Below are 56,503 nucleotides of genomic sequence, written 5' to 3'. Positions count from 1 at the left end.
CAATTATGATGCTCTCGTTTGACAACTCTCTTCCAAAGAAAATCGAAGAAACGCTTGAAACTGTTCAAGACATTGTAAAAGTTGAACAGATCGGCAACGTTTAGCTTACAAAAAAGCACAGGAGCTTTGCTCCTGTGCTTTTACTTATAAGGAAATAGACTTCCGTTCACCTTTATCAAAAGTCATCAGTTTTGTGTAGCCTACTGATTTCGCAAGGCTTACAGCTTGATCGTAATCTGCTCCTACATCACCAGGAACGTGAGCATCTGATGAGAGAACGATTGGAATATCTTTCTCAAAACACATTTTAAGCAGATCAGGGTCCGGATATAGCTCCCCTACAGGCTTTCGTAAGCCTGCCGTGCTAATTTCTACACATGTTTTTGAATTTGACAATGCATTGGTTGCACGATCGTATTGTTCAAGAAGAAAATCATGACTTTCTGGTTTGTATTTAAAAATTTTCACGAGATCAAGATGACCGACGATATCGAACAAATTCGATTCAGCTAAAGTCACTACTTGATCAAAATATTTACGGTATACGGTATTAATATCCCGTTCATCCCATAAATGACGATATTCAGCTAAATCGATACCAAAATCCTCCACCCAATGGATCGAACCAATTACATAATCGAATTCATATCCTGAAATGAACCTTTTCATTTCCTGGTGCTTACCAGGGGTATAGTCCATCTCAATCGACATCTTAACATCCATTCCCTGATTTTGAGCTTCCTGAAAAAGCGCTACATATTCCTCCATGTTATACCATCTTCGCTCGTTCACCCATGGATTACTCAAGATGTTTTCCGTTTCATGGAAGTGATACGCGTGTTCTGAAATGCCAAAATGACTGACATTTTTTCGGTTCGCTTCAGCAACGAATTGTGAGAGATAGTCAAGTGTTAATGTACCTTTTTCTAGATGATTATGATAGTCAGTAAACAAAACTTCAGCCCCTTTATCGAACTAGTTTGACTGTTCCAATTACCATTGTAACGCATAAAAGGGGCAAAAGGATACCATCACTCTCTGTTTTATAGGAGAAGCTTATTTAAACATAATGGTCTGTCGATGATAGAGGTTAATATTTGGTTTTTAGCTATACTGAGAGCCAGTGATACTAGGGTTTCGTTTGAAAGTGAGCCAAAGATCGTGTTCTCATCCAAAAAGAGCCAATAAAAAACGATGAACCGGGTGATAACCCTTGATTCATCGTAATCTTTCGGGTATGGCCTGTCACTACTTATCAGGAATAAAGAAAGAGAATGTTGTACCCTCTCCGTTTTTGCTGTGAACGGAGATTTTTCCCATATGTGACTCCACAATGTTTCTTGCAATCGCAAGACCAAGTCCTGTGCCTGATCTTCCTCTTGTACGTGCTTTATCGGCTTTATAGAAGCGTTCAAATACAAATGGAAGGTCATCTTCAGGAATACCGGAACCTGTGTCAGTAACATCAAATTGAACACCTTTGGCATGTGATGATATAAGCAAGCTCACCTTGCCATGATCCGGTGTGTGCCTGACAGCATTGTCTAGCAAGTTCGTTAGCACCTGTTCAATTCGATCCGGATCAACCATCAACATTCGCTCAGCATTGGAAACAAAAAAGTATAATTCAATTTCTCGATCACGGGCCAGACCTGTAAACTTTCTTACTATTCGCTTCCCAAAATCCTGGAGGTTAATGCTGGCATAATGCAACTCATTATGACCGGCTTCCATTCTTGCAAGATCCAATAGCTCATTAACAAGTCTACCCATACGTAGTGATTCATCATAAATAATTTGAGCTACTTCCTTTTTCTCTTCTTCACTACTCGCAACATCGTCTACAATGGCCTCACTGTAACCTTGAAGCATTGCTATCGGTGTTCTTAGCTCATGGGACACGTTAGCGATGAAGTCTTTTCTAAGCTTGTCAAGGCGCCGTTCTTCCGTCATATCACGAAAAACAGCAACAGCCCCGCGTATCGCGGATTGGTTATACAACGGCGTCATCACAACCACCCAGCTTCTTCCTTGAAGTTCTACCTCTGTAAGCTGCTCTCGCTCAAGCATTACCACAAGACTGAACAACTCATTGATGTCTTCTGGCACTTCACTACCTGGCTGCTCTTCCATTCCCTGTTCATAATACCAGGCTTTCAAAAAGCGCTCTGCCGGCGGATTAGTGCTCAAAATTGCTCCTGTCTTATCAAAAGTAATAACCCCATCTGCCATACTGCTTAAGATACTCGAAAGCTGCTCCTTCTCCTGATTCAACGCTGTTACATAGTTGTTTAACTGACGCCCCATCCGGTTAAAGGCAACGGATAGTTCACCAATCTCATCGTGCGTCACCATCGGTACTTTCGTATCAAACTTCCCTTTAGCTACCTGTGTTGCCGCTTCTCTCATTTTCAATAGAGGTGCGGTAATACGGGTAGATAAGAAAAAGGCAAATATTGTCGTTAATACAATGGCAATACCGGCTGATATGTAAATTAAATTTCGTGCCTGACGTGTTGTTTGCTCAATCACATCAAGAGACTGATAAAGAAACACAGCACCATGATCATCACCGTCAATATCCATTGGTACACCTACTATTAGTAGCTCATTATGTGAAGAATGGGTAACTGAGGCAGATTCAAAATCACCTTGCTTAACAACTGTTTCTCTTGTTGTAAAAACGTCCTGTAGAATGGGATCATCCTGAAAGACGTCGAGTGCGAATTCAGGAAGTCCATGAGCATTTGGCGAATACTTCAGACTCCCCTTTTCTTCTTCGTTCTTAACAATCAAGACTCTAGTTGGATAAAAATCAGTGATTTCCCATGCCGTTTCAAGGGCTTGATCACGGTCATCGTAACGCTCAATAACGGAGGCTACTTTATTAGCAAGTCGCTCCATCTGCTCTGCTTCTTTCTCAACGTGAAAATCTTCAAAGAATTGAAGAAGAAGGATCGTTAGGATAGAGAGAACAAATGCAACTAGTAAGATAATCGTAAGCCATAGCTTACCAACTACGCTTCTCCAGATCATTACTCTTTTACAGCCTCAAATTTATACCCTACTCCCCAGACAGTCGAGATCATAGCAGCAGCATTAGGTGAAACCTTATTTAATTTTTCCCTAAGTCGCTTAACATGTGTATCAACGGTACGAAGGTCACCAAAGAATTCATAATTCCATACATCCTTTAGAAGCTCTTCGCGTGAAAACACCTTATCCGGTGCTTTGGCAAGATAGTACAGTAGTTCATATTCTTTCGGTGTTAAGTTAATAACCTGATCTTCAGCTAATACACGATGGGCATCGTGGTCAATTGTTAGAAATGGATAAACAATTACATTTTTTGTTGTTGTTTCTGTTTGTAGAAATTTTGTTGTGGAAGACCTACGAAGGAGTGCCTTAACACGTAAAACTACTTCTCTCGGGCTAAACGGTTTTGTAATATAATCATCTGCGCCCACTTCAAACCCTTGAACACGATTCGCTTCTTCTCCCTTAGCTGTCAGCATGATGACAGGAGTAGCTTTTTGCTCGCGCATCTTTTGACACACCTCGATCCCGTCCATGCCCGGTAACATTAGATCTAGTAAAATAAGATCAAAATCATCCTCCGTAGCTATATCAAGTGCTTCTTCTCCATTTTCGGCTTCTTCGATTTCATAGTTTTCTCTTTCAAGATACATGCGTAACAGCTTTCTAATACGCTCTTCATCGTCTACTACTAATATTCTTGCGTCTTTTTCCAAGAAGATTCCCTCCTACATATACTCCTGTCTCATATTCTACCACGTAACAAGCCATCCAGACCAGCAATCAGGAAACCGCATACACCTCATTGATTATAAGAAAACCTTCACTTATTGTGAAGGTTCTAAAAGGATTATGCATAGGAATGAAGTCCAGAAATAACGAGATTTACAACTACGAGATTCAGCATAATAATAATGAATCCTACAACAGCAAGCCATGCTGATTTCTCACCTTGCCATCCTCTCGATAGACGGAGATGAAGATAAGCTGCATAGAATAAAAATGTAACAAGTGCCCAAACTTCTTTTGGATCCCATCCCCAGAAGCGTGTCCAGGCAGCCTGTGCCCAAATCATTGCGAAAATTAATGCACCGAGCGTAAAAACAGGAAACCCGATCGCTACAGCACGATACTGAATCTCATCCACTAATTCCTCGTTCACATTTTTTAGTGCAGGCTGTAATGCTGCACCAATCCGCTTTCTAAGAATCAAACGTATGATTCCATAAAGGACAAGCCCGCCGATTATAGACCAGATGAGAGTGTTCAATTTGTGAGCGGCTTTCTCACCCTTCATCCAACCAGGTGCTTCCAAAAGCGGACCAAACTCATTTCCGCTTACATATGTGCCATCAGTCGGACCTGTAAGGGCTGGCAAGTTATATTCAACTGTCACCTGTTGTTCGTTTTGATCAACAAACTGATATGTTGAAGAATATCCTGCTGCTTCAAATCCAAGAGATAGAACAACAAAAGCAATGGTACTAATCAAAGTGTACATGACTGCCTCTAACCAGAATGTCGACTTGCTCGGCTTTTCCTGATTAACAGTTCGAACGAGGTACACTAGACCGGCAGCAAAGCTAATTGATAGAATACCTTCACCTAGCGCCGCCGTTGTTACGTGAATCTTAAGCCAGTTACTCTGAAGTGCTGGAATTAACGGCTGTATGTCTGACGGAAATACGCTTGCGTAAGCAATGACAATAATCGCAATTGGCATTGCAAAAACGCCAATAACATTACTTTTGTAGATCAAATGGATAATTAAGAAAGCAAAAACCATCGCCATACCGAAAAATGTAGTGAATTCAAATAGATTACTGACCGGCGCGTGTCCAGCTGCAAGCCATCTAGTAATGAAATAGCTCAGTTGAAAAAGAAAACCAATTGCGGAAAGGATAAATCCCCACATGCCCCATTTCTTTGCATGGGTCACTTCATCCGATTTTCTCCACTTCCTTCCGAACAGTGAAATGGCGAACACTATGCTCGCTGCAAAATAGATAAAAAATGCTATATAAAGCAGGTTGCTGCTTAATTGAGCCATCTCATCGTACCTCCCTTCGTGGTAGAAGTTCTATTTTTTTGGTTCTGATTGATCATCAGGCATTTGAAGTCCAGTTTGTGCGGTTATATATTCAAGTTCTCGTTTTAACCCATACCAGTTTTTGTTTGTATGGGAAGCAAGCCAGATGTCGCCTTCTCGTCTTCGTACCCAGACGCGACGATGATTCCAGTACATTCCCTGAATCACTCCAATCATAAAGATAGCTCCCCCAATTCCAAGAATCCATAGCGTATTGTCTTTACGGACAACAAGTCCTGAGACATCTTTGGTATCAACATTCTGGAATGACATCTTATAATCGTTTTCACCAAGTGGTTCAAGGTTTTGTTTAATCGCAACAAACGCAACTTCGCCATCCGGATGTTCTGGTGAAATCATATTGAGTATAAACGCTGGATTATTCGGAACCTTTGACTTTGTCGTTGGTTCTCCCTTGTCATTAAACTCGAAATCAGGGAAATAATCCATGACTTCAACACGATAGCCCTCATCTAGTTCATATTCTTCTTTAGGATTATAAAGATCAACCGTAAGCTCACCAACAGCTTTACCTGACTCCTTGTTATCCATCGTGAATGTCATGGATTGAAGCTCGTTTAGTTTATAATCAACTTGATAAATTGCATAGCCATCGAATTTAAGTGGCTTATTCACTTGAATCGGATGTTCTTTCACCTTCTCAAGCTCGGGCTCAGTACCCGCTATCCGATCTCCTACCTGCTGATAGAGAACCGCATCAGTTTGATAATTTTTCGCTACTAGTTCCTGTCCGGATTCTTCAATAGCGTCTTTAAATTTTTCATCATTGTTGTCATATGTTTCAAGGATGAAGCCATCACTCTTTAAATAATAGGCCTCTTCCGTCCCTTTTACCTGCTGTGTTTCTCCTTCACGTAACCAGAGGACTTCGTCTACGTACATCCCTGGGAAAAACCGAAGCATTCCGCCAATTAAAAATAAGATAAGTCCTATGTGGTTGACATATGGCCCCCACCTCGAAAACCGATTTTTCTCAGCGAATAGATGACCATCCTCTTCTCTAACCTTATATCGTTTTTGCTGAAGGGCCTCCTTAATACGGGATAGTTCAGGCTTTTTCGCTTCTAAGTCAGTAACACCGAAGTACTTCTGCCGCTTCATAAAACTCTCATGACGAATGACACGCTGTCTTTTAAGAGAGCGATAAAGCGGAACAAATCGGTCAAGGCTTGCGACAATTAACGACAAACCGAGCGCAGCAATTAAGAGCATGTACCACCAGGATCCGTATAAATTATGGAATCCTAGATCATAATACAATTGTCCGAGTACACCATATTGTTCCTTATAGTAAACGGTTGGATCTGACAGCGGCGGTATGTACATTTCTTGAGGAAAAATTGTTCCAACCGCTGATGCGACAAGTAAAAGGACAATAATCCAGATCCCTACTTTTACTGACGAAAAGAAATTCCAAATTTTATCAATTACGGTCGTTTTATATGTTTGTGATCGTCTTGCGCTTCCCTCATACCTCATGTTAAGCAGTTTCTTAGATTCTAAATCTCCCTGGAGCGGCTTACCACAAACTTCGCATATCTCAGTTCCATAAGGGTTAACATGTCCGCATTCACAGGTGATATTATTCTTGCTCATTGGAACACCCCATTACGGTTGGATTTGCTTCATATAATCATCAATGGCTTCTTCTGATAAACTGGCCTCTGTCTTCTTGATGACCTTACCATCCTTATCGATTAGAAAAGTAACTGGAATTGGCCCAACACCATAATGATTGGTTACATCATTACCTTTATCTAGAAGAACAGGGAAACTAAGGTTATATCGATCAACAAAGCTCTCTGCTGTTAATTTAGGTTCAGAAACATTCACAGCAAGAATTTCAACACCTTTGTCCTGATACTCTTTATACTTCTTATCCATTGCAGGCATTTCATCCTTGCACGGTTCGCAGTACGTTGCCCAGAAATTCAAAAATATGCCTTTACCTCTATAATCTTCAAGCTCAACTTCATTCCCTTCAAGGTCCGTTAAAATAAAGTTGGGGGCTTGATCCCCGGCTTGAACGATTCCGCTTTCATTTGCGAAAAAGTTCGTATAAAACGTATAGCCAACTGCTATAAAGACGATGGCCAGAATAGCAGTTCGGACTATAAGCCGGTTTTTCTTTTTCATTAAAACCAACTCCTATCAAACAAAGCAATACTACTTACACTATAACGTGCTGTCAGGATGTGAACTTACTACTTTTTTGACTTTTGTGTGACAGCTTGATTTCGAAGTTGTTTTACTTCGTAAGGCTTTAACTCACGGTAGTCACCAGGATTTAAGCCTGTAAGCTCTAGAAAACCATAACGCTCTCTCTTCAACTTCTGAACAGGGTAACCAAGCGCTTCAAACATTCTTCTTACCTGACGATTTTTACCCTCATGAATGGTTAATTCTACAATCGACTTTCCTTTTTGCTTATCAGTTGATAGAATTCTCGCACGAGCTTTGGACGTCTTACCTTCTTCAAGCTGAACGCCTCTTTCAAGCTTTTGAATGGTTTCTTTGTCAACAAGGCCCTTTACTTTGACAACATAAACCTTGTCTACATGATAGCTTGGATGCATAAGCTTGTTTGCAAAGTCACCATCATTCGTTAATAGGAGGGCTCCTGACGTATCGTAATCAAGTCGTCCAACAGGAAATACCCGTTCTTCAATATCATGAAAATAGTCCGTGACAGCTTTTCTACCTTTGTCATCTTCTACTGTTGAAATGACACCAGTTGGTTTATAAAACAAAAAATAAACCGGTTCTTCACGTTCCACCGGAATACCGTTCACTTCGATTTTACAGCGATCAGATACTTTTGTGCCGAGCTCGGTAACGACCTTGCCGTTTACCTTAACCCTTCCTTCTTCAATTAATCCTTCTGCCTTTCGTCTGGATGTTACTCCAGCCTGAGCAATTACCTTTTGCAAACGTTCCATCATATTCACCTCACTAAAACATCATACTCTTGTCGTAGTCAAACCTCAAGTACAGATTCATTCTACCACTTATTATACGCAATAAGGAATGAAACTAATCTAAGCGAAAGACCTAACAAAGAAAACAAATATAAAAACCAAAAGAGTCTCCGCTTAAAAGCGAAGACCATTATCCAAATACAATTGTTACAAACACAATAGCAGCTGTAACTCCTACTATATCAGCAAGAAGGCCCACTTTAAGTGCAGCACCCATTCGCTTAATCCCAACAGCTCCAAAATAGACGGTTAAAATATAAAACGTAGTATCTGTACTTCCCTGCATCGTTGAAGCAAGTCGTCCGATAAATGAATCTGGTCCATACGTCCTGATAATATCGGTTGTCATCGCAAGCGCTCCCGTTCCCGAGATAGGTCGGATAAGCGCCAGTGGTACGATTTCCGTGGGAATGCCAATTGCTTCTAGAGGCGCTTTTAACAATCCGCTCAAAAAAGCCATAGCTCCCGATGCTCTAAACACGGAAATTGCAACCATCATACCAACAAGATAGGGAACAATCGAAACAGCAATCGCCAGCCCTTCTTTACCACCTTCAACAAATGTTTCATATGTTGGAACACGTCTCCATGTCCCATAGGCGAGAATAAAACCTATTAAAAGTGGGATAATCCAGATCGATGCATTCAAGTTCAACCGCCCCCTTTGCTTTTCCTATAAAAGAAACGGTCAATCAATAATGCTCCTATTGTTGAGCATGCTGTTGCAGCAATAGTTGTACCAACAATTTCAGTTGGCGATACTGAGCCGTATTTCATACGGATTGCGATGACGCTTGTCGGGATAAGGGTTAAGCTTGATGTATTCAGAGCGAGAAGTGTAATCATTGACCTTGTTGCATTGTCTTTCATATCATTTAGCTTCTTAAGTTCTTCCATCGCTTTGATTCCCATTGGCGTTGCTGCATTTCCAAGACCAAACATATTTGCCATCATGTTCGAAAGAATGTATCCCATGGCAGGATGGTCCGCTGGCACCTCAGGAAACAACTTTCTAGCAAGTGGTTTAAATCCTCGTGCGAGTACGTCGAGAAGTCCTGCTGCTTGAGCAATCCTCATTAAACCAAGCCAGAATACAAGTACGCTAAGTAACCCAATACAAACAGCGATCGCTTCTTCAGCACCAGTAAATATGGCTTTATTTACTTCTTCCATCGTGCCATTGATAAGTGCAAAGAAAATCCCAATTAGAAAAATCCCTGCCCAGATTAGATTAACCATATGAGTCACGCCCAGTACCGATAAAGAATAAATCTCGAAAGAATTTCCAAAATCCTTTTTCTTTCTTTTCGCTTATTTCATAGGTTAGCGGTACTTTAATGAGCGTTTGATTATCTAATGTAACTTTGTATAACCCGACTGGATTCTTAAAGGCTGACGGATCATCCCAATTGCTTTTATCTGGTGGTTTTATTAGCTGGATCCTTGATTTAACATTTTCTTTCTCTTCCGTTGTTAAAGGATAAATCAGGTCCCTGTTTAGTTTAACTTTGCCTTTATAAGGCTCATCCTTAATGTCATCAAGAATACCTTTGGGTGAGATAAGTGTGCGTTCATAAGTTGAATAAGCCCAATTAAACATAGATATATGATCATTCCAGTCATCAGGTGCATCCAGTGTAACGGCAATCAACGTCATCCCGTCCCGCTCAGCGGTTGATACGAGCGTTCGTTTTGCCCGTTTTGTATACCCTGTCTTCCCACCGGTAGAATCGTCATATAAACTCGTTAGCAGCTTGTTTTTGTTTCGCCATACATAATCCCAATTTTCAGTCTCATTGGGTGCTTTATGTATCTTTGTTCCTGAAATAACCCGATAAATCTCATTATCCATAGCATATTGTGTTAACAAAGCCATGTCATAAGCTGTTGAAAGATGATTTTCATGATCATCAAGACCATGAGGGTTTGCAAAAATTGTGTTTGTCATACCAATCTCTTCAGCCTTTTGATTCATAATTTCAACAAAACCTTCAAGGCTTCCTCCGACTGATTCTGCTATTGCAACTGCAGCATCGTTCCCTGAGCGAAGCATTAGCCCATATACTAGATTCTCAAGGGTTATTTTTTCTCCTTCTTTTAAATAGAGTGAAGAACCTTCAGTACCTGCAGCTCGGGAGGATACAACCACCTTCTCACTCAGTTTCCCAGATTCGATGGCTAGAATCGCTGTCATAATTTTGGTAATACTAGCAATTCTCCTTTGTGTGTAGGCCTCTTTCTCAAATAACACTCGACCAGTTTCTTGTTCAAGAAGGACAGCACTTCTCGCAGAAACACCAATACCATCTGCAGAAGCGTTTCGCGGAATCATCAAGAATATGAGAGCTGCGATCAATATGAAAACACCAATTTTTGTGCGCATCGATTTTCCCATGTATCCTCGTCCCCTAAGCTCCGTATTTGTACAAGTCTATGTACCGAAACCAGTGGTTATGAATATCAATTGCTCTTTGGATCTGTAAAAACGTCAGCATAATTGGTCACTTCTGTTAACGCTTTTTCTTCAGCTGGAATTCTGAATTTTAATAGCAAAACTGCATTAAGAATTGTGAAAACAATAGCTGTTAAATAGGAGGAGAAAATAAGCGGGAGAGATACAATTTCAAGTGCTACAATGATATAGTTTGGATGCCTGATATACCGATAAGGCCCTTTAGCTACAACATCAGCATCCGGGAGTACAATAATTTTCGTATTCCAGTACCGTCCAAGACTTCTGATCGTCCATACTCGGAGTAACTGAGCTATTAAAAAAACAGTCAGCATAACCGTCCAGAACCATGAAAGGGTAAAGCTGCGAAGTACGGTTTCAATCGCAAGGGCCAATAGAAATGCCACATGTAGCATCACAATGTATATGTATTGATTCTTGCCGAATTCAATGCCCCCCCGATCCTTCATCCATCTCTCATTCCGCTTCGCGATGAGCATTTCACCGAGTCGCTGGACAATGAGCAAAATAAATGCCATCGTACACAAAAGAATCATTCCTTACGCTCCTTTCTTCCACTCTAGTAGCAGCAACTCCGAGCAAAAACCAGGTCCAAGTGCCGCCATAAGGCCGGTTTGCCCTACTTTGCATCCATTTCGTAAAAACTCGTCAAGTACGTAAATGATCGTAACCGAACTCATATTGCCATATCGTCGTAAAACATCTCGTGAAATAGCCGTTTTTTCCCGGTTTAAACCGAGTGCATGTTCATAGGCCGTTAGCACTTTTGTTCCACCGGGGTGTGCAATAAAATAGTCAATGTGCTCGGGTGATTTCTGATGTGATGAAAGAAATTCTTTTACAGTTGGTTCAAGCCAGGTTGAAACGATGGATGGAATTGATTTTGAAAAAACCACATGGAGACCTTCATTACTTACCTCCCACCCCATCACATCCTCTGAATTCTTCATTAGTGTTGAATGAGTCGATACTATCACTGGAAGACTCCCCATTCTCGATCGATTCAATAACTCCGAACCTTCCCCTGTAACCAGAACGCATGAAACACCATCGGCAAAAAGTGCCGTTCCAATTAAATTACTTTTTGTGTAGTCACCATGTTGAAACGTTAAACTGCACAATTCAACGTTAACAACAATCACCGCTTCCGTTGGATGTGCCAGGCAGTAATCATTGGCTCTGCTTAATCCGGATGCTCCCCCTGCACAACCGAGACCCCAAATTGGGATACGTTTAGTGTGTGGTGAGAATGGAAGAACATTCATTATTCTCGCATCAATGCTTGGAGTTGATATTCCTGTTGTTGAGACAAATATAATAGCATCTATTTCCTTGTATTCAACATTATTTTCTAGATAGAAAGGATTTTTAAGACAATTTCTAATCGCTTCGGTAGCATACTCAACTGACAGAGCGATATACCGCTCATTTTTCTCTTCAAAAGTCGGTCTACTGCTGTACCATTCCATCGGCATGGCAAAGTACCTTGTATCGATTTCTGCGCTATTGAAAACAGGAAGTAAGCGATCGATATCACGAAAATGATTGCCAAATTGCTGTTTCGCAAACGCCGCAGCATCCGACTGCTGAAGACAATAAGGAGGAAGGTGTTTTCCGATCGAAATAATCATTCTGCTAAGCTCCTTTGCTACCCTTTTTAACTAGTTTGAGAAAGCTTAGCTTCTTTTATTCGTTATGAATAGAACTGTCTAGTCACTTAAAAAAGAGATGCCTTTGTTTAGGCATCTCTTCTATGAATACTCATATGAACCGTTTAACTTTATTTGCTGTATTGCAGCAAAGAGCTCTGACAAATCTGCCTCTTTCAAGGAAGATAGAAATTCAGATTCACCACTAAGGTAGAGACGTTTTCTACCTGGATACTGTGGCAATAGATTTAGTGCGACTGCTTCATGGATCGTCGATTCCCTGCTCCAAACACCTTCTTCAATTGCTCTTTCAGCAAAAATAACAGGATATAGAACATGGAAAGTTTTCATTTTACCGTTTTGTTCATACGTAACTGTCGACCTTACGAAAGAATCTTCAGGAGAATTAGAACGTTCTTTTTCAAGCTGTTCAAATGCTACGTTGGTCACACGCATCAATTGTCCTCCTCATCTCATTCTTATTACGAGTCTTGCTCTCCTGGAATTTGTTGAAACTTCTCAAAAAACAGATCAGCTTCATCGTCTTCCGTTTCTTCGCTTCCATCGGGTAGTGGTGGAAGCTCCTTAATGGAGCTCAGTCCAAAATGAAATAGGAACTCTCTTGTTGTACCATATAAAATAGCTCGTCCTGCCTTCTCGGCTCTACCTGCTTCTTTAATGAGTAGCTTCCTCATCAATGTTTGAAGAGGTTTATCCGTTTTCACACCACGTATTTCCTCAATTTCAATCCTCGTAATCGGTTGTTTATAAGCTATGATGGCCATGGTTTCGAGAGCAGCTTGAGAAAGTGAATGATTTCCTGGTTGATCAATTAATTTTTCAATATACGGGGCATTTTTTGCATTAGTCGTAAGCTGGTATCCACCACCAAGAAACACAATTTTAAAACCCCGTTCTACCTCATCGTATTCTAGTTGTAATTCTTTTAGAGCATCAGAAATTGTCTCTTCTTCTAACGAGATGGTCTCACAAAGATCTTTCAACGTAATCCCTTCGTCCCCAACCACAAATAAAAGACTTTCAATAATGCTTTTCACTTCCTCTTTTGTCACTCTGAAGCCTTCCCTTCACTTTCAAAAATCATGATCTCTCCAAAATTGCTGTCCTGTTCACATGCAACAGCCCTTTTTTTCATTAGTTCCAAAATCGCAAGAAATGTCACAATCATATGTCCCCGTTCTTCTTCTACAAAAAGTTCCGTAAATCTCTTCCTCCCATTCCCCTGAAGCTTGAGTCTAATTTCATTCATCCGGTCTTCAATAGGAATGTCCTGACTTTGAATCCTCGTTCGCTTGGGCTTTTTGTCCTTCACGCGACGAGACATCTTTTGAAAGGCCGCTAACATATCATATAAGGTTACATCACCAATTGACGTTTGATGTTCCTCTCGACTATATTCACTAATATCAGCGGGTGGACGCGCATAAAGAAGGCTGCGGCTACTTTCCTTTTCCTTAAGGTCATTTGCTGCTTCTTTAAATCTCCGATACTCGACAAGCCGTTGTACCAGCTCATCCCGAGGGTCATCATCGAATTCCTGGTCATCATCAAATAACTCTTCTTCTTTTTGAGGGAGTAGCATTTTGCTCTTGATTGCTAGCAGTGTAGCAGCCATAACTAAATACTCGCTCGCTACATCCAATTCTAGTTCCTGCATCGTATGTATAAATGTTAAATACTGGTCTGTTATTTGTGATACAGGAATATCATAAATATCTACTTCGTACTTATTAATCAGGTGAAGCAATAGATCCAGAGGACCTTCAAAGGCATCTACCTTAACACTATATTGCATCATTTCATTCCATCTTCCTTTATCCATCTCCATCTAATAAAACGATTATATCATATTTCGTTATTTCGCCGATTCTCGAAATTATGGAGATCTAGGCTTAAATACTGCGCCACACAACTTCAGACAGGGAAAAAGACCTCTCTGATAGATGTTTCACTTTATTGCTATTTCTGCTTGAAATTAATAAAAGCTATATACATCAGCACTGTAACTAAGTATTATCTTACTTCTCCTATGAATAAGAAGTTGTTTCATTATCATATAGCTTCGTAATATGAACTTTTTTACAGTATGGATACGAAAATCATTCGCTTTAACACAGGAATAAACCTATGCTACACTACTAAGGAAATGGAGGGAACGATATGTATTCTGAAGCTTACATCGACTATCTCGCTCACTTCCACGGAATACGTGATTATTTTGAATGCCATGAAATTCTGGAGGAACATTGGAAGCAGGACCCACGCGGGAGACGAAAGACTCATTGGGTTGGATTGATCCAGATTGCAGTCGGATTATATCATCATCGTCGAGGGAATTTTGCAGGTGCAGCGCGAATGATCCAGAATGCAAAGCGAATTGCTATAAGTGAACGGATAGAGCTTGAGACGCTTGCTATTGACGTCGACCAGCTTCTTCGCGACCTTACACAGGAGTATCACCTCATTGAATCTCGTTCTCCATACAACGGATTCGATCTTCCACTTACAAGCAAGGAGCTCCTCCAACAATGCCAGGAACGCTGTCAAGAACTTGGATGTGCGTACGGCACACCCAGTGATTTAACAAATGATGACCTCATCCACAGACACTCCAGGCGGGATCGAACAGAAGTACTCGTTGAAAGAAACCACCAATTTCAAATTCGACACCAAAAAAGGAACGGCTGAGCCGTTCCTTTTTGTAGTTGATCATTATTTAATGTTTTCTTCTAAGTGACATCTCTCAAAAAACGTTCCAGTATATTCATTTCCCTTTATATCAATCTCATCACTTAGCATCTCTCGAAGTGCTTCCACCATATGCTTTCCGATCCCCTGATGACGGTGAGAAGGATTGACACTAATGTGCTTTAACTCTACTTCGTTCTCATTTACCCACTCAATACCTAGCAAACCAATAATGTCTTCATCTTTCCATAGAAAAAGCTGGCAAGATTCCATTTCTTCATAATCTTTAATTGACTGCTGTAGCCTTTTGATGTCTTTTTCATTAGGCATGAAGCTTAACAAACCCATCGCAATTTTCTCATGAGCTTTTTTATAACGAATTAGCATGATTATCCCTCATTAAAGTAGTTCTTGGCTCGGCCGTTTATTATACTATTCCTTATCTGTATAATACGTTCAGATCAATCTACGGACAAGCGCAGCGAGCATGATGATCGCAATCAACACACACATGCGAATCAACCTTTTCTTGATTTCTTCCAGGCTTCAAAAACTTAACTCCTTCGCCTTTCTTTGAACACCATACCCATCATAGCCAAAAACGTCTGGATAATCAACCTTCAAATGATTTTGATAAATTGGCCATTTCAATTGCGGCCGTTGCTGCATCCCAACCTTTGTTCCCTGCCTTAGTACCAGCACGTTCCACAGCCTGCTCGATTGTATTGGTCGTCAGTACTCCAAAAATGACTGGAACACCAGACTGCATCGCTAGTGACCCCACCCCTTTCGAGACTTCACTACAAACATAATCAAAGTGAGGGGTTGCACCGCGAATGACAGTCCCTAACGTAATAACGGCATCGTAACGTCCTGTATCAACCATTTTCTTGGCTGCGAACGGAATTTCAAATGCTCCCGGAACCCAGGCGATATCAATATTTTCATCAGTTAATCCATGACGGCGCAAAGCATCTTCAGCCCCCCCCAGAAGTTTACTGGTAATAAATTCATTAAACCTTCCTACTACAATACCCACTTTTAGTCCAGATCCAACCAAATTTCCTTCAAATAATTGTCCCATATTAAATAGCCTCCCGATTTCACTCTTATCTTACAAGTGAAGCATGTGTCCTAACTTGCTATGCTTCGTTTTTAAGTACCGTTCATTTTCTTTACGTGATGGCATTTCCAGTGCTATACGAGTTTCAACCTCAAGTCCGTAGCCTTTTAATCCGGCAATTTTCCTCGGGTTATTTGTCAGTAAATTCATTTTTGAGATTCCAAGATCCCTTAAAATTTGAGCGCCGATACCATAATCTCTGAGATCAGGTTTAAAACCAAGCTTCTCATTCGCTTCAACCGTATCGTACCCCTGCTCTTGTAGTTTGTATGCCTTCATTTTATTAAGAAGGCCTATCCCTCTTCCTTCCTGTCGCATGTAAAGCAGTACACCGTGTCCTTCTTCCTCAATTTGAGATAGAGCCGCATGTAGTTGAGGGCCACAATCGCATCGAAATGATCCGAAGACGTCCCCAGTTAGGCACTCAGAATGCACGCGCACAAGCGTAGGCTGATCTGGGAGAATCTCCCCTTTAATAAGTGCCACATGTTCTTTTTGATCGAGAACATTTGAATATCCAACAGCGCGGAACGAGCCGTATTCTGTTGGAAGTTCAATTTCCACTTCTTTTTTCACAAGAACGTCTTTGCGGTTTCGGTACTGAATTAAATCTTTAATAGTGACCATTTTCAAATCAAACTCTTTTGCAATCTCAATAAGATCCGGCACACGTGCCATCTCACCGTCTTCTTTCATTATTTCACAAATAACTCCAGCTGGAGCTGACCCAGAAAGCCTTGCTAAATCGACGGCAGCTTCTGTATGACCTGCTCTCCTTAATACTCCTCCATCTTTCGCAACGAGCGGAAAAACGTGGCCAGGCCGGTTAAAGTCGGCTGGTCTCGCGTTCTGATTGATTAAGGCATTAATTGTTAGTGCTCTCTCAGCAGCTGAAATACCAGTTGTAATACTAGTATGGTCAACACTTACTGTAAATGCCGTACCATGTGAATCTGTATTGTGATCCACCATAGGATTTAATCTCAGCTCCCGGGCACGGTCCTCTGTAATAGGTGTACAAACAAGGCCCCTTCCTTTTGTTATCATAAAATTGATGATCTCAGGAGTCACTTTATCTGCTAGCGCTACAAAATCGCCTTCATTCTCACGATCTTCATCATCACAAACGATGACGACCCTTCCCTGCATTAAATCGTAAATGGCTTCCTCTATCGTATGGAACATGTCTATCCCTCCCTCACCTTTATTTGAACCCATGATCTTCAAAGAATTGACTGCCAAGTGAAGCGGTGTGCTCTGATTTAGAGCCACTTCTTTGTTCTAAGTATTTCATAATGTATTTTCCGAGCATATCACATTCAATATTCACTAAATCACCAACCCGCTTATTACCTAAAACCGTCTTTTCGACCGTATGAGGAATAAGAGATATCGTCAAGGTGTTCTCGCCGATACCAAAAACGGTTAGGCTCGTTCCATCAACCGATACAGAGCCTTTCTCAACGAAATAAATGAGAAGTTCTCTCGATATCGCGATATCGTAATAAACTGCATTATCAACGTTTTCAACGCGTGTAATTTTCCCCACACCATCAACGTGCCCTGAAACAAAATGGCCGCCAAAGCGACCGTTAGCTGACATCGCACGTTCGAGGTTAACTGAGGAATTGGGTCCAAGGTGACGAAGACCTGTGGAACGAAATGTTTCAGGCATGATGTCAACCGTAAAAGCAGAATCTGTATATGACGTTACAGTTAAACACACACCATTAATTGAAATACTATCACCAAGGTGAGCATCAATTAAGACCGTTTCTGCAGCAATCTGCATGACGATTGACTCCCCTGCCTGCTGAACGCTCTCTACTCGACCGATTTCTTCTACAATTCCTGTAAACATTACCGTTTCTCCCTTCTTCGAGCGATAACTCTAATGTCATCTCCGATTTGATCAACACTAAGCATTTCGAGATCCACTGCATCATTCATTCGGGAGAAGCCGGTACCTCCAAAAGATGATGGAGACTGTCTACCACCAATTAATTTAGGGGCAATATACGTAATAACCTGTTCAAACGATTGCGATTCAAGGAAACTGGCATTCACCTCGGCGCCTCCTTCTACAAACAGAGAAGTAATTTGATTTTCACCAAGGATTTTTAGCACTTCTTTGATTTGAATCTGTTTTTCAGATATCCCAATCAAACGGACATGATCAGGGAACATGCGATCATTTTTACTGACAGCTTCTTTTGTCGTCACAATCCACGTTTCAGCTCTCCTGTCTTTGAGCAGCATTGCATCCGAGGAAATCCTAAGTTGATGATCAAGGACTATCCTTATCGGTGATAGCCCCTCGCCGTACCTTGTTGTTAATGATGGGTCGTCTGCAATGACAGTTCCGACTCCAACAAGAATGGCATCATGTTTATGTCGAAATGAGTGTACATCCCTTCTAGCTAGTTCTCCTGTAACCCATTTGCTATCCCCAGTTCGAGAGGAAATTTTACCATCAAGAGTAGTAGCAGACTTTAGAGTAACAAACGGTCGATGATGAGTGATGTAGTGGAAAAACATTTCATTCAATATCAGGGCTTCTTCTTCAAGAAGACCTACTTCAACATGAACCCCTGCTTCTTTCAGTTTCTCTATTCCTTTACCTGCTACGAGCGGATTTGGATCCTGACTCGCAATAAAGACAGTTGAAATACCAGCCTTGATAAGGGCATCTGCACAAGGCGGCGTACGGCCATGATGACTGCACGGTTCTAACGTAACGTATGCAGTGGCACCCTCCGCTTTTTTCCCAGCCATTTGAAGTGCTTGCACTTCGGCGTGTCCTTCTCCAGCTTTCAGGTGTGCACCCATGCCGATTATGCGTCCATCGCTCACGATCAAAGCACCTACAGCAGGATTAGGCCTCGTCTGTCCAACGGTACCTCGCGCCATATCGATTGCTGTTTTCATATAATCCTGATGATTCATAGTATCTACTCCTGTGCCACTTTCCATTTACGGTGTTGAAAGATGGCATGAAAAAAGCCTCCCAAAACTCATACTTGGGAGGCAAAAGTATATATACCAAATAAACCTTTTGAATCGTAGATTCAAAAAGAAATTGGTTACTTTATATTCCTTCTCCCATCCAGACTATACTGTCGGTTCTGGTTTCTCACCAGATCCACCGTTTGCATATGCAAACGGGTCACGGACTTAGCTAGCTTAATCGCCAGTCATCACCGCCGGTTGGGACTTTCACCCGCCCCCGAAGGAAAGTTTTTAGTTTTTAGTAGTATGAAGAACTATTCTTCGTCCCAAACCTTTACTTCTTTCATTACATCGCCTTGCTTGATGCGTAGGACTGTATCCATGCCTTCTGTCACCTGACCAAAGACTGTATGGACGCCATCAAGATGTGGTTGTGGTTCGTGAACAAGGAAAAACTGGCTGCCGCCTGTGTTTTTACCTGCATGAGCCATTGAAAGTGAACCTGCTACGTGCTTATGTGGGTTACCCTCTGTTTCACAGTCAATCGTGTAACCAGGACCACCCATACCAGATCCAGTTGGGTCTCCGCCCTGAGCAACAAAGCCAGGAATCACGCGGTGGAAATTCACTCCATTATAGAAGCCTTCGTTCGCAAGCTTCTCAAAGTTAGCTACCGTGTTAGGTGCTTCTTCTGGGTAAAATTCAATTTGAATTACCTCTCCATTTTCGAATGCAATTGTACCTTTTTTCATTAATTAATCCTCCTGCACAAACATTTTGCTTGAAAGCACTTTTATTATAGCATAGAGTTCTGCTACACCCTATTAATTCTACTTCAAATTATTATTTTGATATAATCGCTTGCTTCAATGGAAGGTCATGGTGGATTAAATCTTCGTACGATTCTCTCTTCACAACAAGGCTTGCTTCGCCATTCTCTACGAAAACAACAGCTGGTTTTGGTAAACGGTTGTAGTTGTTAGCCATCGAATACCCGTATGCTCCAGTTGAAAAGACAGCCATTACATCCCCTGAAATCGCGCGTTGCAACTTACAATCCCAGATTAACATATCGCCTGACTCACAGCATTTCCCTGCAACTGAGTACAGATGATCTCTCGTTTCGTTCATTCGGTTCGCAATTGCTGCTTCATACTTAGCCTGATATAACGCTGGACGAAGGTTATCACTCATTCCACCGTCAACTGCAAGATAATTTCGAAGCTCAGGTACATGCTTATGGGAACCTACCGTATAAAGAGTCAAACCCGCTTCTCCTACAAGAGAACGACCTGGTTCAATCCATATTTCCGGCATCGCCATTCCTTCGCTGAGGTTTCGTTTAACGGCGTGCGTCATCGCTGCGATATAATCACCGACAGGTATTGGCTGGTCATCTGCAGTATAACGAATTCCGAAGCCTCCGCCCAGATTTAAAACCTCTGGCGCAAATCCAAATGATTCATACCAGGTTGAAAGGTATTGAAATATTTTGTCGATTGCCATCACGAATCCTGTTGTTTCAAAAATTTGAGAGCCTATATGACAGTGAAGTCCAAGTAATTTTAGAGTGCTTTTTTTCTCAGCTGATTGAATCGCTTCTTCCACCTGGCCACTTTGCAGATCAAAACCAAACTTCGAATCTTCTTGACCTGTCAAAATATAATCATGTGTATGGGCTTCGATGCCAGGCGTAATACGTAGCAGGATGTTTGCTCTTACTCCCTTTTCTTCTGCCAGTTGTTCAAGTAATGCCAGTTCATAGAAATTATCGACAACGAAACAGCCGATTTTAGCATCAAGAGCCATACGAATTTCAGCATCACTTTTATTGTTTCCATGAAAGTGAATACGCTCAGCAGGAAATCCAGCTTGAAGGGCTGTGTACAATTCTCCACCTGAAACAACATCGAGACTTAACCCCTCTTCATCTGCAAGCTGAACCATTGCGATGCAAGAAAAAGCCTTGCTTGCATAAGCGACTTGATAGTGAACGTTCTCCTGCTCGAAGGCATTTCGAAACGCTCTTGCTTTCTCTCTAATCATCGCCACATCGTAAACATAAAGTGCAGTGCCGTATTCTTTACTTAATTGAACGGTATCTACCCCTCCAATTGTTAAATGGCCTCTATCCGAAACCGCAGATGTACCGTATAAGTGCACAATGTTTCTCCCCTCTCGCTAATAATTGATGCGAGCTCCCTCCAGACAATAAGAAAAAACAGCCAACTTTAGATACAATGGCTGTTTTGCTCCGTATCCTCACGAGTTGGATTAGCTCACCACTGAAAGAATCCTTCTATCAGTGACAGTCTGCAACTTATTCAGCAGCAGCCCAGCAATTTAAGGATGGCCCTTATTTCACTTCGGCAAATTGACCTTTCGAATATCATCATCGCATTCCATTATATGCTCAGATACCGTACTCATTCGCTTTGCGCCTCTATCCCCATTACGTTCAATGAGGTCTATTCTATTAAGAAATAAATTATCACATTTTTTAAGATTCGGCAAGTGGTTTGTCCGCCTGTTTATTCTTATTTTGTGGCTCCGTGATACTAGGACGAAGTTTCGTAAGTGGCACTGATACGCGAATAAGCACTTGTATGAAAGCCTCGGGATTAAAAGGAATAAACGGCCAGAGGTAAGGTGTATTAAGCGGTCTTAAACTGACTAGAAAAAGAATCACTGCTGTTACACCAATGATATAGCCGGGTACGTTGAATAAATAGACAAGAAACAGTAGAATTAGCCTGATAAGCTTGTTTGCGATCGCTAATTCATAGCTAGGCGTTGCAAAGGAACCTACAGCAGCGATTGAAACATAGAGAATAACTTCCGGTACAAATAAGCCTACGTCTATCGCGATTTGACCAATTAACACAGCAGCGATGAGCCCCATAGCAGTGGATAACGGAGTCGGGGTATGAATTGCCGCCATCCTCAGTGTTTCAATTCCAATTTCCGCAAGGATGATTTGAAGAAAAATCGGTACGTTTGACTTATCATTCGGTCCAATAAAGTCGATGGTAGCAGGAAGCAATTCTGGTTGATTAACCATTAATAACCACAGTGGTAATAGTAATAGCGCTACAAGCATGCCACCAAATCGAACCAAGCGATGAAATGCACCAGGAAGCGGTGCTTCACGATATTCTTCTGCATGTTGAACATGATGAAAGAATGTTGTTGGCGTAATAATAACGCTTGGAGACGTATCCACAATAATAATTACATGTCCTTCTAACAAGTGAGAAGCGGCTACGTCTGGCCGTTCAGTATATCTAACTAATGGAAAAGGATTAGCCGCCTGATGAACAAGAAATTCTTCAACCGCCTTATCAGCCATTGGTATCCCATCAATATTAATTTCTTTTAACTTTTCCTTGATGATTTCAACCAAGTTAGGGTTAGCTACATCCTGTATATACGTTATGCATACGTCCGTTTTGGAGCGCTCACCAATTTGAAAGATTTCATTTCTTAATCGTCCATCTCTGATTCTTCGCCTTGTTAAAGCCGTATTTTCGATGATGTTCTCTGTATAGCCATCCCTCGAACCTCTAATGACTTTTTCAGTGTCAGGCTCTTGAGGCGCTCTTCCGGGGTATTTACGAACATCAATAATAAACGCATGCTCTTCCCCTTCCATAAATACAGCAATTAATCCCGATAAAACCTGATCCACCACTTCATCGAAGGTTTCAACTGCAGTCACCTGCTGATGAGGCAAATGATTGTGAATAACCTGTTCGAGTTTAACGGTAAGCCGATGATGATCATCAATTAACATTAGCTCGCGCATGACTTCAACAATAATCGACGTGTCACAGAGACCGGTGCAATAGTAAAATTGAATTTCTTTATTCAAAATCTTTAATTTGCGAACACCAACGTCAAAACTCTTACCAATGCCAATCGATTTCGTTAAAAACTCTTCATTTTCCTTAATTTTCTTAAATATTTTCTGTTTGTTGTCGATCTTAGATGTCATTAAAACCGCTCCTTTCGAGCAGAATCTTAACAGCTTTTAACGTTATTGGAGAACCAACGGAAGGGTCATCTAAACCAGACATTTTACCTATATCTCCAACTCCAATCACAATAGGTAAATTAAGTTTATCTAATATGGAAACAGTGTCTCCATCGATCCTTCCTGCTTCCATATCAGGAAACCCTCCCTTATCAACCCCATAATGAGTAAGCTCCCCAAATCGGTCAATCGACACATCTACCCTCGTCCATTCTGAAAAATGAGTTTTGGACGCAACTGCAATCGCACCAAGCAACTCTATGTTCTCATCCTCAGCTACAGATTGCATCGCGAGCTCACCATACCCTTCACCAGGGAATCCACTATCATCAAACATGACGAAGACTGGGTCGTGTGGGGTCTGATGAATGAGAGATACAATTTCATACCCAGCAAGCGGGGTCGGATTTCCTGCCGACTGACTTATACACCGTCCTCCAATATCAGATGCTACTTTTTCGATCGCCTTCTGTGCATATAAATCTCCATCTGTTACGAATATGACCCGCCGCTTTTTACTCACTGCTCTCACCCCTTTGGTTTAAATAATATGGCTACAATGAATCCAAAGACAATGGCTGAGGAAATGCCTGCCGAAGTTAGCTGAAAAATCCCCATTGCAATCCCGATAAACCCGTGCTCTTCTCCCTGTTGCATAGCGCCATGAAGCAGGGAATGACCAAAACTTGTGATTGGTACTGTAGCGCCTGCACCAGCAAAATCAATCAATTTATCATAAATCCCAAACCCATCCAGAACTGCCCCCGCTACTACAAAGGACGACATAACATGGGCAGGCGTTAGTTTAAAGATATCTAAAAGCAACTGCCCGATTACACAAATAGCCCCACCTACAGCAAATGCAAGTAAATATTCCATTACTCTCCACCTCCCACTCGCTCAAACACTACAGAATGAGCTATAGCAGGCATACTTTCTTTTTGTTGAACCATGACAGGACTATGAAGACATCCTGTAGCTGTAATCAGTATTTTGTTATACATTCCTTTTTTCAGAAGTTCAATTAAATGAGCATATGTTACAACAGCGGAACAGGCACACCCACTTCCGCCAGCAAAAACTTCCTTCTGATCAGGACGATAAATCATTAGTCCACAGTCGTTGTGATTATTTGTAATGTCAAACCCTTTCTCAAGCAGGAGATCTCGAACAATGGGAGATCCTACCGATGACAGATCTCCAGTTACGATTAAATCATACTCAGATGGTTGCACACCCAAATCGTTGAAATGAGCCGCTAGTGTATCAGCAGCAGCAGGTGCCATGGCCGATCCCATATCAAACGGATCTTTTATCCCCCAATCAATAACTTTCCCAATTGTAGCCGCCGTGATCTTTATATTTGAAGAATCCCTCCCGATTAACGCTGCTCCCGCTCCAGTAACAGTTGATGTAGCTGTCCCTGGCTTCTGTCCGCCATATTCAGTAGGATAGCGAAATTGGCGTTCTGCGGTGGCATTGTGACTACTAACTGCTGCAATAGCACGATTTGCAAATCCTCCTTCAACAAGTGAGGATGCAATAGCAAGAGATTCCATCGATGTTGAACAGGCTCCGAATACACCTAAAAATGGGATTTGGTTAGATCTTGCAGAATAAGTAGCACTCACAATTTGATTTAATAAATCTCCTGCTACATACACATCTACTTCTTCCTGCGTCAGTTCTTTTTTAATCAGGGAACTTGTTATCGCATCTTCCAGCAATTTTCGTTCAGCAAGCTCCCAGTTTTCCTGATCACAGTGAAGATTTTCATATGTGACATCATATTCATTACCAAACGGTCCCTCTGCTTCTTTTGGACCAACCGCCGTGCCGACAGATTGCAAAAATACATTTGAGAATTGCCATGTTTGCTTTCCTAATTTCATTATTATTCTCTCTCCTTATAAAAGAGCTTTAAAAATCATTCGAACCATTCCTACTAAATAAGCTGCTACAACTCCAAAGACGACAACGGATCCTGCTAACTTAAACATATTTGTGGCGATCCCAAGAACAACCCCTTCGCTCTTATGTTCAAGTGCCGCACTCGTAATGGAATTTGCAAAACCAGTAACTGGTACAGCGGAACCTGCTCCAGCAAACTGTCCAATCTTGTCGTACCATCCAAAAGCGGTTAAAAGAGCAGCAATTAATATGAGTGTTGCAACCGTGGGATTACCAGCTGATTCTTTCGAAAAATCAAATACGGTCATATAGAAATTTTGAACTGCTTGGCCAAACATACAAATAGAGCCTCCAACGAGAAAAGCTTTTAAACAGTTTAGTACATAAGGCGGCTTCGGCTGGTAAGGTTTAATATTATCCTTGTATTGACTCTGGTCATTAAGTGGTTTAGACATTACTTTACTCCTCCATCAACAAAGATTGTCCAATGAAACAAGGAACCAAAAACTTTTCCGAGTACAATGGCCATTAACAGAATTAAAATTTTATCAATAAAGCCTATTCGTTTCGTTAAAATAGGTAGCACGTTAAGCACCTCTGTGAGAGCGGCAGCAAGCATCCCAATAAAAACCCCTGCTCCAAGACCAATAGGGATAAGGACAAATTTAGATAGGCCCAGAATGGGGTTGCGAAGAGAAAGCCAGCTTGACAGGACAGCCCCGATAATAATCCCCCATTCGTAAAAACGAATCAGATGTATCGTTTTTGACAGTTGAGTCAGACGCGGAATAATGCCAAGCACCGATAGAAATGCTACAAATCCTGCCCCTACAGCAATTCCTTCAGCAAATCCGATTAGCATGACGAGAATGATTTGTGCGTTCATGGCTTTCGATTTCCATTCTCTTCATTTTCATGAACGATGACATACTGATCAAGGTCCTGCTGATAATTGAACATTTCTACCTCTAGTGGGCTAGGTTCTTCATTAAACCGCTTTTTGAATAAGTGATTAAAAAACAGCACCATTCCGATTCCTAGCCCAAAAGAATAAGGAATCTGCAGCAGAAGTGGTTTAGGGTTATCAATTCCAGTTACAATTTTGTATATTTGTTGATGCACCTCTCTCATACTCACATCTTCATGGAAATTCATGATTGCAAGTGCAGCTCCGATAAATAATAAAAACCAGATCAGAACAAAATAAACGGGTGCTAATTTCTTCTTTGGGTACTGAACTTCAACGATGGTCTGTGCTGGACCAACAACCTGAACCTCAAGCAAAAGTTTACTTTGAATTACATGAATGACCTGCATCACATCAATGACAATAAGATTCTTATCTTCTTTAGTGATTTGATGAATTGGGATTTTCTGTATGTTCATACAGATTTTATCATCACCGATTATTTGAGCGATATTCTCAATTAGCAACCTGGATCCAGGATGAACTCTAATCTTTTGCCTGAGCCGAAGATAGATCATGTCGTTTTGCATCATCCTCCACCTCCTTATTCGAGGGGTATATTGGTTATAGTATGTTTCTGCCAATTGAGTCTCATTCTAGCGCAACCCATGTTCCATTAATTCCCACGAGACCAGTACTGGAGTTTTGCTAGTAAAACCTGTTCTGTATGTGTGGGTTAAAATGCGTAACGATACGAGGGACCAGTTCTAATGCTCTGTTTGTTCATTGTTTTTTTCACGCAAAAAAAGAACAGAAGAGCTATTTGCTCATCTGTTCTTTAATTTGCTTCAATATTTTTTTCTCAAGTCGCGATACCTGTACTTGAGAAATTCCCAGGCGATTCGCTACCTCTGATTGAGTTTGATCTTTATCATAACGCAAATAAACAATTAGTCGCTCTCTGGCATCAAGATGTTGAAGGGCATCCTTTAACGCAATCTTGTCAAACCACGCTGAGTCAGTATGATCAGCAATTTGATCTAACAACGTGATTGGATCACCATCGTTCTCATAAACCGTTTCATGTATGGAAGAAGGTGCCCTAACAGCTTCCTGCGCCATCACAACTTCTTCCGGAGTTACCTCAATCTGCTCAGCTATTTCGTTAATGGTGGGCGTTCTACCAAGAGTTTTAGAAAGCTCATCTCTTGCTTTACGAACTTTATTTCCCGTTTCTTTAAGCGACCTGCTAACCTTTACGGTTCCATCATCACGAATAAAGCGCTGGATTTCTCCAATAATCATGGGTACTGCATAGGTGGAGAATTTCACATCGTAACTTAAATCGAATTTATCTACGGATTTTAACAATCCTATACATCCAATTTGGAATAAATCATCCGCTTCATACCCTCGATTTAGAAATCGTTGGACAACAGACCAGACGAGCCTCATATTTTTTTGTACAATGAGGTCTCTTGCCTCCTGGTCGCCATCCTGGCTTTGCTTGATCAATTCCTTCACTTCATCAGGTTTCAGTTGCGACTGCTTCCCTTTCCTAACCTCCACGTCCATATGCAGGTCCCCTTAATTACATAGCGCTTTATTTTTTGATAGGTACTTCATTAAGTGAATGGTTGTGCCCTGTCCACTTGCTGACTCCACTTTGACCTCATCCATAAAATTTTCCATAATCGTAAATCCCATACCTGACCTTTCGAGTTCAGGCTTCGTTGTAAAAAGAGGTTGTCTTGCCTCCTCAAGATCCGTAATACCAATCCCATTATCACGAATGGTCAGGTTAACGGTATCTTCGTTTAACTCTACTGAAATAAAGACTTTTTCTTCGGAATTTTGCTCATATCCATGAATAATCGCATTTGTCACAGCTTCAGAAACGACCGTTTTAATTTCTGTTAACTCGTCAACTGTTGGGTCAAGCTGAGCGATGAAAGAGGCGACTGTTACACGTGCAAAGGACTCATTCTGACTGAGAGCAGAGAACTCTAAATCCATCCGATTTCTCATTACGCCACCCCCAGGGTAGCAAGGGCATGCTGCTCATCAGCCTCAAGCCTCACAATTTTGAATAACCCCGACATCTCGAACAAGCGTTTAACAGCTGGAGATATTGAACAAACAACCATTTCACCGCCAAAGCTTTTCACTTTATTGTACCTGCCAAGAATAACGCCAAGACCTGAACTATCCATAAAGGACAGTCCTTCAAGACTGAGTACAATATGTTCAATGCGACGCTCTTCAATAATGGTATCTACCCTGTCTCTTAATTCCTCGGACGTATGGTGATCCAGCTCACCATCGAGCCGAATTAGCAGAACGGGATGTCTCACTTCAAGGTTGATCGAAAGACTCACGTAACATTCCTCCTCATGTTTGCTTGTGAGCTTTTTCTCTCTTTACAGGGTGAAATCCTTCTTCGTGACAAAACTAGTGATCGTTCGATGAAACTGGCAATTACTTGACACCTTCGTTAGGTGTTTTGGCGAACTGTGCAGCCGTCCGCTTCATGAGCTGCCACCACGAAGCTTGATGAATATCTTCAGAGGAAAGCACGGGCGATTTTGCCGTTACATGGCCATCCACTTTCACCGATAACATTCCCACTTCATCACCCTTCTTTACGGGAGTTTGAATGTTTTCATTCATTTTAATTGACGTTGTGATTTCTCCATTTTCCTGCCCCTTTTTCAAAAGAACAGATACTCGCTCAGATGTCACAACTGTCATTGAAGCTTGATCCCCTTTATTCATTTCAACTTCCTTTACAACATGATGACGATCAAACAATTTTTGAGTTTTATATTGCGAAAACGCATAATCAAATAGCTTAGTGATTTCAGCATTTCTCACTTTTGGTGTAGGTGCTCCCATCACAACAGCTACCACACGCATATCATCTCTTTTTGCCGTTGCTGTCAGGCAATACTTCGCTTCACTTGTAAAACCGGTTTTCAATCCGTCTACTCCTGGATAGAATTTCACAAGCTTATTCGTATTAACTAGCCAGAATTTCTTGTCAGTATCCTGTCTCAAGTAATCTTCATATAACCCTGTATATTTAGTAATCAAGTCATATTTCAATAATTCTCTTGCCATCAATGCCATATCATTTGCTGTTGAATAATGGTCCTTGGCTGGTAAACCTGTAGGATTCACAAAATGAGTATTCGAGAGGCCCATTTCAGTTGCTTTTTGATTCATCATGTTAACGAATTCGTCTTCAGAACCAGCAATGGCTTCTGCCATAGCAACTGATGCATCATTTCCTGAAGCAATTGCGATTCCCTTAAGCATATCGTCAACCGTCATTTCTTCACCGGCCTCAAGGAAAATTTGAGATCCTCCCATCGAAGCAGCATATTCACTTGCTCGAATTTTTTGATCAAGGCTTATTTTTCCGCTTTCAATTGCTTCCATAATTAAGATCATTGTCATGATTTTAGTCATACTTGCTGGAGGAAGCTTTTTATCACTTTCTTTTTCAAATAAAACCGCACCTGTATCTCGTTCAAGCAAAATAGCTGATGATGACTCCTCTACAATGTTACGTTTCGCTTCCTCTGCGCTGGCAAAAGAAGGAACGAGCATACTTCCCCCAAGCAAGATGGCGAGCAATGTTGCCGCTACTTTCATCGGTGATCCCTCCATTCTTAGTACTACAAGGATTTCCATCCATCTGGAAAAATATACGAATTCAAAAAAGCATAATAAAAAAAGCTTCCACAGTGGGAAGCTTCCTTCATTCATTTAGTTGATTACTTTATAAATAAGCTGATGCTTCTCAGCTACCTGATCAGAAAGAACATAGGCCACATTGATTTTTTCAATGGAGTTATCAGGAGTCTCCTCATCGCTATGAAGCACAACGAGTGCTTCCCCTTTCTTAACTTCATCGCCTACTTTTTTCTTAAGTGTGATCCCAACGCCATAATTGATCTGGTCATCTTTTGTTGCTCTACCTGCACCGAGGTACATTGCTGCAACTCCAATTGACTCAGCATCAATTTCTGTCACATAACCATCCTTATGAGCAGGTACTTCAATGTGATACTTTGCTTGCGGAAGTTTAGATAAATCATCAATGACACTAACATCTCCGCCCTGCGCTTGAACGAGCGTTCTAAATGCCTCAAACGCTTTTCCGTTTTGAAGATTAGCTTCAAGCGTTTTGTAAGCTGATTCAATATTGTCAAATGCTCCTGCAAGAACAGTCATATGGGAGGCAAGTTCTAAGGAAAGAAGTCTCAAATCTTCAATATCCTCACCCTGAAGCACCTGACATGCTTCACGAACTTCATTAGCATTTCCTACTTCAAAACCAAGCGGCTGATTCATGTCGCTAATAACAGCTACGGTGTTACGGCCAAGGTTATTACCGATGTTCACCATTTCTCTAGCCAGGGCTTCTGAATCCTCAAGCTTTTTCATAAATGCTCCTGAACCAGTTTTAACATCAAGCACAATACCGTCTGCACCTGAAGCGAGCTTCTTACTCATAATAGACCCCGCAATTAGTGGAATGGAATCAACAGTTGCTGTAACATCTCTGAGCGCATAAAGTTTTTTATCAGCTGGAGCAAGGTTTCCAGTTTGTCCTGCTACAGAAAGTTTATGTGTATTCACATTATTAACAAATTCTTCTTTGGTCATTTCAATATGAAAGCCTTTAATGGATTCAAGCTTGTCAAGTGTTCCACCAGTATGACCCAGCCCACGACCAGACATCTTTGCAACCGGTACACCAACTGAAGCCACAAGCGGTCCGACGATAAAGGTCGTTTTATCACCAACCCCACCTGTAGAATGCTTGTCCACTTTATGTCCTTCAATGGCTGAAAGATCAATAGTCTCTCCAGAATCCACCATTGCCTGTGTTAACATCGCCGTTTCATTTGACTTCATTCCATTAAAATAGATTGCCATCATTAAGGCAGATGCCTGATAATCAGGAATATCGCCTTTTGTATAGCCCTCTATGAAAAAAGTAATTTCTTCCTTAGTTAATTCTTTTCCGTTTCTTTTTTTTTGAATTACATCAACCATTCTCATCTGATTGCTCTCCCATCGTCCTCTAGTTCATTTTGCTTACAATGTTTTTTACTAATGAAAGGAAATTCGCTTTTACTTTTTCCGTCGTTTCAATCACTTCATCATGATGAAGTGGCTGATCAAGAATTCCTGCTGCCATGTTTGATATACATGAAATCCCTAGCACTGCCATACCTGCATGTCTTGCAATGATCACCTCGGGTACTGTAGACATTCCAACTGCATCTCCACCAAGCGCTCGTAACATCCGAACTTCTGCAGGGGTTTCATAGGTTGGACCCGTATTTCCAACATAAACACCAGACTGAAGCTTCAGACCCAGGTCTCTGGCAGTTTCATGTGCGAGGGTTTGCAGACTTTCTGAATATGTAGTTGACATGTCTGGAAAACGCGGACCGAATTCGTTACTGTTCGGCCCAATTAATGGGTTCGTTCCAAAGTTATTAATATGATCAGCGATTACCATTAAATCACCTGGTTCAAATTCTTTATTAACACCGCCAGCAGCATTTGTAACAATCACTTTTTCAATGCCAAGTTCTTTCATAACTCGTACTGGAAAGGTGACTTTATCCATCGCATAGCCTTCGTAAAAGTGAAAGCGGCCCTGCATCGCCGCAACCATCTTGCCGTTTAATTCACCAAATACAAACTGTCCAGCATGTCCTTCAACGGTAGAAACTGGAAAGTTTGGTATATCACTATAAGAGATACGAATTGGATTCTTTATTTCATCAGCAAGAACTCCCAGTCCAGACCCAAGAATAAGTCCGATTTCCGGACTCAAACCGCCAATTTTTTCCTCAATAAAAGATGATGCGTCTTGAATTTCCTGTTTAATAACCGTCATGATTTTTCCTCCTCCTAGATCCTAAAGCTTGTTAAGAAAGCTAGTCCCGTGTTCGGGCAGCTTCACTTCAAAATTATCTGCAACAGTAGCACCGATGTCAGCGAACGTTTGACGAATACCAAGATCTTCACCTACTGAAATTCCTTTATGGTAAGCAAGCAAAGGCACATATTCCCTTGTATGGTCAGTTCCGTGATGGATTGGATCGTTCCCATGATCTGCAGTGATAAACAAAAGATCATCCTCTTCCATACGCTCAAGAACTTCCGTAAGCCTTTTATCATACTCTTCCAGCGCTTCACCATAACCCTGAGGATCGCGCCGATGGCCAAAGAGCGCATCAAAATCAACAAGATTCAAGAAGCTTAATCCTTCAAAGTTCATTTGCTGTGTTTCAATTAATTTATCCATACCATCCATATTCGATTTAGTCCGAAGCGACTCCGTTACACCTTCGTTATCGTAGATATCAGAAATTTTCCCAATGGCAATGACATCTTTCTTGTTATCCTTCAGCTCGTTCATAACGGTATGACCAAATGGCTTAAGAGCATAATCATGCCGATTAGAAGTTCGTTTAAAGTACCCAGCCTCCCCTTCGAAAGGTCGAGCAATTACGCGGCCTACCATATACTCTTCGGCTTTCGTCATTTCTCTTGCAATCTCACAAATATTGTAGAGTTCATCTAACGGAACGACATCTTCATGAGCCGCAATCTGTAGAACAGAATCTGCAGAAGTGTATACAATAATGGCGCCAGTCTTAACATGTTCTTCGCCAAGTTCAACTAAAATTTCTGTTCCCGAAGCCGGTTTATTCCCAATCACTTTACGTCCCGTTCTTTGTTCAAGTTCAGAAATAAGCTGATCCGGAAAGCCCTCCGGAAAAGTTCGGAACGGTTGTCCGATATGAAGGCCCATAATTTCCCAGTGACCTGTCATCGTATCTTTCCCATTTGACGCTTCCATCATCTTTGTGTAATGAGCCAGTGGTTTCTCTGCTTTTGATACGCCGTTTATTTCACGAATGTTTCCAAGCCCTAGCTTTTCCATATTCGGCATGTTAAGACCATTCATATGATCTGCAATATGGCCGAGCGTGTCTGCACCCTTATCATTAAATTTATCAGCATCAGGAGCTTCACCAATTCCTACTGAATCCATAACAACTAAAAATATTCTTTTAAACCGTTTAGTCACAATTATCCTCCTCATGGTTACTTTAGTGTTACTATTCCCTCTTCAAAACTAAAAACACTCTCGTGAATGCGTTTGCTGAAGTAAAAAAAGAAAAAATCTGGCCATTGACCAGATGATCTTTCCAGAGACCTGCGTTCAGGCTCGCGGATGATACGTAGAGTAAATATCTTTCAACCTTGTCTTTGTCACATGTGTATAAATTTGAGTTGTTGATATATCAGCATGTCCAAGCAACTCTTGCACAGCTCTCAGGTCCGCTCCATTTTCAAGCAAGTGTGTGGCAAATGAATGTCTTAATGTATGGGGTGTAAGTGGTTTGACAATTCTAGCTTGAACAGCAAGTTTCTTGAGAATTTTCCAGAATCCCTGCCTTGAAAGCCTTTCACCCCGATGATTTAGAAAGAGCATATCTGTTCTATTCTGTTTCATCAACTGACCCCGACCTTCATCGAGATAAGTTGTCAGAGCATCGCGTGCCATTTTGCCAAGAGGAACAATTCTTTCTTTATTCCCTTTCCCTATTGTTCGAATAAAGCCCATGGTAAGATGAATATCTTCCAATTTTAAGTCTACTAATTCAGAAACCCGTAAACCTGTGGCATACAGTACCTCTAACATTGCCCGATCACGTTTTCCAAATGGCGTAGAGTAATCAGGAGCTTCAAGAAGTTGTTCTACTTCAGTAGTTGAGAGTATCTTAGGTAATTTACGCTCCGTCCTGGGTGTTTCGATATGTACAGACGGATCCTGATCAACCGCCTTTTCTCTAAGTAGAAATTGGTGAAAGGATCGAATTGAAGCGATATTTCGCGCGATGGTTGTTGATGCTTTCCCCTGATCTTTTAAAGCATATAAATAATTTACTATTTGGACACGATGTACCTCTCCAAAAGAAGTTAGCGCCTCTTTTTCTTTCAAGAAAGTTAAGTATTGAGTCAAGTCACGCCTGTATGCATCGAGAGTGTTTTTTGACAGACTTCGCTCAACAATTAGATAGTGTAAAAAATCCTGTACGTGATCTTCCATTGTAAACGCTCCTTATTCACCTGTCTGGTAAAAAAATTCGAGCCTTTCAAGGAAAATTTGCTTATCGGTTTCCATTTGTACGACTTTCACTGCTTTTCCCTGTGGCTCATCATACCTGTGATAGTTTTGGTATTCTTGATTTACCCAGAGGATTCCGAAGTAAAACAGTAGTGTACAACCTGTAAACAGCAAGAAAACTTTCATAGTATCTAAAACAACCAATAGACCCCTTTTCAATCTAACTCACCTCCATCTAGTAAAAGATATGCCAGTGATGGAGATTTTTATACATCGTTAGGTGTTTTAAGGGGCTTATCGCAATCTATTACAATTATGAATGGTTGGATACCTGTTCCGGCTGTTCCGTTGAGTCTTCCTGTTTCTGACAGCGGTAACAGATCCCATGAAACGTTAATCGATGATCTTTAATTTTGAAATTCCAGTCATTCTCAACTACCTTTTCTACATCACCAAGTAAGTCATCCTGAATTTCATCCACTGCTCCACATTCTATACAAACCAGATGATGGTGAAAATGGGCAGCACCTTCTTGCCTGAGATCAAACCTTGACACACCGTCTCCAAAATTAATTTTATCGACGATTTTCAATTCAGCTAAAAGCTCAAGCGTTCTATAAACGGTTGCAAGTCCAATTTCAGGAGATTTCTCTTTAACGAGTAGGTAAACATCTTCAGCACTTAAATGGTCTTCTTCATTTTCAAGAAGAACTCTAACCGTTGCTTCTCTTTGAGGTGTAAGCTTATAGCTTTGAGAATGAAGGTGTTTCTTAATTCGATCGATTCTGCTTTCCATATCCCATTTCCCTCCCTCGATCGATGCCATTTTCATTATAAGCAGTAGGAAAAAGGGTGTCAAATTAAAATGATTATTAACCTAATTTTACAATCAACTTCTTTTAATAATAATTATCACTTAATATCAACCACTGCTTTTATTAACTCGGGTGAAAGATACGCTTCAAACCATGCTGCAATGCATAGAACCCCAAGTGTACATACCACTAAAGCCGAAAACCTCAGGAATGGACCTAAAATCATTTCTGTTTTTCTCTTCATTAAGAGCTGCCTCATTAATCGTAACGAAAATGTTAATGAAGCTGTCCCTACAACAATCACTGCAGGAACCGCCAGTATATTCTGCGGAAATACTGAAACAAAGGCAAGCAGAAATCCTTTCCAGCTCATCTGGTTTACTAGAAAGCCGACCGTAAAACCTACCACAACCCCTTTAAGAAATAGCATGATCAGAACAATCGGGAGGCCAATTATCGTAAGACCAAGAAGCCACATTAAACCAACGTACCTTGCATAGTGGGTAAAACTTTGTTGGAACATTTCAGAGGCGGTAGCAAATTGTCCCTCTGAAACCTGTCCAAAGAAACGGCTTAAGTATTCTGCCAGATCTTCTTTTTGAGTAAGGCTTAAGCTATTCACAATAACTGCTCCAAATACGATACCCATTAAGAATAAAACAGCTATGAATGTGTAAAGAGATACATGGTCTGATAGATGAGCTGAAATCACTTGCTTAACTTGTCGGCTTCGATTCATATGACTTCCCCCTTCGCACTTCCTTTGGTTAAGTCTATGAAACGAAAGATAGGGGTATGACAGAATCACTAGATTGACTTAGCCGATTACTTTACCGTATGTTCCGCCGCCCCCTTCTTTTAACGAAAGTTCACCCTTTCTAGCTAGCACGATAAGTCTAGCATGATTCGGAGAAACAACGGATGCAAGATCTTTTTCTTCTGTACGATGCAGAACGTTCATTTCTGTACCAAAATAATCAAGAAGGCGATCTAACGTTTTAGGCCCAATCCCGGGTATGAAATCAAGTGGAACATGGTGGATGTATGGAGGACGTGCTGGCCGTTTTCCAATTGTACTTAATTCTTGAATTCGATTTGATACTCCTTTTACCACCTGGGAACTTCCACAGGTGCACGGTGTGCCAATCACTTTACGGCCGCAATTCAGGCAGGTTGTTTCATGGTACTTTCCGAGCCTGGGATCAAGTCCATAATTTGAAACGATTTTTCTCCCACCTTCTCCACGTAACGCTTTATTCCATTCTTTAAATGTAGGAGATTCTATTCTCAAGTGCTGGTATTCTCTTGCGATTTTCGGAGTCGAATGCGCATCAGAATTTGTTAAAAAAGGATAAGCATGCAACTCTTCAATCTGATCAGCCATCCATGTATTTGAAGATAATCCAAGTTCAACTGCATCAATTTTTTTCGGATCTAATACTTCTGTAAGAGATTTCACAACACCTTTTCCGTATAAACTTTTAAAAGGTGTAAAGATATGAGCAGGAATAAATAGACCATCTAGCTCTCTTGCTTTGTTTTGAACAGCCACTGCATTTTCGTAAATACGCTGAGAGCTTAACGTTATATTTGTCATTCTGCCACTCAGCCAATCCGAAAAATGTTTCATTCTTGTTAAATCTGGCAAATACACTAGTACATGAATAGGACCATTACAATTTTCATCATAGATTTCGATTTCAGTTCCAGGTATAAGGGTGAGATTACCAACTTTTATCCCGCCACCTTCTAATTCAAAACCTTCATCTGACTGAATAAGTGCTTCAATCTCCCCTATAATCTCGGGTACGTGGCAGTCAATTATACCGATCATATTGAGTCCTTTACGTTCTGAAGCTTCAGTAAGGATAGAAGTAAGTGTCAGAGTATCTGAACCTGTAATTTTTACGGCTTTTCCTGATCTCGTCCGTCCGATATGAATATGAAAGTCCGCATAGCAATCAAACATTTTCCTAACCTAACTTCATTTTTAAATACATGAGTGCGTAGGCTGTTTTAGCATCATGAATTTCTTCTGTTTGAAGCATCTCTTCCATTTCTTCTATTGAAAGGTGGAGCACATCAAGAAATTCATCTTCATCTGTTGACTGCTCGCCACTTTTCTCAAGTCCTTTGGCGACATATAAATGAACAAGCTCATTCGCAAAACCAGGTGACGTGTAGAAAGATATAATTTTATCAAGAGACTCACATGTATAACCGGTCTCTTCTTCTAACTCACGTACTGCTGTTAATTCTGGCTTTTCCCCAAGTTCGAGTTTCCCGGCAGGAATCTCAACAATCGCTTTTCCGAGTGCTTTCCGATATTGTCGCACAGCTATAATTTTATCGTTGGGCGTTACTGCGATCACAGCTACCGCTCCTGGATGATCAATGAGTTCTCGCTTACTCTGTTTTCCATTCGGTAATTCCACATCTTCTACTCTTAAATCAATTATTCGACCCTGATAGATTGTTTTTGAACTAAGGGTCTTTTCATATAAATGGTCCATGGATTCCTCACTCCTGGTTCTAAAAATTCGTTTCGATACATAAAGTCTATCACAATAGACAGATAATATGGAAAGCACGACACTTTGTATCGATCTAATAGGAGGTTTTACAGATGAAAGTCTATATTCAACCTAATGGAATTACTATGGTTGGCAAACCAAAACAAATTCAATTAATGATTAGACATTATATGGATCATTATGAAACGATTGAGGAATGGATCCACGCTCCAGCCATTCGCACGAAATCACACTTACGTCTCATTCAATAGAGTAAAACCGCCAAAAATAATTGTACTAAAAAGAGAAAAGCTATCGCAGCTTTTCTCTTTTTAACGTATTTCAGTTTTGAATATATTCTTCATCTGTTCGATAAAAACATCGTGGTTGTTAGAGAACGTCGCCATGCAGGAGCGATGTGCAACCGTTTTGAATCCACGTGCATAAGCCCCATATGCAGTCAGAAAATCACAAATATCTGTGCAAACACCCGTCAGATGAACTCTTTCAACACCCCTGGATTTTAAAATATTTTCAAGATCCGTTTGATAAAATGCATCGTATTCGGACTTCGGAACATATGAAACAAGAGCGTTTCCCTTGTGAATTTCTAACCATCGTTCGAGGTCACCGTATAATTTCTGCCCCCACGACTCTATAACATTATGTACTGGCCAGAGATCAAAGTGAGGATCTTCTTCTTCATGCGCATCCATACAAATGACAATTTCATTCCCCTCCGCGAGAAATGAATCAGCAAGTGCTATTATATTTGGGACAATCATTTGCCCTTTTTCCCCTACTGTTAAACCACCATCATCATGTACGAAATCGTTGCTCATATCTATGATTAATAAAGCTTCCTTCCCCATTTAACCGCCTCCTATTTCTTACACTATAGCAAGAGAACATTCACCTGACAAGACAGTTATCTCACTACCTTATTAGTGGCATGAAACTTCTGATCACGATACACTTAAAGAAGGCATAATTTGGGAGGTAGTTAAAGGAATGAAAACCAATCGACTTGGAAAATCAGAACTTTATGTCAGTGAAATTGGGTTAGGGACGATGTCACTAGGTACCGATCGTGATAAAGCAGTTTCTCTTATTCACGATGCACTCGATAACGGCGTTAATTTCATTGATACAGCAGACCTGTATGATTTTGGATTGAATGAAGAAATTGTTGGGGAAGCTTTAAAAGGTCGAAGAGATTCAGTTGTGCTTGCTACGAAAGCTGGGAACCACTGGGAAGAAGGAAAAGACGGCTGGTTCTGGGATCCATCTAAACAGCATATAAAAAATGCCATTAAAAATAGTCTCCGCCGCTTAAAAACAGACTATCTCGACCTACTTCAATTACATGGTGGTACGATAGAAGATCCAATTGATGAAACCATTGAAGCGTTCGAAGAATTAAAAGAAGAAGGTCTTATTCGAGAGTACGGAATTTCAAGCATTCGTCCTAATGTTATTCGTGAATTTGTAAAGCGTTCTTCAATCGCTTCCGTTATGATGCAATACAGCATACTCGATCGACGACCTGAAGAAGAAATCCTGGATTTATTACACGATAATTCAATTAGCGTCATCGCAAGAGGCCCTCTTGCAAAAGGGATGCTATCTGATCGCTATGAAGAAAAGGTGAAAGAAGACGGTTTTCTTGATTACTCTAAATTTGACGTATTAGAAACGGCTAAGCAGCTTTCTGCCTTAAAAGGAGACAGTCGTAATCTCACACAAACATCTTTACGCTATGCCCTTGCTCATCCTGCAGTGGCTACGGTTATACCAGGTGCAAGTAAGAGTGAACAACTCCTCGCGAATCTTACAGCACAAAACGCACCTGATTTAACCCCAGATGAAGTAAGACAGATTAGAGAAGCATCACGAGCTAATAAATACGAAAAACACCGTTAACTTACGAAAAGAGCGCAGTCAACTTGCTGACTGCGCTCCTTCAATTTAAAAGGCATCTATTACAACATCACCAACAATGACTGCTGGTTGTGTCGAGTTTTTAACATCATCAAGGGTAAAACCTTCTGCCACTTCTTTTAGAACAAGACCCTCATCCGTTATATCGAAAACAGCTCGATCCGTTATAATGCGGTTTACAACCCCTTTTCCTGTAAGGGGAAGCGTACATGATTTTAATATTTTCGGATCTCCTGATTTATTAACATGATCCATAATAACGACAATCCGCTTTGCTCCATGGACCAGATCCATTGCACCACCCATACCTTTAATCATTTTGCCCGGTATCATCCAGTTAGCAAGATCCCCATTCTCGGATACTTCCATCCCACCAAGAATTGCTACGTCGATATGCCCACCCCTGATCATTGCAAATGATTCGGCACTGTCAAAATAAGATGCTCCCTGCATAGCAGTTACTGTTTCTTTCCCAGCATTAATTAAATCAGGATCTACTTCTTCCTCAGATGGATATGGACCAATACCAAGCAGACCGTTTTCAGATTGGAGAACAATCTTTTTGCCCTCAGGGATATAATTCGCTACCATTGTAGGCATACCTATCCCAAGATTCACATAGAAACCGTCATCAATCTCCTTTTCTGCACGCCTGGCGATTTTTTCTCGAACTGCCGCCTTATCTACTTTTACCATCTTAATCCTCCTATCGCGTTGTTAATCGCTCAATTTTCTTTTGCTGTTCACCTACGATTACTTTTTGAACATAAATACTCGGAGTATGGATATGATCAGGATCAAGATCGCCAACTTCAACAAGCTCTTCAACTTCAGCAATTGTAACGTTTCCTGCAGCTGCAATCATTGGGTTAAAATTTCTGGCTGTTTTGTTATAAACTAAATTCCCCATAATATCGCCTTTATGCGCACGTACGAGTGAAAAATCTGCTCGAATCGCCTTTTCTAGTAAATACTCTTTACCGTCAAAACTTCTTACTTCTTTCCCTTCAGCAATAGGCGTACCCACACCAGCTGGTGTATAGAATGCAGGGATCCCTGCTCCTCCTGCGCGAATGCGTTCTGCAAGCGTTCCCTGAGGAATCAGCTCAACCTCTAATTCTCCCGACAGCACCTGTCGTTCAAATTCTTTATTTTCTCCAACGTAAGAACCAACCATTTTCTTGATTTGCTTGTTCTTTAAAAGGATGCCAAGACCCCATTCATCTACTCCACAATTGTTTGAGATAACGGTTAAGTCTTTAACTCCCCGATCTTTCAAGGCAATGATTAAATTCTCAGGAATTCCTACAAGTCCAAAGCCACCTACTAAAATCGTAGCGCCATCATGGATATCTTGAACCGCGTCTTCAAATGAATGTAATATTGGTTTCATTGTCGTTTACCTCCTTTAATATCAATTATCCTCTTTCAACAATTGTGGCTACACCCTGTCCTCCGCCAATACACAGTGTCGCAAGCCCGTAGCGATCATTTCTTCGCTTCATTTCGTGCAGGAGCGTAACAAGAATTCTTGTACCGCTTGCCCCAATCGGGTGACCAAGTGCAATCGCGCCACCATTAACATTAAGAATGTCTTTGTTTAATTCTAAGTCCTTTCCTACTGCAAGTGATTGAGCAGCGAACGCTTCATTTGCTTCAATAAGATTCATCTCACTCATTGACATGCCAGCGCGCTCCAATGCTTTTTTTGTAGCTGGCACAGGACCAAGTCCCATTACGCTCGGATCTACGCCACCACTTGCATTTGCACGGATAACAGCAAGTGGTTGAATTCCAAGCTCTTCCGCTTTCTCACGACTCATTAGCAAAACAGCTGCTGCCCCATCATTAATCCCTGAAGCGTTCCCTGCCGTCACTCGACCATCCTTTTTAAATGCAGGGCGCAGTTTTGCAAGCTTCTCAGCAGTTGTACCATGCTTGACATATTCATCTGTATCAAACAGAACCGGGTTGCCCTTCCTTTGCGGTATGGAAACTGGAATAATTTCGTCCTTAAAACGCCCAGCCTCAATGGCAGCTTGAGCTTTTTGCTGGCTCTGTGAGGCGAATTCATCCATTTCTTCTCTTGAAAGATCATAGTGTTCACATAAGTTCTCAGCCGTTACCCCCATATGATAATCATTAAAAGCACACCACAGCCCATCATGGACCATGCTATCAATCATCTTTTGATCACCCATCCGAAGTCCATCACGGGCACCATTTAGAAGATATGGAGCCTGACTCATATTCTCCATTCCACCGGCAACTACAATATTTTGATCCCCTAACAAAATAGACTGAGCACCTAGGTGAACTGTTTTCAGACCGGATCCACACACTTTATTTATTGTCATGGCGGGGGTTGTAACTGGCACACCAGCTTTAATTGCTGCCTGACGCGCTGGATTTTGACCAAGTCCAGCTTGAAGCACATTTCCCATAATAACTTCTTCCACCTGATCTACCGTTAATCCAGCTCTTTTAACTGCTTCAGTTATTACCATAGCCCCAAGCTCTGGCGCAGATATTGATTTTAGCGAACCATTGAATGAACCAAGCGGTGTTCTGACAGCGCTTACAATTACTACATCACGATTCATTTATTTTCCTCCTTATGTATGACTCTCATCTACATAATTCTTAATCAATTCAAATAATTCCTTCCCACAAAAAGAATTTCCACTATTCAAACGATTGACTTGCAACACACCGTTCCCTTTGTTTTAATGAATAAGATAGCGCTTACAATAGAAGGGTGATGAATAATTTGTTTCCAGAACACGCCACGATTGTAGAAGTTGGACCAAGAGACGGCTTGCAAAATGAGTCGAATCAAGTTCCAACCCAGGATAAAATCCATTTTATTAATGCTTTAAAAGCATCAGGGATTCAAGAAATGGAGATTACTTCATTTGTCTCACCCAAATGGGTCCCTCAAATGAAAGACGCAGCCGAAATTACAGCTTCCTGTGATGATAACACTAGAAATTTAGTTCTAGCTCCCAATCGAAAAGGGGTTGAGAGAGTTAAGGAGACAAATGTTTCTTCTATTGCTCTTTTTGCCGGTGTTAGCAACTCATTTAATGAGAAAAACAGCAACAAGAAGACCGACCGTTTACTTGAGGAGCTCCTTCCTCTTGTTCAAGAATTGAAAGCTGAAAACTATTTTGTACGTGCTTGTATTTCGACGGCGTTTTATTGTCCTTATGAAGGTAGAGTGGATGTAGTTGATACCACTGAAGTATGTCGGAAGTTTGTTGAAGCAGGAGTAGATGAGCTTAGCGTTGCTGATACGATTGGAATGGCTACCCCTGAAGAATCGTATACGCTTTTTCAACACCTTACTTCAGAATTTCCAAGAACTCTCATAACCGCTCATTTTCATGATACGAGAGGCATGGCACTAGCCAATATTTACGCCTGTTTGCAGGCGGGCATTTCAAGGTTTGATACTTCGGCTGGCGGGCTTGGCGGCTGTCCTTTTGCAAGAGGGGCTACGGGCAATGTTGCAACGGAGAGTGTTGTATATATGCTCGAACGAATGGGAATTTCCACCGGAATTGACCTTAAAAGGCTTATGGAGGCGATAGATGTGATAGAACCTCATCTATCAAGAAGAATTTCTACACCAGTTCGTAGCCTTTATTTAAAAGAAAATGCCACACAGTCTTAGTGAACATATAAATATTATGGTTAACTAGTTGAAAAGCACACAATTTTGTGTGCTTTCTTTCATCCTTTTATGATGGTCAAAATCGTACTATAAATCAGGGCGAGGATGATGCCCCCCACCAGAGTGATCCGATCCATCTTTTGTCCCTTAATTAAATTCATAATCCCCTTTACTAACATAAATACAATAAAGAAAATAAAAAAATAGATGGCAAATGTCACGCCTGCTTGTCCTCCCCTATTTTAAACCTCACTAATATAGCGCATTCTTGGGTTTAAAATTTCATTATCACTTTTAAGCATAAAACACTGGTATTTGGGCAAGTAATCAATTTTCATTGATTCATCAAAGAATACGGCATATTGTTTCTGGATTCTAACAGGGCGGAAGTTTGATTCCAACACCATGTTAAAGTCCCCAAGTTCATTTCCACGAATGAGTTGCGTTACCCCATTCACGACACACCCGCAGTCCTCAATGTCATAATTTAGTTTAAAGTAGCCGTCAGGCTCATGCTCTAATCTTTCAATTGCTTTATCTGTAAATGTAACTTTCATCCTTTTTGCTCCTCTCCGCTGTTTTCAATGATAACCCCAATAATTTCAATTCCATTACACCGTTCATATGTTCAAGCACCATCTGATGGTGTTCTTTGCTTTTTTTAGCACTTAAGGATTAAAGGATTAAATAACTAGATGCTTTGATTTCATTATAAACTTGTTAAAGGGGTGATTGCACATAAGAAGTTGTAAATCGGTTATTGATTCACTGATTATTTAGTTTTCAGTAACAAGAAAAAAACAGGCTGAAAAATCAGACTGCTTATTACTATTAACTCTTGTATTTCTCCATAAATTTCCGGTCGATGCTGTTCTTCAATGTCCAGGATAATCGGTGGTGAAGGACCATTTTCCCATATAATAGCAACCCCTTGCGCTTACCCGTTGAAAGGATGGATAAATAAGCTTTTTTCGGCTGGAATCGCACGCCATCTTTTCCCTCGATAAATGCTTTAAGATTAGTCCATAAAACATCTGATTGTCGAACTGCAACCACACCAGCTTTTGGAAGATCAGGATATTCCCTTAAAGTGGCACAATCTCCAGCTGCAAAGATAGATGGATACTTCTTGACCTGAAGTGTTTCTTCAACAAGTAAATAACCGGCCTCGTCAACAGGAAGATTAGATATTCTGAATAGCTCTGGTGCTTTAGGCCCGGTGAGCCATAGTAATTGGTCATAAATGATTTGCTTACCTGATGAGGTGACAATGCTACTCGATGTCACATTCGTCACTTTTTCTTGCAAGTATACCCCAAGCCCCTTATTTCTTGTTATATGTTCAATTTTCTTTTGAGCTTTTTGCGATGAGTCACGTAGTAGGGGAGAATGAGAAAGAAGAGTCACAGCTTGTTTTCCTTCCTCTGCTCTTCTAGCTGTCAGTGCAAGAGCCATTTCAACCCCCGCTGCCCCCCCACCTACTACAACTGGGTTCTCAGCTTCCCACATGACTTTTGCCACTTCTTCAATTCGATAATTCGGCTTAATGCGAAGCGCATAGCTTCTTGCTCCCGGTACATCGATCCCTCCGGTAAGCGAGCCTATATCTAGAGATAACAGATCATAAGAAAGAATATCACCTTTTTCAGTTAAAACAACTTTTCCTGTTGCATCAATTGATAAGGCAGCTCCCTGCACAAATGTTACCCCTGCTTTCTCAGCAAGGGAAGGCATGTGCACGCGCATATCTTCTTCTGAGTACAAGCCTTCCAGGTAGCCTGAAAACATCCCTGAATAATATTGATATTCAGAAGGAGAAATCAGGGTTACATTTAAATCAAGCGTTTCTTCCTGAAGCATTTTTAAAACATGGAGGTGAGCATGTCCTGCTCCAACTAATAACAAATTCTTCACACCGAACCTCCTAATCTTTTATCGAACCCATTTAATATATTTTTTGGAAACCTTAGGTAACCATCCATCAAATAACTTTTCTCTTCAGTACAAGTCAGCTGCCTGGTTTAATATCGCCCCTCTGGTTGGGTATGGGTGAATAACCTGTAGATATATCGCCGAATTTATGTCCATGCTCTTTTGCAAAAACAATTTCCTGCATCCAGCTACCCGCATCTTCTCCAACAGCATGGGCACCAATGATGTGACCTTTCATATCTGTTATAACTTTTACAAGGCCTTCCTTCTTACGTTCCGCAATGAACCGATCGACATCGTTTGTTCCAACTTTAAAGACGCGGATCTTTTCTCCATGCTTTTCTATTGCTTCTTGCTCGGTTAATCCTAAATGAAAAACTTCAGGTACCGTATACGTAACCCACGGTACATTATCATAGCTAACTTTTCGTTTCAATCCAAATACTGCATTTTGAACAATAAGCTTCCCTTCCATGCCACCTCCGTGTGTGAAAGGAAAGGCTCCATTTACATCTCCTATTGCGTAAATATGTTATTTATTTGATTGGAGAGACGCATTCACTTTAATAAATCCTTTGTTTGTTTCAACGCCGGCACCTTCTAAATTTAATCTTTCAGTATTAGGCTTTCTACCAGCTGACATCATAACCGCATCGGATTCAATTGCAATTTCTTCGCCATTGACCTTATAAGCAATTACTTTCTTCCCATGTTGTTCTGAAATACCGGTTACCTGTACGTTAAAGACGAATGTCAATTCTTTCTCGAGTGCTTTAGTTGCGAACGGGATAATATCATGATCTTCCTTTTTGAAAATAGAGTTTGAAGTTTCCAACACTGTAACATCAGAACCGAATCTTGAAAGGGATTGAGCAAGTTCAAGTCCAACTGGTCCTCCCCCAATAAATACGACACTTTGTGGAAGTTGATCGAGGTTAAAAATCGTTTCGTTTGTGATATACGAAACATTTTCTACTCCATCGATTGGAGGAACATTCGGACGTGAACCCGTTGAAATGACGATCCGTTTACCTTTAATAGGGTTTTCGCCATTGATGGTCACGGTGTACTCACCTTGAAATGCACCTTTTCCTCTAAATATATCAACACCAAGTTCCTCAAAGCGTTCATCGCTATCAGATTCCTGAATCTCATCGATTGCTTCTTTAACACGTTCAATCGCACGTTCGAATAGTACATTTCCACTTACTGTTAGTCCAAATTCAGCAGCTCCCTTATAAACCGCGTGAACTTCTTTTGCAGCTGTAATAAATGCTTTAGAAGGGACACAACCAAAGTGTAGACAGTCTCCACCAAATCCAGGCTGGTCATCTATTAAAGCGGCATTTGCTCCCATATTCGCTGCACCAGCCGCTGCAGTTAAGCCACCTGAGCCACCGCCTATAACAATTATATCGTATTCTAACATCATTTCCCGCTCTTCTATCCCAGTATCCTTTTTGCTTCAGTAAGTCTTTGAAAGGCTGTAAATAATTCAATTACTACGAATACTAGCGTCAAAATTGTTAATACGTCATGAAAAAGAATCATTACTGTAAACAGGATAAACCCTTCTGTACGTTCTGCAGCTCCTGCCTGGTAATAAAAAGATTTAACACCTTTCTTTTCAGAAACTGCACCAACTGTCAGGAAGATGGTCATTGCAAAAATAATTGACGTGCTTAATAGTAATAGTGCCCAAATAGAACCCGGGAAACGAAACGCAAGTCCAAGGATAGTGCTGATTTCAACCACTCGATCGAAACTTACATCCATTACCGTTCCAAATGCCGAGGGTTTTGTTTTTCGAGCCATCGTCCCATCGACTGCATCCAGATAGCCTGAAAGCCAGAGAACAAAGACTGCCCAAATGAACTGATCAAAATAAATAAAAAGCCCTGATGACACCCCAATAATAAACGACATCACGGTAACTTGATTGGCACTTAAACCTATGCTTAGCAGCCAGTCAGCTGTACGGTTCATGATGGGCTGTACATATTTTCGTGCGTGAGTATCGAGCAAGACAGCACCATCCTTTCTTATTAGAGCTCCTCTTCAATCGAGGATCCAAATGCTTTTCTTCGAATATATAAGCTGATAATCAAGAGTAATAGTAAGACTGCAGCTGCAATGATGATAGAAGAAATGTTGTTTGATAGAAAGCTTGCGCCGAGAAAATTTAACGCAAGTGCACCTGGAAGCATCCCGATTAATGTTGCCATGTAGTATTTCCGTCTGTTTACGTTCGAAACGCCACAAACATAACTAACTAAATCAAAGTGGAGAAAAGGCACTAAGCGTAAAAGCAAAACGTAGGAAAAACCTTTCTCCGTAAGTCGTTGTTCAAGACTTTCCCCACGCTCACGCCAGGATTTCGGTAGAATGTTTAATCCGAGCTTCCTCGCGAGAGCAAAGAATAGGAGTGCTCCGGTAGAACCACCTATCACGGCTAATAATGTTCCAAGATAAGGACCAAATACCAATCCGCCTGTTATGGATAAAATGGATGTTGGAAAGAGTACAAATGGTCTAGCGATACAAATAATTAAGAATACCAGCGGTGCATAAAAGCCAAACGACCCGATCCAGTCACGAAGAGAGGATGGTCGAAACTCAAAGACATTTTGATTCAGTACATATATAGCAAGAACAAGTAAGGTTATGGATAGGCCTTTAAAAAATGTTCTTTTTGTCATTGATTCTTTCTCCGGTGGTCTGTCTCATACCTTTTAACTGAGCGTTTCGGTGCAGTGAGATAAACATCCTGACCAGACGCCAGTTGATTTTTCGACTTCGCTAATATCGTGCCGTGCTCCCAGGTGACCCGATAGCATGGAATATTGTTTTTTACTGTAACAGCGGTTACTTTGCCGAAGATAGTAACCATGGTCGGGTCACTAGTAATTTGATGATAGAGAACTGCGGTAAGACTGTTAAGAGGAATAAACCCTTCACTCAGAGCCATACCTTCGCCGATGATCTTCGCACTTTCCATTGAGGTTGGTTGAGTGACCACACTATATGGATCACCCACTTGAATTAACCTCCCATGATCCATGACAGCAAGACGATCGGCCATTTCAATTGCTTCGTCTCGATCATGAGTAATAAATAATGAAGAGATGTTCTCTTTCCTTAACAATTCCCTTACTTCCCCTCTAAGAGATTCTCTAAGAGCCGCATCAAGGGAACTGAATGGTTCATCAAGAAGAAGAAGATCAGGCTTCAGCACAAGGGCTCGAGCCAAAGAAATACGCTGTTTCTGACCTCCTGATAATTCATGAGGGTAGGTGTCTATCCATTTCGAAAGTTTTACTTTCTCAAGCATTTCTTCTGCTATCTCTCGCCGCTTTTTTCTTGCTATCCTTCGACGCTTCAATCCGTATGTCACATTTTCAATCACGGTTAAATGAGGGAATAACAATGCATCCTGGAACATCAGGACAACAGGACGCTCTTCTGGCTTCAAAGTAATTATAGACTTTCCGTTTAAATCGACTTCGCCACGATCGAGCGTTTCCAGGCCGGCAAGACAGCGTAATAACGTTGTTTTACCACAGCCTGACGGGCCTACTATTGTAAAATGCTCACCTTTTTCAAGATTAAAGGACACATTGTTAAGTATGGAAGAACTTCCATATTTTTTGGTAAGGTTTCTGCACATTATAAGCTGGTTTTTCAAATTGATCTTCCTTTCAAACCCGATTAACTGTTCGAATTACCAGCCTCAGTACGATTTCTACACTCCCAATAAAAAGGAGCGGTAGCATAGCAAATATAATAGAAAAACCTGCGATAACTGATTCATTCGAACTTGAGAAATAGGGATAATACAGAAGTGGCAAAGTACTCACAGCTCCACCACCAATAATAGCGGTTAGCGCATATTGCCCAAGTGAAATTACAAATGTAAGTAACATTAAACTTCTGATACTTGGTAACAGGAGAGGAAGTGAAACCGTTAGAAAACGAATAAACGGTGTAGCACCTAGTACGGCTGCCTGTTCCTCTAATCCAGTACCTAGTCGTTCATAACCTGCTCTCATCACTCGAATCGCATACGGTAAAGTAGGAATAAGGTGAACGAGAAGAACCCCTGTCAACCGATCTCCCAATCCTGCTTTTATTAACGTGAATTGGAGCCCCATTGCAAGAAGTATACCAGGTATTAAAATTGGGGAAAGCAATAAAGCTTCAAGTAATCTTTCCCCTAAAAGAGTACAACGAAAGGGCTTTAGCAGCAGGAATGGCCAGTACTAAATTCAGTACGACGACCATAACAGCTAATTTAATTGTCGTTAGTAAGGCTTCAAATAGTGAAGGATCTCGAAAAATCACCTGCCAGCCCTCGATTGACCTGACCACATTTCTTTAAATTGCTTACCAGCTTCTTCACCATATACAGAAGTAAGTGCTGCTGCAAGATCATCTGTGTTTTCACTTAAAGCTGCTGCAGATGCATCAAAGTCTTCTGATCCATCAATACCATTCTGCATCGTCATCATTGCAAGTCCAGCGTGTTCTGATAGAAGATGACCAAGTGTAGCACGAAGATCAGATGCTGGTGTCACTGCGTTAGTGTTTTCAAATTTATCAGGAAATTGATCTGTAATCGCGCTTGAGAATCCTTTAGCAACCATATGCATGTGGGCAATTGCTTCACGTTCATGCTCGTAAGCCTTTTCGTAGTCACCTGCAACATAGCTATCAAAAGCACCAATTAACTGATTGATGTGAGCCTGTAATCCTTCTGAAAGATTTTCTGCTTCTAGACGTTCACCCGTTGCGTTCTCAAGGAACATGGAGAAATCACTCTTGTAACCTTCTAAATTCTCAAGTGCTTTTTGCTTTGCATCTTCGTCTTCATTACCAGTTGCTTTCACGTAATCCACGAAGAAGCCAATGTGGTTACTCCAGATTTCATTAAATTCAGCTCCGGCTTCCTCGCCGTAAACTGAAGTGATTGCTGCTGTTAAATCTTCCGTGTTCGCACTTAATGCTCCTGCAGAAGCTTCAAAGTCAGCAGAACCTTCAGCACCTTTTCTCATTGTTTCAACTGCAAGATAAGCATGCTCACTTAGTAGTTGACCAAGATCAGCTCGAAGGTCAGCAGCTGGCGTTTCCACTGTAGGTTTGTCCATGTGGTTTTCCCCATTATGAGCAAATGCGCCTGATGTAGGAATTAGTAGTGAAAAGCTAATCGGTACAATTAGAAGTCCTTTTTTCCAGTCAATTACTTTCTTCTTCATATTCTTTTCCGTTCTCATTTTCAAATCCACTCCCCTTAATTTTTTTTACACTTAGCTAACGGAGAGAAGATTAGTTTGGATCATTCTTTTTTAGATTTTCTTTTCTACAGCCAAAAACAACCATGAAAACCGTTGCTACTATGGCTTTCATGGCTACGACTTTTCTTTATAAAAAGTTTTATCATTTTGCCTTTTCTTTAGAGAATAGGATCCTATCATCAATAGTGCAACAAAGAAACTTAATAACACAATTCCCAAGAAGCTGTTCATCGCATGCTGATATAGCCATGCCATCAACAATGAAGGCGGCAGGATTCCAACCCCCGTTGTCCATGTAAATTGCCAGAACGATATTTTAGTTAATCCTGCTCCATAATTAAGGAGATTAAAGGAAAAAACAGGGATTAATCGCATATAGAACAATCCTCTTACCCCTTTTTGTTGGAACCACTCATCAAAGCGAGCAATTCTCTGAGCGGAAATCATCTTAACAGCAAACGTTCTTCCAAGGAATTTAGAAAGATAAAAAGAGAGATAAGCTCCAAGCATTGCCCCGATCCATGTATATAACGTCCCTAACCACAATCCATAGAGAGTGACATTGGCAAATAAGATAATTTCTGAAGGAATAAAAACAACACTATGTAAAATCATTAAGGAAATAGAAATCATTATCCCGTAGAACCCTAGTTTACGAATGCTTTCTGTCAGGCCTCAACAGTGCGTTCGTTAAGGAGGGTCTTAGCCACCTCTCTTGCATCCGGGAGGAAGAACACTAGTAAACTGATCGTTATTAGAACGAATAATGAAATAACGTTTTTCTTCAGACTAATCAGCTTCTTCCTTTTCTTAATGACCGTTATATGTTTCATCTGGTATTCAGTCGAATTCCTTCTTCTCCCATTCATCCTCAGGTAAGTCTAAATCTTCCCCTGAGAACCTTTCCTCAACAAACGGGTCTGCATGATTGTGAAAACCGTTCTGTTCCCAGAAACCAGGTTTATCTTCCTTAATAAATTCAATCCCCCTGATCCATTTAATACTTTTCCAGAAATAAAGGTGAGGAACAATAAGTCTTAATGGCCACCCATGCTTTTCAGTTAATTTCTTTCCATCTATTGAATGGGCAAGAATCACATCATCTCCCATAACATCTGAAATGTGAATATTTGTTGTGTAGTCGTGGTCACCATGAAGCATTATGTGTTCACTCTTTGGAACAATGCCCAGTTCTCTTATCAGATCTTTGAATAATACTCCTTCAAAGGTATTATCGAACCGAGACCACCTTGTTACACAGTGGATATCACATGTGATCTGTTTCTGCGGTAGAGCTAATATTTTCTCATAAGTAAGTCTAGAGGATTTTTCTACTTCACCAAAAATAGCCAAATCCCATGAAGATAAATCATACTGAGGGACCTCGCCTTCATGTAGAATAGGAAATCTTTCGGTAAGCACCTGACCCGGGGGCAAACGATCACCATACTTTTCACTTGCATCTGGAACCTTCATTTTACGAATACGATCAGCTTTTTTCACGAGAAACACACCTCTCCAGTAACTTAATGATACAAAAAAACTCTCCCCTGGGTGAGGAAGAGTCTTTTGATAGATGACAGGCTCCTCCTTATCTTTCAGAGCATCACTCTGCTGGAATTAGCACCTTTAATAAGGTTGCCGGGAGTCATCGGGCCAGTCCCTCTGCCACTCTTGATAAGGATTAAATATTTAGAATTGTTTATAATTCTAACGGTAAGCGATGCGATTTGCAATATCCATTTTCATTTGCCCTAGATTAAGCCCGAGTCTTTTCTCATTCGAATGAAGGTATATTCTCCTCCATTAGTCCGCTGGATAAACGAATGAGTAATGGCAAAACCCGCTTTTAGATACACGTTAATTGCCCTCTGGTTAAATTCTGCTACAGCCATTTCTAGCGTTGTAGGGCGGTATAACTCATGTGCTTTTTGCAAGCCGGCGTGAAGAAAGTCGTATCCTTTCCCAATCCCAACTTGTTGTGGACTTAAACCAAGTCCGATTTCCACCGTGCCTTTGGAACCTTCTATAAATGTAAAAAAACCGATAAGGATGTTAGCCTCATATACACCCCAATAGTTTTTGTTATTAGCTGCGTTCTCTCGAAATTCCTGAAGATCTTCATCATCCGCTTCCATATCGTAAAATGAGTAGATGCCATCATATTTCCATGAAATTATTCTCTCTACCTCTTCCTCATCCAATAAAGCAAATCGGTAATCCACTATTCTCCCTCTTTTCTTGTCATATTATTAGTTAAGTATGATAATCGTCCGAATTCATTTAGACAGGAAAAGCCCCATGCCGGGAAATGCATGGGGCTCACACTTTATATTTTAAGGGGGGCAGGAACCGGGGAAGTTCCTGCAAATGTAGTGTAGCAAGTTCCCTAGGTAAAATGATTGATTATGAGTTCCTTTTCACATTCTTTTAATAAATGAAAAGAAACACCCTAAAGACGTGCTTGATTTCTTAATAAAGAGACTAATAGAGTTTATTTATAAACCATGATCGTTTGTAATTCCTTAAAACCGATGTCTTTATAAATATACTTGGCAAAGTTTGAGGAGTAGACATTCAAACGAATCTCGTCATAACCCTGCTCCTTAAAATTCTGAATACTAGCCTCAACCAGCTTCTTAGAATAGCGCTTGCCGCGAAATTTAGGAAATACGAACACATCATATATAAAACCATGCTTATTTTCTGTAAAATAATCGGTATTTTCTCCAAGTAACACCCACCCGGCAATCTCATTCCCATCTCGATAAACAAGGTGATAGCCTCCTCGCTCAAGAATAGATGAAACAATCTCAAGTGCTTTCTCTTCCCGAATGATACCAGGATTCGTTGTTCCTTCATTAACAGACTGGATCGAATTCGATAAGATATACTCTCTCTCTTCCAAACTAGCTCGCTCAATCACCGTGGTCCCCTCCATCTTACTTAATAGTTTCTTACTTTAGGTAGTTTCTTGATCCCCCCTACTTTCTCCTTCTTCATACAGACAATGGGTTGATTTACTATTATGAAGAGACTACCCTCTTCTAAAACTGCAAAAAGCACGACCGATTCAGTTCTTTATTGTCGCGTAAACACATGTATCCCTAGTTTCATCACCATCTATAGATAGCTTTTCATTTCGTAGAATCCCTTCGAGATCATAATCTACTCGTTCCGCAATTTTTCTACTCCGCACATTCTTCACATCACATCGGATTTCTACCCTTCTGGCTTCAAGCTCATTAAATGCAAATTCAGTAATTCCTCTAACTGCTTCAGTCATATATCCTTTACCAGAAAATCTGGAATCTATCCAGTAACCGATTTCAAATTTTCGTACAGCCCAATCAATTCGATGAAGTCCAGAAGAACCGATTAATTCTCCTGTTTCTTTATGAAACAATAATAATCTTAGATCCTCTCTTTTTAAGAAAGCAGCATGAGATTCTCTTATATTGGCCTCCACGTCTTCAATGGTCTGCTCTGTCCGTGCAAAAGACATCCATTCCTTAAGTTCAGTTAAGGACGACTTGATTGATTCATAAACAATTTTTCCGTCATCCGGTCTGGGCAGGCGAATATGTAAACGTTCTGTTATAAATTCGTTTGGGAAATCAATTAGAATTGGTTTCATAGCAAAGGTCCTCCAATTGCAAAGATGTCAGAATTATACCATTAATGCGACTTCTGTCAAACTCATAACCATTTCAATCAAAACCTGCACTGGATACACCCCGTAGCTAATGATTATCCCTCACCATTTACAAATGACTTCAGATGGCTAAAACAAGGTCTATCTGTATCATAAACCCTTGGCGCTTCTTTAAATAGCTTTTCGAAATGATATCTCTCATTTATACTAAAACAATATCAATTATAAAGGAGAAGATTGTATGGACTTTTCACTGCTCCTCTCGTTTCTAGGTGCTGCCGTTGTTCTGACCCTTATGCCTGGTCCTGACAATTTATTTGTTCTTGCTCAAAGTATATCTCAAAACAGGCAGGCTGGTATTGCGACTTCACTTGGGCTTTGCTCAGGTCTCCTAGTTCATATCACCGCTACAGCAGCAGGCATATCCGCCATTCTATACCAATCATCAATTGCTTTTGCCGTTGTTAAATATTTGGGTGCTGCCTATTTGCTTTATCTTGCCTATCAGGCTATTAAAGACAGGGAAACAACCGCTGCCATTCATAAACAGCGCTCACGCCCTTACGCTTCTCTTTATCGGAAAGGAATCATTATGAACATCCTGAATCCGAAGGTTTCTCTTTTCTTTCTTGCTCTACTTCCACAGTTCGTTAATCAAGAGGTGGGTTCTCCTGCGTTACAGATGGTTTTACTTGGACTAATTTTCATTATCCAGGCCCTTGTCATTTTTAGCATCATCAGTATTTTTGCGGGTAAAATCTCTAAGGTCGTGAACAAAAGCACCACTATTTCAAGAAAAATCAATCTCGTAAAAGGAGCACTTCTCGCTCTAATCGGTGTACAAATTGCATTCAGTGGTAAATAACATTACCTTGCACTGCCTAATTGAAATAAAAAGCAACACCCGCGTTTTATGCGAGTGCTGCTTTTAACTTTTATGATTTCATTATTGTGCAGTATAACCACCATCAATAAGTAATGCCTGTCCTGTAATGCTTTTTGCAGCATCACTTGCAATAAACATAGAATAATCAGCAATTTCCTTAACCTTAAGAAGACGTTTTTGCGGAACAAGTGGATAGATTACTTCTTCAAGAACCTTCTCAACTTCAACGCCACGGTCTTTAGCAAGATCCTCCATTTGACCTCTTACAAGCGGTGTATCGACATAACCAGGCGCCATTGCATTTACAGCAATCCCATGTCAGCACCCTCTAAAGCGGCTACCTTAGTAAGTCCAATCACACCATGCTTGGCACTATTTTACGCTGCTTTATCTGAGAATCCAATCACTCCATTAATAGAAGCCATGTTATTGATTCTTCCAAAACCCTGCTTTTTCATAATTGGGAACACATATTTTGTTGCAATAAACGGAGCTGTAAGCATAATATCCTGCATCATACGAAACTTTTCAGTAGGAAATTCTTCTAGAGCTGACACGTGTTGAAGTCCTGCATTGTTAATTAATACATCTAAACGGCCATACTCCTCTACTGTGCGATCAATGGCTGCTTTGATCTCATTTTCATTCGTCACATCCGCTTTTACACCAATGACTTCGTACCCTTTGTCTTTTAGCTTCTTTGCAGCTTCTTCTGTACCTTGTTCATTTATGTCAGACAATACAACATTTGCTCCATTTGCTGCAAATGTCTCTCCTATTTCAAACCCGATTCCTCTATCTGCACCTGTAATAAATACAGTCTTGTTGTTAATCATGTGAATCCTCCTATAACTCTACTATTTGACTACTCATTGCTTTTACACTACTCAAACTTCAACAAACTACTTTTTTACTGTTTTACGAATATGAAAATAGATCATATAAAAGGGCATGATCTTTTGAACATCATTTACAAACGCTTTCACTTCTCGTTTTATCATTTCTTATTAGGGGTACTGACAAAAGACAAATAAACAGGTAATGGAAGGAGTGAAATCTAATGTTAAAGACGATGAACCGTCTTACCATATGTTTTGTACTTGTTCTTCTATCGGGATGCTCTAATATTGCCCTTCTTGACCCAAAAGGCACTGCAGCTGAAGAACAATTAAGTCTCCTCTGGTTTAGCTTATTACTAATGAGCATCGTATTAATCGTTGTTTTCACATTATTTACCCGTTTTCTCATTAAATACCGTGAGCGCCCAGGGCAGGAATATGATTTTCCAGTTCAAATAGAAGGTGACAAAAAGGTTGAAATCACCTGGATCGTGCTTCCAATTGTGATTTTAGTCGTCCTTGCGGTACCAACGCTTGCTACTACATATCAGCTTGATGAAACACCTACAAATGATCAAAACCCCCTCATTGTGGAGGTAACTGCAGAGCAGTTTCAATGGACCTTTCACTACCCTGAGTACAATATTACTCTTCTAGACGAACTTAAACTTCCAGTCAATCGTCCTGTTATTTTTAAACTGCATTCAAAAGATGTGATTCATTCATTCTGGATCCCAAGACTTGGCGGAAAAAAAGACGCTCTTCCTCATCAGGAGAATACGCTTGTTCTGACAGCAATTGAACCTGGTACGTATGACGGGAAATGTGCGGAACTCTGTGGCGCAAACCACGCTTTAATGAGCTTCAATACAGATGTTGTGGAGAAAGATGAATTCTTAAACTGGGTAAA

67 protein-coding genes, 1 pseudogene and 3 riboswitches (2 of these 71 only partly in view) are annotated in these 56,503 nt (G+C 40.8%); of the genes and pseudogenes, 7 read left to right on the top strand and 61 right to left on the bottom strand.

Annotated elements, in window-relative coordinates; genetic code table 11:
• Positions 1–104, top strand: the 3' portion of a protein-coding gene (gene serA / locus ABFG93_RS20275; RefSeq protein WP_347549808.1) for a phosphoglycerate dehydrogenase. The gene continues 1,477 nt to the left of window position 1, outside the view; only the last 104 of its 1,581 coding nucleotides appear in the window; its start codon lies off the left edge, out of view; the stop codon is at positions 102–104.
• Positions 105–144: 40 nt separating this feature from the next.
• On the opposite strand, the gene ABFG93_RS20270 is transcribed toward serA, so the two are convergent.
• The 15 genes from ABFG93_RS20270 to ABFG93_RS20200 all read right to left on the bottom strand — a co-directional run bounded on the left by ABFG93_RS20270 (position 145) and on the right by ABFG93_RS20200 (position 14,062).
• Complete coding sequence (locus tag ABFG93_RS20270) at positions 145–954, bottom strand: histidinol-phosphatase (protein WP_347549807.1); 810 nt, start codon at positions 952–954, stop codon at positions 145–147.
• A 294-nt stretch (positions 955–1,248) separates the two neighbouring features.
• Positions 1,249–3,036, bottom strand: coding sequence for an ATP-binding protein (locus ABFG93_RS20265; protein ID WP_347549806.1), 1,788 nt, complete (start codon positions 3,034–3,036; stop codon positions 1,249–1,251).
• The gene (locus ABFG93_RS20260) at positions 3,036–3,752 is read right to left on the bottom strand and encodes a response regulator transcription factor (RefSeq protein WP_347549805.1); all 717 of its coding nucleotides are present in this window, start codon (positions 3,750–3,752) and stop codon (positions 3,036–3,038) included. The genes ABFG93_RS20265 and ABFG93_RS20260 overlap by 1 nt, the downstream gene beginning before the upstream one ends.
• Positions 3,753–3,886: 134 nt before the next feature.
• Complete coding sequence (gene ccsB / locus ABFG93_RS20255; protein WP_347549804.1) at positions 3,887–5,086, bottom strand: c-type cytochrome biogenesis protein CcsB; 1,200 nt, start codon at positions 5,084–5,086, stop codon at positions 3,887–3,889.
• Between the two features lie 30 nt (positions 5,087–5,116).
• Positions 5,117–6,742 carry a cytochrome c biogenesis protein ResB gene (gene resB, locus ABFG93_RS20250; protein ID WP_347549803.1) on the bottom strand — a complete coding sequence of 542 codons (1,626 nt, stop codon included), beginning with the start codon at positions 6,740–6,742 and terminating at the stop codon, positions 5,117–5,119.
• Between the two features lie 12 nt (positions 6,743–6,754).
• Positions 6,755–7,282, bottom strand: a complete 528-nt coding sequence (resA, locus tag ABFG93_RS20245) for a thiol-disulfide oxidoreductase ResA (RefSeq protein WP_347549802.1) — start codon at positions 7,280–7,282, stop codon at positions 6,755–6,757.
• Between the two features lie 68 nt (positions 7,283–7,350).
• Positions 7,351–8,085 (bottom strand): pseudouridine synthase, encoded by a 735-nt coding sequence (locus ABFG93_RS20240; RefSeq protein ID WP_347552912.1) that lies wholly within the window; start codon positions 8,083–8,085, stop codon positions 7,351–7,353.
• Positions 8,086–8,254: 169 nt separating this feature from the next.
• The gene (locus ABFG93_RS20235) at positions 8,255–8,773 is read right to left on the bottom strand and encodes a spore maturation protein (RefSeq protein ID WP_347549801.1); all 519 of its coding nucleotides are present in this window, start codon (positions 8,771–8,773) and stop codon (positions 8,255–8,257) included.
• Between the two features lie 2 nt (positions 8,774–8,775).
• Positions 8,776–9,363, bottom strand: a complete 588-nt coding sequence (locus tag ABFG93_RS20230; protein ID WP_347549800.1) for a nucleoside recognition domain-containing protein — start codon at positions 9,361–9,363, stop codon at positions 8,776–8,778.
• Positions 9,356–10,519 carry a D-alanyl-D-alanine carboxypeptidase family protein gene (locus ABFG93_RS20225; RefSeq protein WP_347549799.1) on the bottom strand — a complete coding sequence of 388 codons (1,164 nt, stop codon included), beginning with the start codon at positions 10,517–10,519 and terminating at the stop codon, positions 9,356–9,358. The genes ABFG93_RS20230 and ABFG93_RS20225 overlap by 8 nt, the downstream gene beginning before the upstream one ends.
• 65 nt (positions 10,520–10,584) lie before the next feature.
• A complete protein-coding gene (locus ABFG93_RS20220; protein ID WP_347549798.1) occupies positions 10,585–11,133 on the bottom strand; it encodes an isoprenylcysteine carboxyl methyltransferase family protein in 549 nt (182 codons plus the stop codon).
• Positions 11,134–11,136: 3 nt separating this feature from the next.
• Positions 11,137–12,228 carry a type III polyketide synthase gene (locus tag ABFG93_RS20215; protein ID WP_347549797.1) on the bottom strand — a complete coding sequence of 364 codons (1,092 nt, stop codon included), beginning with the start codon at positions 12,226–12,228 and terminating at the stop codon, positions 11,137–11,139.
• Positions 12,229–12,348: 120 nt separating this feature from the next.
• Entirely contained in the window at positions 12,349–12,702 is a 354-nt protein-coding gene (locus ABFG93_RS20210) for a hypothetical protein (RefSeq protein WP_347549796.1), read from the bottom strand.
• A gap of 26 nt (positions 12,703–12,728) precedes the next feature.
• Positions 12,729–13,319: an SMC-Scp complex subunit ScpB gene (gene scpB, locus ABFG93_RS20205; RefSeq protein WP_347549795.1), complete on the bottom strand. Its 591-nt coding sequence runs from the start codon at positions 13,317–13,319 to the stop codon at positions 12,729–12,731.
• Positions 13,316–14,062 (bottom strand): segregation/condensation protein A, encoded by a 747-nt coding sequence (locus tag ABFG93_RS20200; protein WP_347552911.1) that lies wholly within the window; start codon positions 14,060–14,062, stop codon positions 13,316–13,318. Before ABFG93_RS20200 ends, scpB begins: the two co-directional genes overlap by 4 nt.
• 365 nt (positions 14,063–14,427) lie before the next feature.
• On the opposite strand from ABFG93_RS20200, the gene ABFG93_RS20195 reads away from it, so the two are divergent.
• Entirely contained in the window at positions 14,428–14,955 is a 528-nt protein-coding gene (locus ABFG93_RS20195; RefSeq protein WP_347549794.1) for a DUF309 domain-containing protein, read from the top strand.
• A 24-nt stretch (positions 14,956–14,979) separates the two neighbouring features.
• On the opposite strand, the gene ABFG93_RS20190 is transcribed toward ABFG93_RS20195, so the two are convergent.
• From ABFG93_RS20190 to ABFG93_RS20060, 27 genes are all read right to left on the bottom strand, one after another.
• Complete coding sequence (locus ABFG93_RS20190) at positions 14,980–15,342, bottom strand: GNAT family N-acetyltransferase (RefSeq protein ID WP_347549793.1); 363 nt, start codon at positions 15,340–15,342, stop codon at positions 14,980–14,982.
• 226 nt (positions 15,343–15,568) lie between these two features.
• Positions 15,569–16,039: a 6,7-dimethyl-8-ribityllumazine synthase gene (gene ribH, locus ABFG93_RS20185; protein ID WP_347549792.1), complete on the bottom strand. Its 471-nt coding sequence runs from the start codon at positions 16,037–16,039 to the stop codon at positions 15,569–15,571.
• A 30-nt stretch (positions 16,040–16,069) separates the two neighbouring features.
• Positions 16,070–17,263, bottom strand: coding sequence for a bifunctional 3,4-dihydroxy-2-butanone-4-phosphate synthase/GTP cyclohydrolase II (locus ABFG93_RS20180; protein WP_347549791.1), 1,194 nt, complete (start codon positions 17,261–17,263; stop codon positions 16,070–16,072).
• Positions 17,264–17,282: 19 nt separating this feature from the next.
• Complete coding sequence (gene ribE / locus ABFG93_RS20175; RefSeq protein ID WP_347549790.1) at positions 17,283–17,939, bottom strand: riboflavin synthase; 657 nt, start codon at positions 17,937–17,939, stop codon at positions 17,283–17,285.
• Entirely contained in the window at positions 17,939–19,024 is a 1,086-nt protein-coding gene (ribD, locus tag ABFG93_RS20170; RefSeq protein ID WP_347549789.1) for a bifunctional diaminohydroxyphosphoribosylaminopyrimidine deaminase/5-amino-6-(5-phosphoribosylamino)uracil reductase RibD, read from the bottom strand. The genes ribE and ribD overlap by 1 nt, the downstream gene beginning before the upstream one ends.
• Positions 19,025–19,168: 144 nt before the next feature.
• Positions 19,169–19,316, bottom strand: a riboswitch (FMN riboswitch).
• 25 nt (positions 19,317–19,341) lie between these two features.
• Positions 19,342–19,779, bottom strand: a complete 438-nt coding sequence (locus ABFG93_RS20165) for a peptidylprolyl isomerase (RefSeq protein ID WP_347549788.1) — start codon at positions 19,777–19,779, stop codon at positions 19,342–19,344.
• 91 nt (positions 19,780–19,870) lie between these two features.
• On the bottom strand, positions 19,871–21,190 hold the full coding sequence (lysA, locus tag ABFG93_RS20160) for a diaminopimelate decarboxylase (RefSeq protein ID WP_347549787.1): 1,320 nt from the start codon (positions 21,188–21,190) through the stop codon (positions 19,871–19,873).
• Between the two features lie 104 nt (positions 21,191–21,294).
• Positions 21,295–21,481, bottom strand: a riboswitch (Lysine riboswitch).
• Positions 21,482–21,527: 46 nt separating this feature from the next.
• Positions 21,528–23,021, bottom strand: a complete 1,494-nt coding sequence (locus ABFG93_RS20155) for a spore germination protein (RefSeq protein WP_347549786.1) — start codon at positions 23,019–23,021, stop codon at positions 21,528–21,530.
• On the bottom strand, positions 23,011–23,583 hold the full coding sequence (locus ABFG93_RS20150; RefSeq protein ID WP_347549785.1) for a stage V sporulation protein AE: 573 nt from the start codon (positions 23,581–23,583) through the stop codon (positions 23,011–23,013). Before ABFG93_RS20150 ends, ABFG93_RS20155 begins: the two co-directional genes overlap by 11 nt.
• A gap of 5 nt (positions 23,584–23,588) precedes the next feature.
• Positions 23,589–23,939: a stage V sporulation protein AE gene (gene spoVAE / locus ABFG93_RS20145; protein ID WP_347549784.1), complete on the bottom strand. Its 351-nt coding sequence runs from the start codon at positions 23,937–23,939 to the stop codon at positions 23,589–23,591.
• Positions 23,939–24,952 carry a stage V sporulation protein AD gene (spoVAD, locus tag ABFG93_RS20140; RefSeq protein ID WP_347549783.1) on the bottom strand — a complete coding sequence of 338 codons (1,014 nt, stop codon included), beginning with the start codon at positions 24,950–24,952 and terminating at the stop codon, positions 23,939–23,941. The genes spoVAE and spoVAD overlap by 1 nt, the downstream gene beginning before the upstream one ends.
• 15 nt (positions 24,953–24,967) lie before the next feature.
• Positions 24,968–25,426, bottom strand: a complete 459-nt coding sequence (spoVAC, locus tag ABFG93_RS20135; protein ID WP_347549782.1) for a stage V sporulation protein AC — start codon at positions 25,424–25,426, stop codon at positions 24,968–24,970.
• The gene (locus ABFG93_RS20130) at positions 25,426–25,857 is read right to left on the bottom strand and encodes a stage V sporulation protein AB (protein ID WP_347549781.1); all 432 of its coding nucleotides are present in this window, start codon (positions 25,855–25,857) and stop codon (positions 25,426–25,428) included. Before ABFG93_RS20130 ends, spoVAC begins: the two co-directional genes overlap by 1 nt.
• Positions 25,854–26,468 (bottom strand): stage V sporulation protein AA, encoded by a 615-nt coding sequence (locus ABFG93_RS20125; RefSeq protein WP_347552910.1) that lies wholly within the window; start codon positions 26,466–26,468, stop codon positions 25,854–25,856. The genes ABFG93_RS20130 and ABFG93_RS20125 overlap by 4 nt, the downstream gene beginning before the upstream one ends.
• Positions 26,469–26,697: 229 nt before the next feature.
• Entirely contained in the window at positions 26,698–27,453 is a 756-nt protein-coding gene (gene sigF, locus ABFG93_RS20120; protein WP_347549780.1) for an RNA polymerase sporulation sigma factor SigF, read from the bottom strand.
• Between the two features lie 12 nt (positions 27,454–27,465).
• Positions 27,466–27,906, bottom strand: a complete 441-nt coding sequence (gene spoIIAB, locus ABFG93_RS20115; RefSeq protein ID WP_347549779.1) for an anti-sigma F factor — start codon at positions 27,904–27,906, stop codon at positions 27,466–27,468.
• Positions 27,906–28,256 (bottom strand): anti-sigma F factor antagonist, encoded by a 351-nt coding sequence (gene spoIIAA / locus ABFG93_RS20110; protein WP_347549778.1) that lies wholly within the window; start codon positions 28,254–28,256, stop codon positions 27,906–27,908. Before spoIIAA ends, spoIIAB begins: the two co-directional genes overlap by 1 nt.
• Before the next feature lie 100 nt (positions 28,257–28,356).
• Positions 28,357–29,490 carry a D-alanyl-D-alanine carboxypeptidase family protein gene (locus ABFG93_RS20105; RefSeq protein WP_431522102.1) on the bottom strand — a complete coding sequence of 378 codons (1,134 nt, stop codon included), beginning with the start codon at positions 29,488–29,490 and terminating at the stop codon, positions 28,357–28,359.
• Between the two features lie 159 nt (positions 29,491–29,649).
• A complete protein-coding gene (locus ABFG93_RS20100) occupies positions 29,650–30,951 on the bottom strand; it encodes a pyrimidine-nucleoside phosphorylase (protein WP_347549776.1) in 1,302 nt (433 codons plus the stop codon).
• Positions 30,952–30,973: 22 nt separating this feature from the next.
• The gene (locus tag ABFG93_RS20095) at positions 30,974–31,801 is read right to left on the bottom strand and encodes a purine-nucleoside phosphorylase (RefSeq protein WP_347549775.1); all 828 of its coding nucleotides are present in this window, start codon (positions 31,799–31,801) and stop codon (positions 30,974–30,976) included.
• 21 nt (positions 31,802–31,822) lie between these two features.
• Complete coding sequence (deoB, locus tag ABFG93_RS20090; protein WP_431522101.1) at positions 31,823–32,965, bottom strand: phosphopentomutase; 1,143 nt, start codon at positions 32,963–32,965, stop codon at positions 31,823–31,825.
• A 171-nt stretch (positions 32,966–33,136) separates the two neighbouring features.
• Positions 33,137–34,027: a site-specific tyrosine recombinase XerD gene (gene xerD, locus ABFG93_RS20085; protein WP_347549773.1), complete on the bottom strand. Its 891-nt coding sequence runs from the start codon at positions 34,025–34,027 to the stop codon at positions 33,137–33,139.
• Positions 34,028–34,039: 12 nt separating this feature from the next.
• Positions 34,040–34,231, bottom strand: coding sequence for a YqzK family protein (locus ABFG93_RS20080; RefSeq protein ID WP_347552909.1), 192 nt, complete (start codon positions 34,229–34,231; stop codon positions 34,040–34,042).
• Positions 34,232–34,358: 127 nt separating this feature from the next.
• Entirely contained in the window at positions 34,359–34,841 is a 483-nt protein-coding gene (locus ABFG93_RS20075) for a Fur family transcriptional regulator (RefSeq protein ID WP_347549772.1), read from the bottom strand.
• Positions 34,842–34,957: 116 nt separating this feature from the next.
• Positions 34,958–35,599, bottom strand: coding sequence for a stage II sporulation protein M (spoIIM, locus tag ABFG93_RS20070; RefSeq protein WP_347549771.1), 642 nt, complete (start codon positions 35,597–35,599; stop codon positions 34,958–34,960).
• 78 nt (positions 35,600–35,677) lie between these two features.
• The gene (locus ABFG93_RS20065) at positions 35,678–36,829 is read right to left on the bottom strand and encodes an endonuclease Q family protein (protein WP_347549770.1); all 1,152 of its coding nucleotides are present in this window, start codon (positions 36,827–36,829) and stop codon (positions 35,678–35,680) included.
• A 4-nt stretch (positions 36,830–36,833) separates the two neighbouring features.
• Positions 36,834–37,373 (bottom strand): NUDIX hydrolase, encoded by a 540-nt coding sequence (locus ABFG93_RS20060; RefSeq protein WP_347549769.1) that lies wholly within the window; start codon positions 37,371–37,373, stop codon positions 36,834–36,836.
• Positions 37,374–37,486: 113 nt separating this feature from the next.
• Between ABFG93_RS20060 and mciZ the strand changes: the two genes are divergently transcribed.
• Positions 37,487–37,645: a Z-ring formation inhibitor MciZ gene (mciZ, locus tag ABFG93_RS20055; protein ID WP_347549768.1), complete on the top strand. Its 159-nt coding sequence runs from the start codon at positions 37,487–37,489 to the stop codon at positions 37,643–37,645.
• 60 nt (positions 37,646–37,705) lie between these two features.
• On the opposite strand, the gene ABFG93_RS20050 is transcribed toward mciZ, so the two are convergent.
• Positions 37,706–38,245: a cysteine hydrolase family protein gene (locus ABFG93_RS20050; RefSeq protein WP_347549767.1), complete on the bottom strand. Its 540-nt coding sequence runs from the start codon at positions 38,243–38,245 to the stop codon at positions 37,706–37,708.
• Positions 38,246–38,384: 139 nt separating this feature from the next.
• Here ABFG93_RS20050 and ABFG93_RS20045 point away from each other — a divergent pair, with 139 nt between their 5' ends.
• A complete protein-coding gene (locus ABFG93_RS20045; protein ID WP_347549766.1) occupies positions 38,385–39,296 on the top strand; it encodes an aldo/keto reductase in 912 nt (303 codons plus the stop codon).
• A gap of 45 nt (positions 39,297–39,341) precedes the next feature.
• Here ABFG93_RS20045 and ABFG93_RS20040 read toward each other — a convergent pair whose 3' ends face one another.
• From ABFG93_RS20040 to ABFG93_RS20030, 3 genes are read right to left on the bottom strand one after another with little or no spacing between them, the layout of a single operon-like run.
• Positions 39,342–40,010, bottom strand: coding sequence for a CoA transferase subunit B (locus ABFG93_RS20040; protein ID WP_347549765.1), 669 nt, complete (start codon positions 40,008–40,010; stop codon positions 39,342–39,344).
• 10 nt (positions 40,011–40,020) lie between these two features.
• Entirely contained in the window at positions 40,021–40,707 is a 687-nt protein-coding gene (locus tag ABFG93_RS20035) for a CoA transferase subunit A (protein WP_347549764.1), read from the bottom strand.
• A 25-nt stretch (positions 40,708–40,732) separates the two neighbouring features.
• A complete protein-coding gene (locus ABFG93_RS20030) occupies positions 40,733–41,917 on the bottom strand; it encodes an acetyl-CoA C-acetyltransferase (RefSeq protein ID WP_347549763.1) in 1,185 nt (394 codons plus the stop codon).
• Between the two features lie 158 nt (positions 41,918–42,075).
• Between ABFG93_RS20030 and ABFG93_RS20025 the strand changes: the two genes are divergently transcribed.
• Entirely contained in the window at positions 42,076–42,990 is a 915-nt protein-coding gene (locus ABFG93_RS20025; protein WP_347549762.1) for a hydroxymethylglutaryl-CoA lyase, read from the top strand.
• A 242-nt stretch (positions 42,991–43,232) separates the two neighbouring features.
• Here ABFG93_RS20025 and ABFG93_RS20020 read toward each other — a convergent pair whose 3' ends face one another.
• The 14 genes from ABFG93_RS20020 to ABFG93_RS19955 form a co-directional block, all read right to left on the bottom strand.
• The gene (locus ABFG93_RS20020; RefSeq protein WP_347549761.1) at positions 43,233–43,547 is read right to left on the bottom strand and encodes an iron-sulfur cluster biosynthesis family protein; all 315 of its coding nucleotides are present in this window, start codon (positions 43,545–43,547) and stop codon (positions 43,233–43,235) included.
• A 274-nt stretch (positions 43,548–43,821) separates the two neighbouring features.
• Positions 43,822–44,904 carry an FAD-dependent oxidoreductase gene (locus ABFG93_RS20015; protein ID WP_347549760.1) on the bottom strand — a complete coding sequence of 361 codons (1,083 nt, stop codon included), beginning with the start codon at positions 44,902–44,904 and terminating at the stop codon, positions 43,822–43,824.
• A 94-nt stretch (positions 44,905–44,998) separates the two neighbouring features.
• Complete coding sequence (locus ABFG93_RS20010; protein ID WP_347549759.1) at positions 44,999–45,397, bottom strand: hypothetical protein; 399 nt, start codon at positions 45,395–45,397, stop codon at positions 44,999–45,001.
• Between the two features lie 57 nt (positions 45,398–45,454).
• The gene (locus ABFG93_RS20005; RefSeq protein ID WP_347549758.1) at positions 45,455–46,354 is read right to left on the bottom strand and encodes an FAD-dependent oxidoreductase; all 900 of its coding nucleotides are present in this window, start codon (positions 46,352–46,354) and stop codon (positions 45,455–45,457) included.
• A gap of 11 nt (positions 46,355–46,365) precedes the next feature.
• Positions 46,366–46,947, bottom strand: a complete 582-nt coding sequence (locus tag ABFG93_RS20000) for a CDP-alcohol phosphatidyltransferase family protein (protein WP_347549757.1) — start codon at positions 46,945–46,947, stop codon at positions 46,366–46,368.
• A 20-nt stretch (positions 46,948–46,967) separates the two neighbouring features.
• Entirely contained in the window at positions 46,968–47,621 is a 654-nt protein-coding gene (locus ABFG93_RS19995; protein WP_347549756.1) for a TVP38/TMEM64 family protein, read from the bottom strand.
• Complete coding sequence (locus tag ABFG93_RS19990; protein WP_347549755.1) at positions 47,618–48,607, bottom strand: ABC transporter ATP-binding protein; 990 nt, start codon at positions 48,605–48,607, stop codon at positions 47,618–47,620. The genes ABFG93_RS19995 and ABFG93_RS19990 overlap by 4 nt, the downstream gene beginning before the upstream one ends.
• A 13-nt stretch (positions 48,608–48,620) precedes the next feature.
• Positions 48,621–49,073 (bottom strand): ABC transporter permease, encoded by a 453-nt coding sequence (locus ABFG93_RS19985; RefSeq protein ID WP_347552908.1) that lies wholly within the window; start codon positions 49,071–49,073, stop codon positions 48,621–48,623.
• A gap of 186 nt (positions 49,074–49,259) precedes the next feature.
• Positions 49,260–50,198: a hypothetical protein gene (locus ABFG93_RS19980; protein WP_347549754.1), complete on the bottom strand. Its 939-nt coding sequence runs from the start codon at positions 50,196–50,198 to the stop codon at positions 49,260–49,262.
• Between the two features lie 129 nt (positions 50,199–50,327).
• Complete coding sequence (locus ABFG93_RS19975; protein ID WP_347549753.1) at positions 50,328–50,846, bottom strand: TVP38/TMEM64 family protein; 519 nt, start codon at positions 50,844–50,846, stop codon at positions 50,328–50,330.
• Positions 50,847–51,053: 207 nt separating this feature from the next.
• The gene (locus tag ABFG93_RS19970) at positions 51,054–51,716 is read right to left on the bottom strand and encodes a sulfite oxidase-like oxidoreductase (protein WP_347549752.1); all 663 of its coding nucleotides are present in this window, start codon (positions 51,714–51,716) and stop codon (positions 51,054–51,056) included.
• Between the two features lie 85 nt (positions 51,717–51,801).
• A riboswitch (SAM riboswitch) is annotated at positions 51,802–51,897 on the bottom strand.
• A gap of 70 nt (positions 51,898–51,967) precedes the next feature.
• Positions 51,968–52,438 carry a GNAT family N-acetyltransferase gene (locus ABFG93_RS19965; RefSeq protein ID WP_347549751.1) on the bottom strand — a complete coding sequence of 157 codons (471 nt, stop codon included), beginning with the start codon at positions 52,436–52,438 and terminating at the stop codon, positions 51,968–51,970.
• A 269-nt stretch (positions 52,439–52,707) separates the two neighbouring features.
• Entirely contained in the window at positions 52,708–53,139 is a 432-nt protein-coding gene (locus ABFG93_RS19960; protein WP_347549750.1) for a GNAT family N-acetyltransferase, read from the bottom strand.
• Positions 53,140–53,286: 147 nt separating this feature from the next.
• Positions 53,287–53,850, bottom strand: coding sequence for a GNAT family N-acetyltransferase (locus ABFG93_RS19955; protein ID WP_347549749.1), 564 nt, complete (start codon positions 53,848–53,850; stop codon positions 53,287–53,289).
• Between the two features lie 259 nt (positions 53,851–54,109).
• Between ABFG93_RS19955 and ABFG93_RS19950 the strand changes: the two genes are divergently transcribed.
• Positions 54,110–54,733 carry a LysE family translocator gene (locus ABFG93_RS19950; RefSeq protein WP_347549748.1) on the top strand — a complete coding sequence of 208 codons (624 nt, stop codon included), beginning with the start codon at positions 54,110–54,112 and terminating at the stop codon, positions 54,731–54,733.
• 81 nt (positions 54,734–54,814) lie between these two features.
• On the opposite strand, the pseudogene ABFG93_RS19945 reads toward ABFG93_RS19950, so the two are convergent.
• A pseudogene (locus tag ABFG93_RS19945) lies at positions 54,815–55,590 on the bottom strand (3-hydroxybutyrate dehydrogenase).
• A gap of 224 nt (positions 55,591–55,814) precedes the next feature.
• Between ABFG93_RS19945 and coxB the strand changes: the two are divergent.
• On the top strand, positions 55,815–56,503 hold the 5' portion of the coding sequence (gene coxB / locus ABFG93_RS19940; RefSeq protein WP_347549747.1) for a cytochrome c oxidase subunit II. 28 nt of this gene lie beyond the right edge of the window; the window shows 689 of its 717 coding nt (coding positions 1–689); the start codon lies at positions 55,815–55,817; its stop codon lies off the right edge, out of view.

It is taken from the genome of Pseudalkalibacillus hwajinpoensis (genome assembly GCF_039851965.1).
Lineage (GTDB): Bacteria > Bacillota > Bacilli > Bacillales > Guptibacillaceae > Guptibacillus > Guptibacillus hwajinpoensis_E.
Note: the sequence above shows the minus strand (reverse complement) of the source record. Positions and strands in the feature narration are given on the sequence as shown.

What these genes read in the sequence shown, in the direction of transcription:
- ABFG93_RS20265 (WP_347549806.1), bottom strand. Translation starts at nt 3,036, where the DNA reads ATGATCTGGAGAAGCGTAGTTGGTAAGCTATGGCTTACGATTATCTTA.
- ccsB (WP_347549804.1), bottom strand. Translation starts at nt 5,086, where the DNA reads ATGGCTCAATTAAGCAGCAACCTGCTTTATATAGCATTTTTTATCTAT.
- resB (WP_347549803.1), bottom strand. Translation starts at nt 6,742, where the DNA reads ATGAGCAAGAATAATATCACCTGTGAATGCGGACATGTTAACCCTTAT.
- resA (WP_347549802.1), bottom strand. Translation starts at nt 7,282, where the DNA reads ATGAAAAAGAAAAACCGGCTTATAGTCCGAACTGCTATTCTGGCCATC.
- ABFG93_RS20240 (WP_347552912.1), bottom strand. Translation starts at nt 8,085, where the DNA reads ATGGAACGTTTGCAAAAGGTAATTGCTCAGGCTGGAGTAACATCCAGA.
- ABFG93_RS20230 (WP_347549800.1), bottom strand. Translation starts at nt 9,363, where the DNA reads ATGGTTAATCTAATCTGGGCAGGGATTTTTCTAATTGGGATTTTCTTT.
- ABFG93_RS20225 (WP_347549799.1), bottom strand. Translation starts at nt 10,519, where the DNA reads ATGGGAAAATCGATGCGCACAAAAATTGGTGTTTTCATATTGATCGCA.
- ABFG93_RS20220 (WP_347549798.1), bottom strand. Translation starts at nt 11,133, where the DNA reads ATGATTCTTTTGTGTACGATGGCATTTATTTTGCTCATTGTCCAGCGA.
- ABFG93_RS20215 (WP_347549797.1), bottom strand. Translation starts at nt 12,228, where the DNA reads ATGATTATTTCGATCGGAAAACACCTTCCTCCTTATTGTCTTCAGCAG.
- ABFG93_RS20210 (WP_347549796.1), bottom strand. Translation starts at nt 12,702, where the DNA reads ATGCGTGTGACCAACGTAGCATTTGAACAGCTTGAAAAAGAACGTTCT.
- ABFG93_RS20200 (WP_347552911.1), bottom strand. Translation starts at nt 14,062, where the DNA reads ATGCAATATAGTGTTAAGGTAGATGCCTTTGAAGGTCCTCTGGATCTA.
- ABFG93_RS20195 (WP_347549794.1), top strand. Translation starts at nt 14,428, where the DNA reads ATGTATTCTGAAGCTTACATCGACTATCTCGCTCACTTCCACGGAATA.
- ABFG93_RS20190 (WP_347549793.1), bottom strand. Translation starts at nt 15,342, where the DNA reads ATGCTAATTCGTTATAAAAAAGCTCATGAGAAAATTGCGATGGGTTTG.
- ribH (WP_347549792.1), bottom strand. Translation starts at nt 16,039, where the DNA reads ATGGGACAATTATTTGAAGGAAATTTGGTTGGATCTGGACTAAAAGTG.
- ABFG93_RS20180 (WP_347549791.1), bottom strand. Translation starts at nt 17,263, where the DNA reads ATGTTCCATACGATAGAGGAAGCCATTTACGATTTAATGCAGGGAAGG.
- ribE (WP_347549790.1), bottom strand. Translation starts at nt 17,939, where the DNA reads ATGTTTACAGGAATTGTAGAAGAAATCGGTCGAGTAGAGAGCGTTCAG.
- ribD (WP_347549789.1), bottom strand. Translation starts at nt 19,024, where the DNA reads ATGAATCATCAGGATTATATGAAAACAGCAATCGATATGGCGCGAGGT.
- ABFG93_RS20165 (WP_347549788.1), bottom strand. Translation starts at nt 19,779, where the DNA reads ATGAAAAAAGGTACAATTGCATTCGAAAATGGAGAGGTAATTCAAATT.
- ABFG93_RS20155 (WP_347549786.1), bottom strand. Translation starts at nt 23,021, where the DNA reads ATGACATCTAAGATCGACAACAAACAGAAAATATTTAAGAAAATTAAG.
- spoVAE (WP_347549784.1), bottom strand. Translation starts at nt 23,939, where the DNA reads ATGGAATATTTACTTGCATTTGCTGTAGGTGGGGCTATTTGTGTAATC.
- spoVAD (WP_347549783.1), bottom strand. Translation starts at nt 24,952, where the DNA reads ATGAAATTAGGAAAGCAAACATGGCAATTCTCAAATGTATTTTTGCAA.
- spoVAC (WP_347549782.1), bottom strand. Translation starts at nt 25,426, where the DNA reads ATGTCTAAACCACTTAATGACCAGAGTCAATACAAGGATAATATTAAA.
- ABFG93_RS20130 (WP_347549781.1), bottom strand. Translation starts at nt 25,857, where the DNA reads ATGAACGCACAAATCATTCTCGTCATGCTAATCGGATTTGCTGAAGGA.
- ABFG93_RS20125 (WP_347552910.1), bottom strand. Translation starts at nt 26,468, where the DNA reads ATGCAAAACGACATGATCTATCTTCGGCTCAGGCAAAAGATTAGAGTT.
- sigF (WP_347549780.1), bottom strand. Translation starts at nt 27,453, where the DNA reads ATGGACGTGGAGGTTAGGAAAGGGAAGCAGTCGCAACTGAAACCTGAT.
- spoIIAB (WP_347549779.1), bottom strand. Translation starts at nt 27,906, where the DNA reads ATGAGAAATCGGATGGATTTAGAGTTCTCTGCTCTCAGTCAGAATGAG.
- ABFG93_RS20105 (WP_431522102.1), bottom strand. Translation starts at nt 29,490, where the DNA reads ATGCTCGTTCCTTCTTTTGCCAGCGCAGAGGAAGCGAAACGTAACATT.
- ABFG93_RS20100 (WP_347549776.1), bottom strand. Translation starts at nt 30,951, where the DNA reads ATGAGAATGGTTGATGTAATTCAAAAAAAAAGAAACGGAAAAGAATTA.
- ABFG93_RS20095 (WP_347549775.1), bottom strand. Translation starts at nt 31,801, where the DNA reads ATGACGGTTATTAAACAGGAAATTCAAGACGCATCATCTTTTATTGAG.
- deoB (WP_431522101.1), bottom strand. Translation starts at nt 32,965, where the DNA reads ATGGATTCAGTAGGAATTGGTGAAGCTCCTGATGCTGATAAATTTAAT.
- xerD (WP_347549773.1), bottom strand. Translation starts at nt 34,027, where the DNA reads ATGGAAGATCACGTACAGGATTTTTTACACTATCTAATTGTTGAGCGA.
- ABFG93_RS20080 (WP_347552909.1), bottom strand. Translation starts at nt 34,231, where the DNA reads ATGAAAGTTTTCTTGCTGTTTACAGGTTGTACACTACTGTTTTACTTC.
- ABFG93_RS20075 (WP_347549772.1), bottom strand. Translation starts at nt 34,841, where the DNA reads ATGGAAAGCAGAATCGATCGAATTAAGAAACACCTTCATTCTCAAAGC.
- spoIIM (WP_347549771.1), bottom strand. Translation starts at nt 35,599, where the DNA reads ATGAATCGAAGCCGACAAGTTAAGCAAGTGATTTCAGCTCATCTATCA.
- ABFG93_RS20065 (WP_347549770.1), bottom strand. Translation starts at nt 36,829, where the DNA reads ATGTTTGATTGCTATGCGGACTTTCATATTCATATCGGACGGACGAGA.
- ABFG93_RS20060 (WP_347549769.1), bottom strand. Translation starts at nt 37,373, where the DNA reads ATGGACCATTTATATGAAAAGACCCTTAGTTCAAAAACAATCTATCAG.
- mciZ (WP_347549768.1), top strand. Translation starts at nt 37,487, where the DNA reads ATGAAAGTCTATATTCAACCTAATGGAATTACTATGGTTGGCAAACCA.
- ABFG93_RS20050 (WP_347549767.1), bottom strand. Translation starts at nt 38,245, where the DNA reads ATGGGGAAGGAAGCTTTATTAATCATAGATATGAGCAACGATTTCGTA.
- ABFG93_RS20045 (WP_347549766.1), top strand. Translation starts at nt 38,385, where the DNA reads ATGAAAACCAATCGACTTGGAAAATCAGAACTTTATGTCAGTGAAATT.
- ABFG93_RS20040 (WP_347549765.1), bottom strand. Translation starts at nt 40,010, where the DNA reads ATGGTAAAAGTAGATAAGGCGGCAGTTCGAGAAAAAATCGCCAGGCGT.
- ABFG93_RS20035 (WP_347549764.1), bottom strand. Translation starts at nt 40,707, where the DNA reads ATGAAACCAATATTACATTCATTTGAAGACGCGGTTCAAGATATCCAT.
- ABFG93_RS20030 (WP_347549763.1), bottom strand. Translation starts at nt 41,917, where the DNA reads ATGAATCGTGATGTAGTAATTGTAAGCGCTGTCAGAACACCGCTTGGT.
- ABFG93_RS20025 (WP_347549762.1), top strand. Translation starts at nt 42,076, where the DNA reads ATGAATAATTTGTTTCCAGAACACGCCACGATTGTAGAAGTTGGACCA.
- ABFG93_RS20020 (WP_347549761.1), bottom strand. Translation starts at nt 43,547, where the DNA reads ATGAAAGTTACATTTACAGATAAAGCAATTGAAAGATTAGAGCATGAG.
- ABFG93_RS20010 (WP_347549759.1), bottom strand. Translation starts at nt 45,397, where the DNA reads ATGGAAGGGAAGCTTATTGTTCAAAATGCAGTATTTGGATTGAAACGA.
- ABFG93_RS20005 (WP_347549758.1), bottom strand. Translation starts at nt 46,354, where the DNA reads ATGATGTTAGAATACGATATAATTGTTATAGGCGGTGGCTCAGGTGGC.
- ABFG93_RS19995 (WP_347549756.1), bottom strand. Translation starts at nt 47,621, where the DNA reads ATGACAAAAAGAACATTTTTTAAAGGCCTATCCATAACCTTACTTGTT.
- ABFG93_RS19985 (WP_347552908.1), bottom strand. Translation starts at nt 49,073, where the DNA reads ATGGGGCTCCAATTCACGTTAATAAAAGCAGGATTGGGAGATCGGTTG.
- ABFG93_RS19975 (WP_347549753.1), bottom strand. Translation starts at nt 50,846, where the DNA reads ATGATTTCTATTTCCTTAATGATTTTACATAGTGTTGTTTTTATTCCT.
- ABFG93_RS19955 (WP_347549749.1), bottom strand. Translation starts at nt 53,850, where the DNA reads ATGAAACCAATTCTAATTGATTTCCCAAACGAATTTATAACAGAACGT.
- ABFG93_RS19950 (WP_347549748.1), top strand. Translation starts at nt 54,110, where the DNA reads ATGGACTTTTCACTGCTCCTCTCGTTTCTAGGTGCTGCCGTTGTTCTG.